Annotated in this window: 49 protein-coding genes (1 of these 49 running past the window's edge); 21 read left to right on the top strand and 28 right to left on the bottom strand. The window is 73.5% G+C overall.

What is annotated here, in order from left to right:
- The first annotated feature begins 42 nt into the window (after window positions 1–42).
- The 6 genes from ABD385_RS01800 to ABD385_RS01775 all read left to right on the top strand — a co-directional run bounded on the left by ABD385_RS01800 (window position 43) and on the right by ABD385_RS01775 (window position 5,823).
- Window positions 43–1,638 carry an ABC transporter substrate-binding protein gene (locus tag ABD385_RS01800; protein ID WP_344573042.1) on the top strand — a complete coding sequence of 532 codons (1,596 nt, stop codon included), beginning with the start codon at window positions 43–45 and terminating at the stop codon, window positions 1,636–1,638.
- 29 nt (window positions 1,639–1,667) lie between these two features.
- A complete protein-coding gene (locus ABD385_RS01795; RefSeq protein WP_344573488.1) occupies window positions 1,668–2,633 on the top strand; it encodes an ABC transporter permease in 966 nt (321 codons plus the stop codon).
- Window positions 2,626–3,504 carry an ABC transporter permease gene (locus ABD385_RS01790; protein ID WP_344573041.1) on the top strand — a complete coding sequence of 293 codons (879 nt, stop codon included), beginning with the start codon at window positions 2,626–2,628 and terminating at the stop codon, window positions 3,502–3,504. The genes ABD385_RS01795 and ABD385_RS01790 overlap by 8 nt, the downstream gene beginning before the upstream one ends.
- A complete protein-coding gene (locus tag ABD385_RS01785) occupies window positions 3,501–4,607 on the top strand; it encodes an ABC transporter ATP-binding protein (RefSeq protein WP_425585328.1) in 1,107 nt (368 codons plus the stop codon). Before ABD385_RS01790 ends, ABD385_RS01785 begins: the two co-directional genes overlap by 4 nt.
- Entirely contained in the window at window positions 4,591–5,271 is a 681-nt protein-coding gene (locus tag ABD385_RS01780) for an ABC transporter ATP-binding protein (protein ID WP_344573040.1), read from the top strand. Before ABD385_RS01785 ends, ABD385_RS01780 begins: the two co-directional genes overlap by 17 nt.
- Window positions 5,272–5,352: 81 nt before the next feature.
- Window positions 5,353–5,823: an acyl-CoA thioesterase gene (locus tag ABD385_RS01775; protein WP_344573039.1), complete on the top strand. Its 471-nt coding sequence runs from the start codon at window positions 5,353–5,355 to the stop codon at window positions 5,821–5,823.
- 35 nt (window positions 5,824–5,858) lie between these two features.
- Here ABD385_RS01775 and ABD385_RS01770 read toward each other — a convergent pair whose 3' ends face one another.
- Complete coding sequence (locus ABD385_RS01770; protein WP_344573038.1) at window positions 5,859–6,641, bottom strand: DeoR/GlpR family DNA-binding transcription regulator; 783 nt, start codon at window positions 6,639–6,641, stop codon at window positions 5,859–5,861.
- Between the two features lie 288 nt (window positions 6,642–6,929).
- Here ABD385_RS01770 and ABD385_RS01765 point away from each other — a divergent pair, with 288 nt between their 5' ends.
- Genes ABD385_RS01765 through ABD385_RS01745 form a run of 5 tightly spaced genes read left to right on the top strand, consistent with a single transcriptional unit; the run spans window position 6,930 to window position 12,948 of the window.
- Window positions 6,930–8,252, top strand: coding sequence for an MFS transporter (locus tag ABD385_RS01765; protein WP_344573037.1), 1,323 nt, complete (start codon window positions 6,930–6,932; stop codon window positions 8,250–8,252).
- A complete protein-coding gene (locus ABD385_RS01760) occupies window positions 8,252–9,799 on the top strand; it encodes an FGGY family carbohydrate kinase (protein ID WP_344573036.1) in 1,548 nt (515 codons plus the stop codon). The genes ABD385_RS01765 and ABD385_RS01760 overlap by 1 nt, the downstream gene beginning before the upstream one ends.
- Window positions 9,792–11,309, top strand: a complete 1,518-nt coding sequence (locus ABD385_RS01755) for an FGGY-family carbohydrate kinase (protein WP_344573035.1) — start codon at window positions 9,792–9,794, stop codon at window positions 11,307–11,309. Before ABD385_RS01760 ends, ABD385_RS01755 begins: the two co-directional genes overlap by 8 nt.
- Window positions 11,306–11,926 carry a histidine phosphatase family protein gene (locus tag ABD385_RS01750; protein ID WP_344573034.1) on the top strand — a complete coding sequence of 207 codons (621 nt, stop codon included), beginning with the start codon at window positions 11,306–11,308 and terminating at the stop codon, window positions 11,924–11,926. The genes ABD385_RS01755 and ABD385_RS01750 overlap by 4 nt, the downstream gene beginning before the upstream one ends.
- Window positions 11,923–12,948, top strand: coding sequence for a 2-hydroxyacid dehydrogenase (locus ABD385_RS01745; RefSeq protein WP_344573033.1), 1,026 nt, complete (start codon window positions 11,923–11,925; stop codon window positions 12,946–12,948). Before ABD385_RS01750 ends, ABD385_RS01745 begins: the two co-directional genes overlap by 4 nt.
- A 70-nt stretch (window positions 12,949–13,018) precedes the next feature.
- On the opposite strand, the gene lysX is transcribed toward ABD385_RS01745, so the two are convergent.
- Window positions 13,019–16,333, bottom strand: a complete 3,315-nt coding sequence (gene lysX, locus ABD385_RS01740) for a bifunctional lysylphosphatidylglycerol synthetase/lysine--tRNA ligase LysX (RefSeq protein ID WP_344573032.1) — start codon at window positions 16,331–16,333, stop codon at window positions 13,019–13,021.
- A 159-nt stretch (window positions 16,334–16,492) separates the two neighbouring features.
- On the bottom strand, window positions 16,493–17,311 hold the full coding sequence (locus tag ABD385_RS01735; RefSeq protein ID WP_344573031.1) for an Ig-like domain-containing protein: 819 nt from the start codon (window positions 17,309–17,311) through the stop codon (window positions 16,493–16,495).
- Between the two features lie 328 nt (window positions 17,312–17,639).
- Here ABD385_RS01735 and ABD385_RS01730 point away from each other — a divergent pair, with 328 nt between their 5' ends.
- Window positions 17,640–17,834: a hypothetical protein gene (locus ABD385_RS01730; RefSeq protein WP_016578626.1), complete on the top strand. Its 195-nt coding sequence runs from the start codon at window positions 17,640–17,642 to the stop codon at window positions 17,832–17,834.
- A gap of 426 nt (window positions 17,835–18,260) precedes the next feature.
- On the opposite strand, the gene ABD385_RS01725 is transcribed toward ABD385_RS01730, so the two are convergent.
- The 6 genes from ABD385_RS01725 to ABD385_RS01700 all read right to left on the bottom strand — a co-directional run bounded on the left by ABD385_RS01725 (window position 18,261) and on the right by ABD385_RS01700 (window position 26,407).
- On the bottom strand, window positions 18,261–19,556 hold the full coding sequence (locus ABD385_RS01725; RefSeq protein ID WP_344573030.1) for a phosphodiester glycosidase family protein: 1,296 nt from the start codon (window positions 19,554–19,556) through the stop codon (window positions 18,261–18,263).
- 202 nt (window positions 19,557–19,758) lie between these two features.
- On the bottom strand, window positions 19,759–20,403 hold the full coding sequence (locus ABD385_RS01720; RefSeq protein ID WP_344573029.1) for an N-acetylmuramoyl-L-alanine amidase: 645 nt from the start codon (window positions 20,401–20,403) through the stop codon (window positions 19,759–19,761).
- A 268-nt stretch (window positions 20,404–20,671) separates the two neighbouring features.
- The gene (locus tag ABD385_RS01715) at window positions 20,672–22,087 is read right to left on the bottom strand and encodes a family 2B encapsulin nanocompartment shell protein (protein ID WP_344573028.1); all 1,416 of its coding nucleotides are present in this window, start codon (window positions 22,085–22,087) and stop codon (window positions 20,672–20,674) included.
- 145 nt (window positions 22,088–22,232) lie between these two features.
- Window positions 22,233–23,645 carry a family 2B encapsulin nanocompartment shell protein gene (locus ABD385_RS01710; protein WP_344573027.1) on the bottom strand — a complete coding sequence of 471 codons (1,413 nt, stop codon included), beginning with the start codon at window positions 23,643–23,645 and terminating at the stop codon, window positions 22,233–22,235.
- Between the two features lie 209 nt (window positions 23,646–23,854).
- Entirely contained in the window at window positions 23,855–25,285 is a 1,431-nt protein-coding gene (gene xylB / locus ABD385_RS01705) for a xylulokinase (RefSeq protein ID WP_344573026.1), read from the bottom strand.
- 153 nt (window positions 25,286–25,438) lie between these two features.
- Window positions 25,439–26,407: an acetylxylan esterase gene (locus tag ABD385_RS01700; protein ID WP_344573025.1), complete on the bottom strand. Its 969-nt coding sequence runs from the start codon at window positions 26,405–26,407 to the stop codon at window positions 25,439–25,441.
- 188 nt (window positions 26,408–26,595) lie between these two features.
- Here ABD385_RS01700 and ABD385_RS01695 point away from each other — a divergent pair, with 188 nt between their 5' ends.
- Entirely contained in the window at window positions 26,596–27,459 is an 864-nt protein-coding gene (locus ABD385_RS01695) for a hypothetical protein (RefSeq protein WP_344573024.1), read from the top strand.
- 46 nt (window positions 27,460–27,505) lie between these two features.
- Here ABD385_RS01695 and ABD385_RS01690 read toward each other — a convergent pair whose 3' ends face one another.
- The 8 genes from ABD385_RS01690 to ABD385_RS01655 form a co-directional block, all read right to left on the bottom strand.
- Window positions 27,506–28,345 carry an amino acid ABC transporter ATP-binding protein gene (locus ABD385_RS01690; RefSeq protein ID WP_344573023.1) on the bottom strand — a complete coding sequence of 280 codons (840 nt, stop codon included), beginning with the start codon at window positions 28,343–28,345 and terminating at the stop codon, window positions 27,506–27,508.
- Window positions 28,346–28,410: 65 nt separating this feature from the next.
- Window positions 28,411–29,202 (bottom strand): amino acid ABC transporter permease, encoded by a 792-nt coding sequence (locus ABD385_RS01685; RefSeq protein ID WP_344573022.1) that lies wholly within the window; start codon window positions 29,200–29,202, stop codon window positions 28,411–28,413.
- Entirely contained in the window at window positions 29,202–29,978 is a 777-nt protein-coding gene (locus ABD385_RS01680) for a transporter substrate-binding domain-containing protein (RefSeq protein WP_344573021.1), read from the bottom strand. The genes ABD385_RS01685 and ABD385_RS01680 overlap by 1 nt, the downstream gene beginning before the upstream one ends.
- Window positions 29,979–30,114: 136 nt before the next feature.
- Window positions 30,115–30,840: a GNAT family N-acetyltransferase gene (locus ABD385_RS01675; protein WP_344573020.1), complete on the bottom strand. Its 726-nt coding sequence runs from the start codon at window positions 30,838–30,840 to the stop codon at window positions 30,115–30,117.
- Window positions 30,841–30,939: 99 nt separating this feature from the next.
- Window positions 30,940–31,875 (bottom strand): homocysteine S-methyltransferase, encoded by a 936-nt coding sequence (mmuM, locus tag ABD385_RS01670; RefSeq protein WP_344573019.1) that lies wholly within the window; start codon window positions 31,873–31,875, stop codon window positions 30,940–30,942.
- A gap of 31 nt (window positions 31,876–31,906) precedes the next feature.
- Window positions 31,907–32,779: a YceI family protein gene (locus ABD385_RS01665; protein ID WP_344573018.1), complete on the bottom strand. Its 873-nt coding sequence runs from the start codon at window positions 32,777–32,779 to the stop codon at window positions 31,907–31,909.
- A 266-nt stretch (window positions 32,780–33,045) separates the two neighbouring features.
- Window positions 33,046–34,356, bottom strand: coding sequence for an SWF or SNF family helicase (locus ABD385_RS01660; protein WP_344573486.1), 1,311 nt, complete (start codon window positions 34,354–34,356; stop codon window positions 33,046–33,048).
- Window positions 34,357–34,463: 107 nt separating this feature from the next.
- Window positions 34,464–37,418 (bottom strand): DEAD/DEAH box helicase, encoded by a 2,955-nt coding sequence (locus ABD385_RS01655; protein ID WP_344573017.1) that lies wholly within the window; start codon window positions 37,416–37,418, stop codon window positions 34,464–34,466.
- 149 nt (window positions 37,419–37,567) lie between these two features.
- Here ABD385_RS01655 and ABD385_RS01650 point away from each other — a divergent pair, with 149 nt between their 5' ends.
- On the top strand, window positions 37,568–37,750 hold the full coding sequence (locus ABD385_RS01650) for a hypothetical protein (RefSeq protein WP_344573016.1): 183 nt from the start codon (window positions 37,568–37,570) through the stop codon (window positions 37,748–37,750).
- A 55-nt stretch (window positions 37,751–37,805) separates the two neighbouring features.
- On the opposite strand, the gene ABD385_RS01645 is transcribed toward ABD385_RS01650, so the two are convergent.
- Together ABD385_RS01645 and ABD385_RS01640 are read right to left on the bottom strand one after the other, a co-directional pair.
- Complete coding sequence (locus tag ABD385_RS01645) at window positions 37,806–38,603, bottom strand: hypothetical protein (protein WP_344573015.1); 798 nt, start codon at window positions 38,601–38,603, stop codon at window positions 37,806–37,808.
- 121 nt (window positions 38,604–38,724) lie between these two features.
- Complete coding sequence (locus ABD385_RS01640) at window positions 38,725–39,063, bottom strand: hypothetical protein (protein WP_344573014.1); 339 nt, start codon at window positions 39,061–39,063, stop codon at window positions 38,725–38,727.
- Window positions 39,064–39,154: 91 nt separating this feature from the next.
- Between ABD385_RS01640 and ABD385_RS01635 the strand changes: the two genes are divergently transcribed.
- Entirely contained in the window at window positions 39,155–40,072 is a 918-nt protein-coding gene (locus tag ABD385_RS01635; protein WP_344573013.1) for an oxygenase MpaB family protein, read from the top strand.
- A 51-nt stretch (window positions 40,073–40,123) separates the two neighbouring features.
- On the opposite strand, the gene ABD385_RS01630 is transcribed toward ABD385_RS01635, so the two are convergent.
- Window positions 40,124–40,735, bottom strand: a complete 612-nt coding sequence (locus ABD385_RS01630) for a class I SAM-dependent methyltransferase (RefSeq protein ID WP_344573012.1) — start codon at window positions 40,733–40,735, stop codon at window positions 40,124–40,126.
- Entirely contained in the window at window positions 40,732–42,225 is a 1,494-nt protein-coding gene (locus ABD385_RS01625) for a purine-cytosine permease family protein (protein ID WP_344573011.1), read from the bottom strand. Before ABD385_RS01625 ends, ABD385_RS01630 begins: the two co-directional genes overlap by 4 nt.
- A 303-nt stretch (window positions 42,226–42,528) precedes the next feature.
- Between ABD385_RS01625 and ABD385_RS01620 the strand changes: the two genes are divergently transcribed.
- On the top strand, window positions 42,529–43,143 hold the full coding sequence (locus tag ABD385_RS01620) for a GTP-binding protein (protein WP_344573010.1): 615 nt from the start codon (window positions 42,529–42,531) through the stop codon (window positions 43,141–43,143).
- A 61-nt stretch (window positions 43,144–43,204) separates the two neighbouring features.
- On the opposite strand, the gene ABD385_RS01615 is transcribed toward ABD385_RS01620, so the two are convergent.
- Window positions 43,205–43,633 carry a PPOX class F420-dependent oxidoreductase gene (locus ABD385_RS01615; protein WP_344573009.1) on the bottom strand — a complete coding sequence of 143 codons (429 nt, stop codon included), beginning with the start codon at window positions 43,631–43,633 and terminating at the stop codon, window positions 43,205–43,207.
- A 166-nt stretch (window positions 43,634–43,799) separates the two neighbouring features.
- Here ABD385_RS01615 and ABD385_RS01610 point away from each other — a divergent pair, with 166 nt between their 5' ends.
- Complete coding sequence (locus tag ABD385_RS01610) at window positions 43,800–44,219, top strand: roadblock/LC7 domain-containing protein (protein ID WP_344573008.1); 420 nt, start codon at window positions 43,800–43,802, stop codon at window positions 44,217–44,219.
- A gap of 74 nt (window positions 44,220–44,293) precedes the next feature.
- On the top strand, window positions 44,294–45,184 hold the full coding sequence (locus ABD385_RS01605; RefSeq protein ID WP_344573007.1) for a DUF6397 family protein: 891 nt from the start codon (window positions 44,294–44,296) through the stop codon (window positions 45,182–45,184).
- 6 nt (window positions 45,185–45,190) lie between these two features.
- Here the strand turns inward: ABD385_RS01605 and ABD385_RS01600 are convergent, their stop codons facing one another.
- The 4 genes from ABD385_RS01600 to ABD385_RS01585 all read right to left on the bottom strand — a co-directional run bounded on the left by ABD385_RS01600 (window position 45,191) and on the right by ABD385_RS01585 (window position 49,716).
- Entirely contained in the window at window positions 45,191–45,436 is a 246-nt protein-coding gene (locus ABD385_RS01600; protein WP_344573006.1) for a hypothetical protein, read from the bottom strand.
- A gap of 261 nt (window positions 45,437–45,697) precedes the next feature.
- Window positions 45,698–45,838 carry a hypothetical protein gene (locus tag ABD385_RS01595; RefSeq protein ID WP_275461748.1) on the bottom strand — a complete coding sequence of 47 codons (141 nt, stop codon included), beginning with the start codon at window positions 45,836–45,838 and terminating at the stop codon, window positions 45,698–45,700.
- Window positions 45,839–46,232: 394 nt separating this feature from the next.
- Window positions 46,233–47,150, bottom strand: coding sequence for an acyl-CoA thioesterase (locus tag ABD385_RS01590; protein ID WP_344573005.1), 918 nt, complete (start codon window positions 47,148–47,150; stop codon window positions 46,233–46,235).
- 52 nt (window positions 47,151–47,202) lie between these two features.
- On the bottom strand, window positions 47,203–49,716 hold the full coding sequence (locus ABD385_RS01585; protein ID WP_344573004.1) for a DEAD/DEAH box helicase: 2,514 nt from the start codon (window positions 49,714–49,716) through the stop codon (window positions 47,203–47,205).
- Between the two features lie 271 nt (window positions 49,717–49,987).
- Between ABD385_RS01585 and ABD385_RS01580 the strand changes: the two genes are divergently transcribed.
- Window positions 49,988–50,779, top strand: coding sequence for a metal-dependent hydrolase (locus tag ABD385_RS01580; protein WP_344573003.1), 792 nt, complete (start codon window positions 49,988–49,990; stop codon window positions 50,777–50,779).
- Window positions 50,780–50,876: 97 nt separating this feature from the next.
- Here ABD385_RS01580 and ABD385_RS01575 read toward each other — a convergent pair whose 3' ends face one another.
- On the bottom strand, window positions 50,877–52,661 hold the full coding sequence (locus ABD385_RS01575) for an ABC transporter ATP-binding protein (RefSeq protein WP_344573002.1): 1,785 nt from the start codon (window positions 52,659–52,661) through the stop codon (window positions 50,877–50,879).
- On the bottom strand, window positions 52,658–54,508 hold the full coding sequence (locus tag ABD385_RS01570; protein ID WP_344573485.1) for an ABC transporter transmembrane domain-containing protein: 1,851 nt from the start codon (window positions 54,506–54,508) through the stop codon (window positions 52,658–52,660). Before ABD385_RS01570 ends, ABD385_RS01575 begins: the two co-directional genes overlap by 4 nt.
- A 301-nt stretch (window positions 54,509–54,809) precedes the next feature.
- On the opposite strand from ABD385_RS01570, the gene ABD385_RS01565 reads away from it, so the two are divergent.
- Complete coding sequence (locus ABD385_RS01565; RefSeq protein WP_344573001.1) at window positions 54,810–55,577, top strand: L,D-transpeptidase family protein; 768 nt, start codon at window positions 54,810–54,812, stop codon at window positions 55,575–55,577.
- Window positions 55,578–55,759: 182 nt separating this feature from the next.
- Window positions 55,760–56,691, top strand: the 5' portion of a protein-coding gene (locus ABD385_RS01560) for a cation:dicarboxylate symporter family transporter (protein WP_344573000.1). It continues 460 nt past the right edge of the window; 932 of the gene's 1,392 nt are visible here — the first part of the coding sequence; its start codon is at window positions 55,760–55,762; the stop codon falls past the right edge of the window.

Raw genomic sequence — 56,691 nt, 5'->3', positions numbered from 1 at the left:
AGCGGTTCGCAACAACAGTCGATCTTCAAAAGGGGTGTGGGCATGACGTCCCGGTCCATACGGCGCGTGGCCGCCACCGCGCTGGCGGCCACGATGGCGCTCACCGCGGCGGCCTGCGCCGCGCCGAACGAGGGCCGGGGCAGCGGCAAGCCCACGGACACCGCGGTCGTCGGCATCGCCTACGAGCCCGAAACGCTCAGCCCGCTCCTGGGCTACGGCAAGGACGGCAACTCCAAGATCTTCGACGGGCTGCTCACCCACGACGCCGAGATGCGCCTGAAGCCCGCACTGGCCGCCGCCCTGCCCAAGGTCACCGACGGCGGCACGACCTACACCTTCACCCTCCGCCCGGGCGTGAAGTTCAGCGACGGCAAGCCGTTCACCGCCGACGACGTGGTCTTCACCTACGCGACCATCCTCGACGAGAAGACCAACAACGCCTCCAAGGCCGAGCTCGACGCCCTCGACACGGTGAAGAAGAAGGACGACCGGACCGTCGTCTTCCACCTGAAGTACCCCTATGCCCCGTTCGCCGAGCGCACCGTCCTGCCCATCGCCCCCCAGCACCTCGCGGGCAAGCAGGACGTCAACACCGGGACCTTCACCACCCACCCGGTCGGCACCGGCCCCTACGTCCTGACCAAGTGGTCCAAGGGCGAGAAGCTCACCTTCACCGCCAACCCGCACTACTGGGGCGGCGCGCCGAAGGTCAAGCACTTCACCATGGCGATCATCAAGGACGACGACATCCGCGCCACCCGGCTGCGCTCCGGCGACCTCGACGGCGCCATCCTCCCGCCGGAACTCGCCGCCACCTTCAAGGCCGACCAGGGCCGCAAGACCGTCGCCGCCAAGACCTTCGACTACCGCAACGTCACCCTGCCCAGCGCCAACCCGGTCACCGGCGACCGCGCCGTACGCCGGGCGCTCGACCTCGCCGTCGACCGCCAGGCCATGGTCAAGGGCATCCTCAGCGGCGCCGGCAAGCCCGCCTACGGACCGGTGCCGACCGACAGCCCCTGGTTCGCCAAGGGCACCGAGCGCCCGCACGACCTCGGCAAGGCCCAGCAGATCCTCGACGAGGCCGGCTGGAAGAAGGGCCCCGACGGCGTCCGCGCCAAGGACGGCCAGCGCGCCTCCTTCACCCTCTGGTACCTCTCCGGCGACAAGCTCCGCCAGGAGCACGCCCTGGCCTTCGCCTCCGACGCCAAGAAGGCCGGCATCGAGGCCAAGGTCGAGTCCGGCACCTGGGAGGCGATCGAGCCCAACATGAAGCAGGACGCCGTCCTCGCCGGCGGCGGCAGCCCCGCCGACCCCGACTTCGACCAGTACCTGCTGCTGCACTCCTCGCTCGCCGGCGACGGCTTCAACAACATGTCCCGGTACGCCAACAAGACCGTCGACGACCAACTCGTCGCCGCCCGCCGCACCGACGACCACCAGGCCCGCAAGAACGCCTACGACACCGTCCAGCGCGAACTGGTCAAGGACCCCGCCTACGTCTTCCTCACCCACGTCGACCACCTCTACGTGCTCGACGACCGCTGGCAGGGCCTGACCACCCAGGTCGAACCGCACGACCACGGCCTGGCCTCCGGCCCCTGGTGGAACGTCGAGGACTGGCAGCCCACGAAGTGACCGCGCCGACCCCGCTGCCCTGGGGGCCGATGGCGCGGATGACGGCACGGCGGGCACTGACCGCCGTGCCGGTCCTGCTCGCCGTCACCCTCGGGGTGTTCGCGATCGCCGCCGCCTCCCCCTTCGACCCGGTGCGCGCCTACGCCGGCACCGCCGGACTCACCGCCTCGCAGGACAACCTCGACCAGCTCCGCCACAACCTCGGCGTCGACCAGCCGCTGCTCACCCGCTGGTGGGACTGGCTGACCGGCGCCCTCACCGGCGACCTCGGCGACTCCGCGAGCCTGCGCGCCCCGGTCTCCCAGGTCATCGGCGAACGCCTCGGCTGGTCGGTGCTGCTGTGCGCCCTGGCCTTCGCCCTCGCCGTGGCCGCCGGCACCGTCCTCGGCGTCCTGGCCGCCCGGCGCCGCGGCGGCCTCCTCGACCGCGCCGTCACCGCCACCGCCTACGTGCTGGAGGCCGCCCCGCCCTACTGGCTCGGTCTGCTCGCCGTCTGGCTCGGCGCCCTCAAACTCGGCGTGCTGCCCGCCGGCGGCCTCACCGACACCGGCAGCGACCTCGTGACCGCCGGCCAGGCCGCCCGCCACCTCGTGCTGCCGGTGCTGGTGCTCGCCGTCTCCCAACTGCCGTGGTTCGTGCTCTACGTCCGCCAGGGCGTCGCCGACGCCCTCGCGGAGGACCCCGTGCGCGGCGCCCGCGCCCGCGGCCTGCGCGAACGCACCGTGCTGCGCCAGCACGCGCTGCGCTCCGGCCTGCTGCCCGTGCTCACCCTGATCGGCTCCCGCGTGCCCGAACTCATCACCGGCGCCCTCCTGGTGGAGACCGTCTTCAGCTGGCCCGGCATCGCCGCCGCCACCGTCCAGGCCGCCACCAGCGTGGACTTCCCACTGCTGGCCGCGCTGACGGCACTGGCCACCGCCGCCGTCCTCGCCGGCAACCTGCTGTCCGACCTGCTCTACGGGCTGGCCGACCCGCGGGTGGGCTTCGATGGCTAGCGCCAGCACGTCCGCCGCGCCACCGCGGAGCCGGCGCGGCACCGGCTCCCGGCGCGCCCTGCGCCTACGGGTCTGCGCCGGCATCCTCGCCGTCGTCGTCCTCGCCGTCGTCCTCGTCCCGCTGCTGGTCCCCCTGGACCGGCAGGCCGTGGACCTGGCCGCCAAACTCCAACCGCCCTCGTTCACGCACCCGTTCGGCACCGACGAGGTCGGCCGCGACCTGCTGCTGCGCTGCGTCTACGGACTGCGCGTCTCGCTGCTGGTCGGGGTGGTCGCCGCCGTGGTCGCCACGGTCATCGGCACCGCCGTCGGAGCGCTGGCCGGCGCGCTCGGCGGCTGGGCCGACCGCACCGTGATGCGCCTGGTCGACCTCTTCTCCTCCGTGCCGCACCTGCTGCTGGGCATCTTCATCGTCGCGATGTTCCGGCCCGGCGTCTGGCCGGTGATCGTCTCGGTGGCGCTGACGCACTGGCTGTCCACCGCCCGGATCGTCCGCGCCGAGGTGCTCTCGCTGCGCTCCCGACCGCACCTCGACGCCGCCCTCACCGGCGGCGCCTCCCGCTGGCGGGTGACGACCCGTCACCTGCTGCCGGCCGTACTGCCGCAGGCCGCACTCGCCGCCGTGCTGATGGTGCCGCACGCCATCTGGCACGAGTCCGCGCTCTCCTTCCTCGGCCTGGGGCTGCCCGCCCACGAGGCGAGCCTGGGCATCATGGCCAACGCCGCCCGCAGCTCCCTGCTGGCCGGCGACTGGTGGCCCACCCTCTTCCCCGGCCTGTTCCTCGTCGTGCCCACCCTCGCCGTCGCCGGCCTGGCCGGCGCCTGGCGGGAGCGGCTCAACCCGCGCCGCCGATCGGAGCTGATGCTGTGAGCGCCCACCGGACCGCGGCGGACGCCGCCCACCCGACACCCGAGGGGAACGCCGACCGGAACCCCGACCGGCCCCTCCTCACCGTCCGCGACCTGACCGTCCGCTTCCGGATGCCCGGCGGCCGGTCCGTCGCCGCGGTCACCGACGCCGCCTTCGACCTGGCGCCCGGATCATGCCTGGTCCTCGTCGGCGAGAGCGGCTGCGGCAAGTCCGTGCTCGCCTCGGCACTGCTCGGCCTGCTGCCCGGCAACGCCGAGGCCACCGGCACCGCGCTGCTCACCGACGCCCACGGCACCATCGACCTGCTCGCCGCCAGCGAGACCGAACTGGCCCGCTCCGTGCGCGGCCGCCGGATCGGACTGATCCCGCAGAGCCCGGCCGCCCACCTCACCCCCGTCCGCACCGTCCGCGCCCAACTGGAAGAAACCGTCCGGGAGTTGACCGACACCCCGCGCGGACCCGCACTGCGGTCGGCCGCCGAGCGGATCGCCGCCCGCGCCGCCTTCCCGACCGGCCACCTCGACCGCCACCCGCACCAACTCTCCGGCGGCCTGGCCCAGCGCGCCGCCACCGCCCTCGCCCTGGCCGGCGACGCCCCGCTCCTGCTCGCCGACGAACCGACCACCGGCCTCGACCGCGACCTGGTCGACCGCACCGTCGACGAACTCCGCCGGCACCTCGCCACCACGCCGTCCCCACCCGCCACACCCTCCCTACCGTCCCCGCCCGCCACGAACGGCACCGGCCGCGCCCTGCTGATGATCACTCACGACCTGACGGCGGCCGAGCGGATCGCCGACCGGGTCGCCGTGATGTACGCCGGACGGATCGTCGAACTCGCCGACGCCCCACGGTTCTTCGGCGCCCCCGGCCCCCGCCACCCCTACGCCCGCGGCCTGCTGGACGCCCTGCCCGAGCGGGCCTTCACCCCCATCCCCGGAATGCCGCCCGAACTCGGCGACCTGCCGGACGGCTGCGCCTTCGCCGCCCGCTGCGACCACGCCACCGCCCGCTGCACGACGCTCCCCGCACCGCGCGACGGCGTCGCCTGCCACCATCCGGGCCCGCCGGAGACGGAGACCGACCGTGCTCGAACTGCGTGACATCACCGCCGGATACGACCGCCGCGCCCCCGTCGTGCGCGGCGTGTCGCTGGCCGTCGCCCCGGGCGAAGCGGTCGGCCTGCTCGGCCCCAGCGGCTGCGGCAAGTCGACCCTGGCCCGGGTCGCCGCCCTGCTGCACCGCCCGGACGCCGGCACCGTGGTCCTGGACGGCACGCCCGCCCACGGCTGGCGCCACCGCGCCCCGCGCGCGCAGCGCACCGCCTTCGGCGTCCTCTTCCAACAGCCCCGGCTGTCCGCCGACCCCCGCCTGCGGCTCGCCGACGTGATCGCCGAGCCGCTGCGCGCCACCGGCCGGAAAACCGAAGTGGCAAACAGACTGGGGGAGTTGGGGCCACTCGTCGGCCTCGGCGCGGAGCTGCTCACCCGACGCCCGCACGAGGTCAGCGACGGCCAGCTGCAACGCGCCTGCCTGGCCCGCGCCCTGGTGCTCCGCCCGCGCTGGCTGATCTGCGACGAGATGACCGCGATGCTGGACGCCTCCACCACCGCCGCGCTCGTCGCCGTCGTCGAGTCCTACCGGCGGGAGACCGGCGCAGGACTGCTCGCCGTCGGCCACGACCGCACGCTGCTGGAACGTTGGTGCGACCGCACCGTCAGCTGGGCGGCACTGGGCACCACCACCGGAATGCCCGGCGCGGGCTGAGCGTTCCCCCTACGATGGTCCGGCGCGTGACGCACGAGCACTACCGTGCCGGAAGTGACCAACGGTGAGACAGGAGCGATCGTGACCGAAGCGACGCAGGCGACAGCCGAGACGGACACGGCCGCGCCCTTCACCGTGCCGATCACCGTCCGGGGCTACGAGACCGACACCCAGGGCCACCTCAACCAGAGCGTCTACCTCCAGTACGCCGAGCACGCCCGCTGGTCCCTCCTCCAGGCCGCCGGCATCCCGCAGCGCGCCCTGGTGGCCCGCGGCATCGGCCCGGTCACCGTCGAAACCACCATCCGCTACCTACGGGAACTCCACGCCGGCGACGAGGTCGAGGTCAGCTGCCGCTTCGTGTGGGGCGAGCGGAAGACCTTCGTGATCGAGCAGTCCGTCCACCGGACCGACGACGGCACCCTCGCCGCCGAGATCCGCGCGGTCTGCGGAATCCTGGACCTCACCGCACGCCGACTCGTGAGCGACCCGCGCACCGCCCTCGGCGAACTCGCCACCGACCCCGCACTCCTGGGCCTCGACCAGCCGTAGGCGCGCCCGCCCACACCACCGCACGGCCCGCCCCCTCACGACCGCTGCGGCACCACCGTCACCTCCGTGCCGGCCGCCCGCACCGCCCGCACCTGCTCCGCCGGCAGCCCGTCATCGGTGATCACCAGGTCGAAGTCGGTCAGCGGCGCCAGCGCGTACAGCCCGTCCTTGGCGAACTTGGTGTGGTCGACGAGCAGCACCCGGCGCGCCGCGCTCTCCATCATCGCCCGCTTGACCTGCACCGTCTCCGGCGACGTGTGGTAGCAACGGCCCTTGGCGACGGCCGTCGTCGACAGGAACAACACGTCCGCCCGGTAGGCCCGCACCGCGTCCGCGGTGTGCAGCCCCATGAACGCGTCGTACGCCGGGAAGTACGCCCCGCCCAGCGTGATCAGCGAGATCCCCGGCGCCTTGGCCAGCGTCGTGATCGCCGGCAGCGAATTGGTGAGCACCGTCAGCGGCGCGTGCTCGGGCGCCTGGTGCGCCAACATCAGACAGGTGGTGCTGTCGTCCAACAGCACCGTCTGCCCCGGCGCCAGCAACGCCGCCGCGGCCCGCGCCAACGCCTGCTTCGTCGCCGCCATCGTCGCCATCCGCTCCGCGACCGTGCCGTGGAAGTGCGCCGACGGCAGCCCCGTCGCCCCGCCCCGCACCTTCCGCAACCAGCCCTGCGCCTGGAGCGCGTCCAGGTCCCGATGAGCGGTCATCAGGCTGATCCCGAACTCCGCGGTCAGCTCCGCGGTCCGCACGAACCCCCGCGCGAGCACCGCCTCCCGGACCCGGCGCCGCCGTTCCTCCTGGGCCTCGACCCGGTCCATCGCCCCGTTCCCTCCGGTTCGCACCCGCGGTCACCCACGTGAAGGCGCCGCGTGATGTTCACACGAAGGTAACGCGGGGTGCGGGGTGCAGGTGCCCACCGGATGCGGTGCCGCCCCGATGCATCACGGCAGCTCCCCGCCGCGACGGGAAGATTCCGGCGCCCCTTGACGGCCCTTTCGCGCGAGCGGTTGCATCACCGCGTCGTCCACCGGCCCCCACGGCTCCCGCCACCCCTCCGCCGGCCCGGACCACCCGCATCCGTCCCGCCGCACACAAGGGGAGCTTCGATGACGAACCCTCCGCCGCCCGCGCCCCGCGCGCTCCTGGCCCGCCTCGGCATCCCACCGACCCTCGCCTGGGGATACCTCGGACTGCTCCTCTTCATGATCGGCGACGGCGTCGAATCCGGGTACCTCTCGCCGTACCTCGTCGACCGCGGCATCCCTGAATCCCGGGTCGCCCTGCTCTTCACCGTCTACGGCATCGCCGCGAGCCTCGCCGCCTGGCTCTCCGGAGTCCTGTGCGACCTGTGGGGCCCGCGCCGCGTGATGGCGACCGGCCTGACCGTCTGGGCCGCCTTCCAACTCCTCTTCCTCACCGCCGCGCTCCCGCTCACCAGCTACCCCCTGATGCTCCTCGGCTACGGCCTGCGCGGCCTGGGCTACCCGCTCTTCGCCTACGGCTTCCTCGTCTGGATCGCCGGCGTGGCACCCCGGGCCCGCCTCGGCACCGCCATGGGCTGGTTCTGGTTCGCCTTCACCGGCGGACTCCCCACCCTCGGCTCCCTCGTGGCCGGCGGCCTGATCCCGCACCTCGGCGCCTACGCCACGCTCTGGGCCGCCCTCGTACTGGTCGTCGCCGGCGGACTGACCGCACTGCTGCTGGTCCGCGACGCACACGGCGCCCGCCGCCCCCGGACCGCGGGGGAGCGGCCCCTGGCCACCCTCGTCGGCAGCATCACCGTCCTGTGGCGCAACCCCCGGGTCGGCGCCGGCTCCCTCGTCCGGGTCATCAACACCGCCTCGCAGTTCGGCTTCTTCGTCGTCCTGCCGGTGCACTTCACCAAGACCGTGGGCTTCACCCTCACCCAATGGCTGCACCTGCTCAGCGCCATGTTCGCCACCAACATCTTCGCCAACCTGCTGTTCGGCGCGGTCGGCGACCGCATCGGCTGGCGCCGCACCATCGCCTGGTGCGGCGGCGCCGGCTGCACCCTGAGCACCCTGCTGCTGTTCTACGTCCCCACCGCCGCCGGCCCCAACTTCCCGCTCGCCCTCCTGGTTGCCGCGTGCTACGGCGCTACTCTGGCGGGATACGTACCGATATCAGCGTTGATGCCCTCATTGGAACCGCGACACAAGGGCCAGGCACTGGCAGCGCTCAACCTCGGCGCCGGCGCCAGCACCTTCGTCGGACCCGCCGTCGTCGCCGCCTTCGTCGGGCCGCTCGGCATCGAAGGAGTGGTCTGGATCTTCGCGGGGATGCACGCGGTGAGCTGCGCCCTCACCCCCTTCCTGAAACTGCCGGACCCGCCCGAACCGGCAGCCACCCACCGCACCGCCGTCGCCGCGCACACCACCGAAGGCCCCGGCGCGAAGGGACTGCGCTGATGTCCGTACTCACCATCGACGCCGGCACCACCGTCATCAAGTCCGTCGTCTTCGACGACCAGGGCAACGAGACCGCCGTCTCCCGCAGCGCCACCCCCGTCCTGCGCCCCCACCCCGGCTGGGCCGAACAGGACATGGACGCCGTCTGGCGGGCCGTCGTCCACACCGTCCGCGACGTGCTCACCGACCTCACCGACCCGGTCCGGCTGATCGCCTTCACCGCCCAGGGCGACGGCGCCTGGCTCGTCGACGACCACGACCGCCCCACCGGCCCCGCCATCCTCTGGTCCGACGGCCGGGCCGGCGCCCTCCTCACCACCTGGCAGCACGACGGCCTCCTCGACGCCGCCTTCCGCCGCAACGGCTCCCTGACCTGCGCCGGCATGCCCAACGCCCTCTTCGCCTGGCTCGCCGCCCACGACCCCGACCGCCTCGCCCGCTCCACCACCTCGCTCACCGCCGCCGGCTGGCTCTTCCTCCGCCTCACCGGCATCCGCGCCACCGACGAATCCGACGCCTCCGCCCCCTTCCTCGACCACACCACCGGCGCCTACGACCCCGCCATCCTCGACCTCTTCGGCCTCACCGACCACGCCCGCCTCCTGCCCACCGTCCTCACCGAGGACCAACGGACCGCCGAACTCACCCCCACCGCCGCCGACCAACTCGGCCTCCCCGCCGGCCTCCCCGTCGTCATGGCCCCCTACGACATCGCCGCCACCGCCCGCGGCGTCGGCGTCGTCAACCCCGGCCAGGCGTGCAGCATCCTCGGCACCACCCTGTGCACCGAAATCGTCCGCACCGACATCGACACCACCGGCGAACCCTCCGGCGTCACCATCGCCTACCGCGGCCGCGACCGCGTCCTACGCGCCTTCCCCACCCTCAACGGCGCCGAAGTCCTCGGCTGGGCCGCCCGCCTCCTCCACCTGCCCGGACCCCCCGAACTCGCCCGCCTCGCCTTCCAAGCCGAACCCGGCGCCCACGGCCTGACGTTCCTGCCCTACCTGTCACCCGCCGGCGAACGCGCCCCCTTCCTCGACCCCGGCGCCCGCGGCTCCTTCTGGGGCCTGTCCCTCGACCACACCCCCGCCGACCTCGCCCGCGCCGTCTTCGACGGACTCTCCCTCGTCGTGCGCGACTGCCTGACCGCCGCCCGCACCGACGTCACCGAACTGCGCCTGTGCGGCGGCGGCGCCAACAGCGACGCCTGGTGCGCCCTGATCGCCGACGCCACCGGCGTGCCCACCGCCCGCTCCGGCGACACCGAGATCGGCGCCAAGGGCGCCTTCCTCACCGGTCTGGTCCGCACCGGCGCCGTCAGCAGCCTGCACCGCGCCGCCGACACCTACGTCCACGTGCAACGCCGCTGGCAACCCGACCCGGAGCGCACCGCGTTCTACGCCGCCCTCCACGAGGACTTCCTCACCTGGCGCGGCCTCGCCCGCACCGCCGGCTGGCGCACCACCGCCACCTGGCGCCCGGACTCCACCACCCGCCGCACCCACCCCGCCGAGCAACCCGCCCCAGGAGGCATCCGTGTCTGACCCGCACGCCCCCGGACCCACCGGCCACCACCCCGGCCCCGACGGCATCTGGCTCGGCCTCGACCTCGGCACCCAAAGCGCCCGCTGCCTCGCCGTCGACGGCACCGGCACCCTCCTCGCCACCGCCACCCGCCCCCTCACCAGCAAACGCACCGGCAACCGCCACGAGCAAGACCCCCACCAGTGGTGGACCGCGCTCGCCGAAGCCTGCCGCGAAGCCCTCACCGGACTCGACACCCGCCGCATCCGAGGACTGGCGATCGACGGCACCTCCGGCACCCTCCTCCTCACCGACCCCAACGGCACCCCCCGCACCCCCGGCCTCATGTACGACGACGGCCGCGCCACCGACCAGGCCGAAGCCGTCAACGCCGCCGGCGCACCCGTCTGGCAGGAACTCGGCTACCGCACCATGCCGCCCTCCTGGGCCCTGCCCAAACTCCGCTGGCTCCTCGACGACGACCCCACCCTGCGCACCGGCTCCCGCCTCCTGCACCAAGTCGACCTGATCACCTGGAAACTCGCCGGCCACCAACTCCCCACCGACACCAGCCACGCCCTCAAAACCGGCTACCACCTCATCGACGAACGCTGGCCGCACGACGTCACCGACCACCTCGGCATCCCCACCGACCTGCTACCCGACGTCGTCCGCCCCGGCACCGTCCTCGGCACCGTCTGCCCGGCCGCCGCCGACGCCACCCACATCCCCGCCGGCACCACCATCGTCGCCGGCATGACCGACGGCTGCGCCGCCCAGATCGGCGCCGGCGCCCTCACCCCCGGCGCCTGGAACGCCGTCCTCGGCACCACCCTCGTCCTCAAAGGCAGCAGCGACCACCTCGTCCGCGACCCCGCCGGCGTCGTCTACTGCCACCGCGGCCCCGGCGACACCTGGCTGCCCGGCGGCGCCTCCAGCAGCGGCGCCGGCGTCATCTCCCAGTACTTCCACGGCGAGAACCTCGACGTCCTCACCGACCAGGCCGCCGCCCTCGACCCCGACGCCGTCGCCTACCCCCTCGTCTCCACCGGCGGCGAACGCTTCCCCTTCCGCGCCCCCGAAGCCGAACCCTTCATCCTCGGCGACACCCCCACCCGCGCCACCGCCTTCCACTCCTACCTCCTCGGCGTCGCCTGCCTCGAACGCCTCTGCTTCGACTACCTCGACCTCCTCGACGCCCCCACCGACGGCCCCCTCACCTACACCGGCGGCGGCGCCCGCAACACCTACTGGTGCCGCCTGCGCGCCGAAGTCCTCGGCCGCACCGTCCACGTCCCCGAACACGCCGAAGGCGGCCTCGGCATGGCCGTCCTCGCCGCCACCTCCACCGGCGCCACCCTCACCGAAGCCGCCACCGCCATGGTCCACCCCGGCACCGCGATCCGCCCCGCCCCCGACCGCACCACCCGCTACCTCCCCGTCTACCACCGCTTCGTCGACGAACTCACCCGCCGCGGCTGGCTCGCCCCCACCGTCGCCGACCACGCCCTCAGGAGGGCCACCCAGTGACCGACTTCCTCCTCGTCCGCCACGGCGAGACCGTCTGGCACGCGGAGAACCGCTACGCCGGCCGCTCCGACGTCCCCCTCACCGACCGCGGCCGCGCACAGGCCCGCACCCTCGCCCACTGGGCCACCACCGCCGACCTCACCGCCATCTGGACCTCCCCCCTCTCCCGCGCCCGCCTCACCGCCGCCCCCGCCGCCGACGCCTGCGGACTCACCCCGCACGTCGACGAACGCCTCTACGAACTCGACTTCGGCCAGGGCGAGGGCCTCACCCGCGACGAAATGCGCCAACGCTTCCCGCGCGGCGTCGCCGACTTCCTCGCCGACCCCGCCGACCACCACCTCCCCGGCGGCGAACACCCCCGCAACGCCGCCGAACGCGCCGCCGCCTGCCTCACCGACATCGCCCGCGACCAACCCCACGGCCGCATCCTCGTCGTCGCCCACTCCACCCTCATCCGCGTCCTGCTCTGCCACCTCCTCGGCATCCCCCTCGCCGCATACCGCCGCACCTTCCCCCACCTCGACAACGGCGCACTCACCGAAATCCGCCTCAACGGCAACCACACCGCCCTCCTCCGCCTCAACGCCCCCACCCAGGAGAAGACCCCCGCATGACCACCACCGTCCTCGCCGCCGGCAACCACTTCATCCACCCCGACCTCCTCAGCGCCGCCGTACGCACCGCGGCCGGGGACACCCCACTCGACATACGCGAAATCCAATTCGGCTGGCCCCACACCCCCCTCGGCCCCGTCGCCGAAGTCACCGAGGCATCCGGCACCGAAGACGAGATGATCCAAGCCCTCCAAGGCGTCGAGATCTGCGTCACCGAACACGGCCCCCTCACCGCCCGCATCCTCGCCAACTGCCCTGACCTCAAGCTCTTCTGCACCAGCCGCGGCGGCCCCGTCAACGCCAACCTCGACGCCGCCACCCGCCACGGCGTCGCCGTCTGCAACGCCCCCGGCCGCAACGCCACCGCCACCGCCGAACACACCCTCACCCTGCTCCTGGCCGCCGCCCGCGGCGTCGGCGACACCCACACCGACCTCCGCCGCGGCATCTGGCGCGGCGACTACTACGACTACGACAACTGCGGCATCGAGATCGACGGCACCACCATCGGCCTCATCGGCTTCGGCGCCATCGGCAGCCGCGTCGCCAAGGTCCTGCACGCCATGGGCGCCCACATCCTCGTCCACGACCCCTACGTCCACCCCGACGCCCTCACCGGCCTCGCCGAACAGGTCCCCCTCGACGCACTCCTCACCCGCTCCCGCATCGTCTCCCTGCACGCCCGCGTCACCCCCGAGACCACCGGCATGATCGGACCCGCCCAACTCGCCGCCATGCCCCACGGCTCGATCCTGATCAACTGCGCCCGCGGCGCCCTCCTCGACTACGACGCGGTCTGCGACGCCCTGGAATCCGGCCAACTCGCCGGCGCCGGCTTCGACGTCTTCCCCGAAGAACCCGTCCCCGCCCACTCCCGCCTGCTCACCGCCCCCGGCGTCGTCCTCACCCCGCACATCGCCGGCGGCAGCAGGCAGGTCGCCCACAAGGCCGCCGAGATCGTCGCCGGCGACGTCGGCCGCTACCTGCGCGGCGAACCCCTCCACCACCAAGCCAACGCCTGACCCACCCCACAACAGGACGGCCCGCCTCGAAAGGCGGGCCGTCCCGTCACTGCACTTCCCCGTACGCCGGTCAGCGCCTCCGCACCAACGGGAACGGCAACGTCTCCCGGATCGACAGACCCGTCAGGAACATCACCAACCGGTCCACACCGATACCCAGACCACCGGTCGGCGGCATCGCGTACTCCAGCGCCTGGAGGAAGTCCTCGTCCAACTCCATCGCCTCCGGATCACCACCGGCCGCCAGCAACGACTGCGCGGTCAGCCGCCGCCGCTGCTCCACCGGATCCGTCAACTCCGAGTACGCAGTACCCAATTCGGTACCGAACGCCACCAGGTCCCAACGCTCCGCCAGCCGCGGATCCACCCGGTGCTGACGCGTCAACGGCGACACATCAGTCGGGAAGTCCTTGTAGAACGTCGGCAGCGTCGTCTTCTCCTCCACCAACCGCTCGTACATCTCCAACACCACGTCGCCGCGGCCCATCTCCGGCTTCACCGGCACCGCCGCGGCCTGGCACAGCCGCCGCAGCACCACCGGATCGGTGTCCGCGTCGACCTCCTCGCCCAACGCCTCGGAGATCGCCCCGTACACCGTCTTCACCGGCCAGATCCCCGAGATGTCATGCTCGACCAGGCGCCCGTTCTTGTCCGCCTTCCGCGCCGTCGCACTGCCGAACGCGGCGACGGCCGCACCCTGGATCAACTCCCGGGTCAGGTTCAGCATCACGTCGTAGTCGGCGAACGCCTGGTACGCCTCCAACATCGTGAACTCGGGATTGTGCTTGTACGAGATGCCCTCGTTGCGGAACGTCCGCCCCATCTCGAAGACCTTCTCCATACCACCCACACAGAGCCGCTTCAGATACAGCTCCGGCGCGATCCGCAGGTACAGGTCCAGGTCGTAGGCGTTGATGTGGGTGTGGAACGGACGGGCGTTCGCACCACCGTGGATCTGCTGCAACATCGGCGTCTCGACCTCCAGGTAACCCCGGTCGATCAGCCCCTGCCGCAGCGCCTGCACCGCCGTGCTCCGCGCCCGCACCGTCTCCCGCGCATCCGGCGACACCACCAGATCCACGTACCGCTGCCGCACCCGCGCCTCCGGGTCCGACAGCCCCCGCCGCTTGTCCGGCAACGGACGCAGACACTTGGCGGTCAACCGCCACCGCGTCACGAACACCGTCAACTCACCGCGGTCACTGGCGCCGACCTCACCCTCGGCCTCCACATGGTCACCGAGGTCCACGTCCGCACCGAAGCGGTCCAACAGCTCACCCGCCGCGTCCCGGGTCAACGCGATCTGCAGATCGCCCGACCAGTCCCGCAACTCCGCGAACAGCACACCACCATGATCCCGGACCAACAGCACCCGCCCGGCGACCGTCACCGTCTTACCGGTGCGCTCACCGGCCGCCAGCGCCCCGTACTCCGCACGCACCTGACCGAGCGTGTGCGTCCGCTGCACCCCGACCGGATACGGATCGGTACCCTCCTGACGCAGCCGCTCCAGCTTCTGGTGCCGCACCCGCACCTGCTCCGGCAGCGCGGCCAACTCCCGCTCCCGCTGCTCCGCCTCCGTCGCCGGCGCGGCCTGCACCAGACCCAACTCGTCCAACGACGGCAGCCCCGCGGTGCTCGCCGGCGCCAACACCCGCTTCTTGTGGCCCTTGCCCCACAACTTGCCCAGACTCGGCACCGCCACGAAACCCTCGGCGATGCCCGACGCCATGCCGATCCGCGCCAGCGCACCGGCATCCGCGTAACACAGGAACCGCGGGTACCACTCCGGGTGGTACTTCGAGTTCGACCGGTACAGCGCCTCCAACTGCCACCAACGCGAGAAGAACAGCAGCAACCGCCGCCACACCTTCAACACCGGACCCGCACCGATCCGCGCGCCCTCCTCGAAGGCCGACCGGAACACCGCGAAGTTCAACGAGACCCGACGCACACCCAGCGCCCCGGCCTGCACGCACAACTGCGCGACCATGAACTCCATCACGCCGTTCGGCGCACTGCGATCGCGCCGCATCACGTCCAGCGAGATGCCGTCCCGACCCCACGGCACGAACGACAGCAGCGCGATCATCTTCCCGTCGCCGTCGAACGCCTCGGCCAACAGGCAATCGCCGTCCTGCCCGTCCCCGAGCCGGTCCAGCGCCATCGAGAAGCCACGCTCGGTCTCGGTGTCCCGCCACGCGTCCGCCCGGTGGATGACCTCCTGCATCTCCGCATCGGTCAACTCCGCGTGCCGCCGCACCCGGAACGTCGCCCCGGTCCGCTCGACCCGGTTGACCGCCTGACGGGTGCCCCGCATGTCCCGGCCGTCCAGATCGAACTCCGAGACGTGCAAGATCGCCTCGTCACCGAGCTGCAACGCACCCAGCCCGGCCCGCGCGAACGCCTTGGCGCCGTCCTCGCTCGCCCCCATGACGGCCGGCTGCCAGCCGTACCGACCCGCGACCTCCAACCACGCGTCGATCGCCGGAGCCCACGCCTCCCGGTCACCGACCGGGTCACCACTGGCCAGACAGACGCCGGCCTCCACCCGGTACGTCACCGCGGCCTTGCCACTGGGGGAGAAGACCACCGCCTTGTCCCGACGGGTCGCGAAGTAACCCAGCGAGTCCTGGCTGCCGTACTTCGACAGCAGCGCCCGGATGCGGTCCTCCTCGTCACCGTGCAGCGCGGCCTCCATCCGCTGCGAACGGAACAGCGCGGCAGCGGCGTTGAGCAACGCGAGCGCGCCCAGCAGCCCGAGCAACGTACCGATCCAGTGCGGCGGGTGACCCTCCACGATCCGGCCGCCGACCAACCCACCGCAGACGCGGTTGGCCGCCCACAGCAACCGGTTGCCGCCACCGGCCTCCAACGAACCCGGCGCCAACGACACCACGCCCCAGCCGACCAGCACCGCGGCCACGAGACCACCGGCCAGCACCAGCGCCGCCCGCAGGAACGCACCGCGCCGGGTGATCGCGTAGAACTCCCGGTGCGAGACGAGGAGCAGCACCAGCGCCCCGGTGCACAGCGCCAGCGAGAAGCCGAACTCCCAGAACCCGGCCGCCAGGAACAGCGCGTCGGCGAGGACGTTCAGCACCATGTACGCGGCCACGAACCACAGCGCCACCCGTTTGCGCGCGGTCATCGCCGCGGCCAGGAGGAAGAGGAACGCGGCGTAGGCGAAGTTCGGCGCCACCGGGATCGTGAGCGTGTCCAGCCAGTAGATCACCGAGTGGAGCGTGCGCCGAAGGGGCCCGATCAGCGCCGTCAGGGCACAGAAGAGCCCCAGCAAGCTGAAGATGATGGCGAAGCCATTGGGGACGCGGCGCCGGAAGCGCAGCCACCCCGTGAGTTGATCCTGGTCCTGCACGGTGCTCATTCCGTCACATTAGGCTCTGAAAAGGGGTCGACAGTCCGACACGAGGCGCGTGCTCCGCCTCCGGCCCACTGCCGCTGCGACCGGCCGACCATCGAGGCTCCGGCCCGCCCCCTCTGTTGTCTGTCCCTCGCAGCGAGGGTTCGGTGACCCGTCACGGAGTCACCCACCTGGACCTTGCCATAACGCCGGCGTAAGTCCGAGTCCGGGCGTGCGGTACGCGTCAGAATCGAGGTCCGCCCGGACGGCCGTGCCCCGACCCACGGTGAACCGCAGCCCGTAGTCCTTGGTGAAGAAGCGCCCACCACCGGAGTCCACGCCGTTCAACTCGGCGCGCAGCGTCACCTTGGTGCCCGGCTTCCACTCCTGCTCCGGCCGCCAGACGATCCGGTCCTTGCCGTGGACCGACTTCCAGGTCCACGCCCCCGTCGTCCGGTTGTCGGTGGTCACGGTCAGCCGCCGCTCCACCGCCGTCCGGTCCCGCACCGGAAAAGCGAAGGTCAGGGTGATCGGATCGTGGACGCCCACCACCTCGCCGTGCGGCCGCGGGTCGAACGTCAGCCGGTTCCGCTTGGCCACCTTCCCGGTGGTCAGCGACTCCTTGGCCTCATCGGTGGCGCCCTGCGGATCCTTGGTCCGGGCCAGCACCGAGTACTTGGTGTCCGGCGCGGCCTTGGCCCGCGACGTCCACACCGTCGCGCCCGCACTGAACCCGCCGACGAGCTGCCGACCCCGAGGATCGGTCACCGTCACCTCGGTCAGCACCCCGCCGTCCGCACTCACCCGCAGCCGGTCACCGGCCTGCACCGTCGGTTGCCCACCGGCCGAACCGAGCCCCACCTTCACCGGCTGCCCCGGACTCGCCGAGGCCCGGGCCGCGTCGCAGGCCGCGAGCGTGCCGACACCGAGCACCGGCATCAGCGCGAGGGCGACGCACAACGACCGAGAGGGCCGGAACGGCCGGGCGGGGCTCAGGCTCATGAGCGGACTTTCCGTCGGTGTCTGGGAGGCGGCGGCAATGTCGGCCGCTAAGACGCTCAATCGCAACACCCCGTTGCGAGGAGTGAGGTGATCCATGCCACTTCTTTACCGACCCGTGGAACCGCCGCCGCACGCGCCGCTCCCCCCTCGACGAGGAGCGGGAACGACGCCCCGGCATCCCTCAACCGCCCACTCGGGTGACCGATCGGTGACCCGTAGTGATCACCCGTTCGGGCCACCACGTCGCGAACCGGACATACCCCGAAATGCGCCAAACTGGCCACCGCTCGCCGTCCGTTCGGGCGGTCGTCGAGGAGGTGTGGTGTCCATGGCTGTCTCCATCTCGGTCATCCTCTTGCTGGTGATCCTGATCGTGATCTTCCTGCGCAGCGGCAAGCTGAAGCTCTCGCACGCCATCGTCTGCGGACTGCTCGGCTTCTACCTGGCCGGCAGCAGCCTCGCGCCGGACATCCACCACGGCCTCGCCAACGCCGCCGAAGTCGTCAGCAGCGTCCGCCCGTGACCCTGCGCCACCGCAACTCCACGCCCCGCCCGCACCGCGTCAACCCACCGCTACACTGAGTGACGACCCCGGAACAATTAACTCTCCGTAATCGTTGCCGAACAAGGAAGCAGCAAGCGGGCACCCCGGCCCCGACCCACCCCACCCCTCACCCTCACGCCCGCCCCGACACAGCCCGCCCCGACGCCGTCCGCCCCGACGAGCGCTCACCGCCCACCGCTCGCACTCACCCGCCGCTCACCCTCGCCTCGCCCCCGCCTCGCCCCCCGCGTCACACCCCCCCGCGTCACACTGGCCCCTCACCAGCGCCCCGGCGGAAAGCTGCGGGAGGAGCGCGCCCCCGAGGCCCGCCGTCCCGGGCTGCGGCTCACCCGGGGGCGGAGTGCGCAACCCCGCGGGACCACCGGGGCGGGTCGGACCGTGGGCTCACCGGAGCGAGAAGACCCCCAGCGCATTGGCCACCGGGCGCTCCTTGCCGTCCGTGGGGTGGTTGCGCACCCGGACCTCGCCGTAGCGGTCCTCGGTGACGAACGTCGAGGAGCCGCCGCCGTCCAGGTCCGTCGCGTCGCGGGCGCCCAGCCGTGCCATCAGCCCCGCCAGTTCGCGGACCGTCAGCCCGGTCTGGTGCCGGCCCTTCTCGCCGTCCAGGGCCATCAGCAGCAGGGTGCGCCCGTGGTGCGCGATGCCGGCGGAGGTGCGCATCGTGACGGCGGTGGTGTCCAGGCCGGCCACGGGGCGTCCGCCGCGCAGCACCGGGAAGCCGCCGACCGCGCAGCGCAGCCGCCCCGGGCGGCGGCCGACGAGCCGGTGGCCGATCCGGACCCGCTGGCCGAGGTGCAGCGCCCGCAACCGTCGTGCGCCCTCCTCCCGGCCGACCAGCACCACGGACCCCGGCGCGATCGTGCCGGCACCCGGGCGCGGGGCGGTCTTCACCACCCGGCCGTGGCGGACGGTGACCTCGGCGGTGGTGGTGTCGCAGCCCGCCCCGCGGTCGGCGTCGGTGCCGCAGACCGCCCGCTCCCGGGAGACCCCGCCCCACCGGGCGGTGAACGCGCCGATGCCGCCCTGTGGCAGGGCGTACTGGTTCAGCCCGCGCAGCGGCCAGGTGCCCGCGGCGCTGTGGACGGTGCCGCGCAGGGCCAGGCGGTCCAGCCGGGCCCGGTGGTCGTAGCCGATGCCGAGCACGTCCTCGGTGCTGGCAGCGGAGGGGAGCGGCGGGCCGAAGCGCTGGCCGTCGGGCACCGCGCCCTTCAGCGCCCGTCCCGAGGAGACCTCGGGGCCGACCGACGAGCCGGTGACCTCCACCCCGGGGTGTTGTGCCTCGCTGATGTTGAAGAAGTCGCCGTTGACCGCCGCGACCGCCTCCCGGTCCCCGGCCAGTTCGGACACCGGGGCCCGGGCGGCCACCGCGGTCGGATGGAGCAGGTCCACGGAGACCTCGGGGTGGGACAGGTCCACGGTCAGCAGGTGGCCGCGGACGGTGCCGCGGGGCAGTGCCAGTCGGAACCCGGAGTACGTCACCCCGGGGGCGAGCCGCACCGGTGCGGTGCGGCTGAGGTGCGTGTTGCGCGTGAGGGGGGAGGGGGCCGGTGCGGTGCGGTCGACGGCCGCCGCCTGTGCCGTGCCCGCCACCGTGCCACCCACCAGGACGCCCCAGGCGACCACGCTCGCCGTCAGCGCGCGCATCGTGACCGTCCGGATGGTGCCCAACCGCTGCTTCATGACAGCCCCCTGACGTCGCGTCAACTGTTTCAGGTGGTGGCAGCGCTCACTATGGACCGCGGATGGCGGGATTTCGAACATCCGCGGAACGGTGCCGTGTCGCCTGGCGGGCGCCCGCCCGCCGGGCCGGGGCGACCGGTTCCGGCCCGACGGGGCGGCGCTCCCGATCGCCACAAGCCGGCGTCGTCACAAGCCGGCGTCGTCAGAAGTCGGCCAGGTCCTGCCAGAAGTTCGCGCCCCTGACCAGTTCCATGTAGTGGGCCCAGTCCCAGTACTGCCCGGGGTCGGTGTGGTCGGTGCCCGGGACCTCGACGTGCCCGATGATGTGCTCGCGGTCCTTGGGGATGTCGTAGCGCTCGCAGACGGCGGCGGTCAGCAGGGCCGAGCGGGCGTAGAGCGTCTCGGTGAACCACTTCGGTTCGTCGATCCAGCCCTCGTGCTCGATGCCGATGCTGCGGGTGTTGTAGCTCCAGTTGCCGGCGTGCCAGGCGACATCCCGTTCGCGGACGCACTGGGCGGTGTAGCCGTCCGAGGACCGGACGACGTAGTGCGCGGCGGCCTTGTGCGCGGGGTCCTGGAAGAGCCGCAAGGTGTCCGCGAAGGTCTCCTGCGTCACGTGGATGACGACGGTGTCGATCCGGTACTGCGCGGGGCGGTTGGCGGCGGTGTAGTTGGCGGCGTCGGCCGGGGTCCAGTGCACGGGCGGGTAGCCGGCGGACCGGGCCCGCCGCCTGCGCGGGGTGGCGGCGCCGGCCGCGGTCAGGGGAGTGAGTGCGGCGGCCGCGGCGAGTGCGGCGGCGCCGGTGAGCAGCCGCCGGCGGGCCGGGAAGTGCTGGTCGGGTTCCATGCGAACTCCTGACAAGGACCGAGGGGGGTCGCGTACATGTCACGCACGTGCCGGTGTGTTCATCATGCGCAACGGTGCGCGCGCTGCCAAGGGAATGGCCGGCGTGTCAATGGCTTGACCAAAGAAGGCCCACGCCGGGTGACCTGCGTCCAACGCCCCCCCCGGGCGGCCGGAACGGACGTCACCCGGGTGCCGTGCCGCGTCCCGACCCTGACGGCGGGTCAGTGCGGCGGGCGGCACCCGGGTGACGGGGCGTCCGGCCGGTCGCTCAGTGTCCGATCTCGACGTCCTCCAGGACGCCCAGCGCGTCCGGCACCAGCACCGCCGCCGAGTAGTAGGCGCTGACCAGGTATTGGATGACGGCCTGGTCGTTGATGCCCATGAACCGCACGGACAGGCCCGGTCGGTACTCGTCCGGGATGCCGGTCTGGTGGAGGCCGACCACGCCCTGGTTCTCCTCGCCGACCCGCAGGGCGAGGATCGAGCTGGTCTGGTCGGGGTTAATCGGGATCTTGTTGCAGGGCAGCAGCGGGATGCCGCGCCAGGCGCGCACCGGCGCCCCCTCGAACTCCGCGGTAGCCGGGTAGATGCCGCGGGCGTTCCACTCCCGTCCGATGGCCGCGATGGTCCGCGGATGCGCCAGCAGGAACTGCGTCTTGCGGCGCCGGGAGATCAGCTCGTCGAGGTCGTCGGGCGTGGGCGGGCCGCTGCGGGTGTGGATGCGCTGCTTGAGGTCGGCGTTGTGCAGCAGGCCGAACTCGCGGTTGTTGACCATCTCGTGTTCCTGGCGCTCGCGCAGCGCCTCCACGGTGAGTCGCAGCTGCTGGTCCAGCTGGTTCATCGGGTCGTTGTAGAGGTCGGCCACCCGCGAGTGGATCTTCAACACGGTCTGCGCGACGCTCAGTTCGTACTCCCGCGGCGCCCGCTCGTAGTCCACGAAGGTGCCCGGCAGTGCCGGCTCGCCGACGTGTCCCGCGGCGAGTTCGATGGCCGCCTCGCCGTGCTTGTTCTGTGCCGGGACGAGCGCGGTGCGGACGTTCTCGACGTGCTCGCGCAGCGCCGCCGAACGGCCCAGGACCTCTTCGTAGTCGCCGCGGGAGAGGGTGAGGACGGTGCCGCGGGTGGCCGCGCGCAGCGTGAACTCCCACTCGGCGTCCGGCGCCAGCAGCGCGGCGTCGCCGGCCGCGTCACCGCCGGCGAGGACCGCGGTCACCGTGTCGTCGCCGTACTTGCCGGTGCCGATCCGCTCGACCTTGCCGTGCGCGATCAGGATGACCTGGTCGGTGGTGGTGCCCTTGGTGGCGAGGACGTCGCCGGGGACGACGTCCCGCTGGGTGAAGCGGCCGGCGAGTTCCTGGAGCGTGGGGTCGTCGGTGAAGCCGCGCAGCGGCGCCAGCTCGCGCAGCTCCTGCGGGATGACCCGGACCTCGGAGCCCTCGGTGACGAATTCGACCTCGCCGTCGCCCAGGGTGTGGGTCAGGCGGCGGTTGACCCGGTAGGTGCCGCCGGAGACCTGCGTCCACGGCAGGATCCGCAGCAGCCACCGCGAAGAGATCCCCTGCATCTGCGGCGGGGTCTTGGTGGTGGTCGCCAGGTTGCGGGCGGCCGCGGTGTCCAGGCTGGACCGGTGCTGTGCGGAGCCGTCGGTCTGCGGGCCGGACGTGGGATCCACGGATGTGGTCATGCGGGGAGTCACCTGTTCCGATCGGTGCGTAAAGCGTGGTAGGCAAAACGTGGTGAAAAGCGCGGGAAATTACTCAAGAGCGGGGTGGAGGGTGCGGTACTGCCGGTCCGCGCGGTGCGGCAGTCGCTATCCGGAGATTTCCCGCTCAACGCCCGATTTCTACGTCTTCCAGGACGCCCAGGGCGTCGGGGACGAGAACGGCCGCGGAATAGTAGGCGCTGACGAGATAGTTCATGACGGCCTTGTCGTCGATGCCCATGAACCGCACCGAAAGGCTCGGCTCGTACTCATCGGGAATTCCGCTGCGGTGCAGTCCGACGACGCCCTGCTTGTCCTCGCCGGTGCGCATCAGCAGCACCGAGCTGGTGCCGTGCTCCGTCACCGGGATCTTGTTGCAGGGGAAGATCGGCACTCCGCGCCAGGACGGCAGCGAGTGGCCGTTGAAGTCCACCGCGTCCGGGTAGAGCCCGCGGGCGCTGCACTCCCGGCCGATCGCGGCGATCGCCTTGGGGTGGGCCAGCAGGAAGCCCGGGTCCTTCCAGACCGTCGCGAGGAGGTCGTCGAGGTCGTCGGGGGTGGGCGGGCCGCTGCGGGTGTGGATGCGCTGGGTCAGGGCGGCGTTGTGCAGCAGCCCGAACTCGCGGTTGTTGATCATCTCGTGCTCCTGGCGCTCGCGCAGCGCCTGCACGGTGAGCTTGAGCTGTTCCTCGACCTGGTTCATCGGGTCGCTGTAGAGGTCGCCGACCCGGGTGTGGGAGCGCAGGACGGTCTGCGCGACGCTGAGTTCGTACTCCCGGGGCTTGCGCTCGTAGTCGACGAACGTGCTGGACAGGGCTGGTTCGCCGTGGTGGCCGGAGGTGAGGGCGAGCGGGGGTTCGCCGCCGGTGCCGGTCGGCTGCGCGGCCCGGTGGCCGTCGGACGCGAGGTGGTCGCGCAGGGCCGGTGAGCGGCCGATGACCTCGTGGGCGTCCCGGTGCGCCAGGGCCATCACCGTCACCCGGGTCACCGCCCGGTAGGTGAACTCCCACTCCCCGTCCGCGCCGTCGAGCGCGGCGTCGCCGAGGTGGTCGCCGCCGGCCAGGGCTTCGAGGACGGTCTCGTCGCCGTACTTGCCGGTGCCGATCCGGTCGACCCGACCGTGCGCGATCAGCACGACCCGGTCGTGCGGCGCACCCGCCTGAGCGATCAACTCACCCGGGGCGTACTCGTGTTGGGCGAATCGCTCGCCGAGCGCCGAGAGCACCTCGGTGTCGGTGAAGTCCCGCAGGGCGGGCAGTTCGCGCAGCTCGTCGGGGATGATCGTGACCGCGCTGCCGTCGATGTCGAAGTCGATCCGCCCGTCGCCGACGGTGTACGCCAGACGCCGGTTGACACGGTACGTACCGCCCGAGACCTGGACCCAGGGCAGCAGCCGCAGCAGCCAGCGGGAGGTGATCCCCTGCATCTGCGGCGCGGTCTTGGTGGTCGTCGCCAAATTCCGTGCAGCGGCCGTACTCAGGCTGGAAATTTGGCTCTCTTCGGCGCTTCCGGTCAGCGTTTCGCCGGGAATCGTCACCATGTCACCTATCTCGTCGAGGCTGCGGCGTGGAACACCGGGCAGAACTCAACGAAGACCCCCGGCAGCTCGCCGCCGCCTCGAAGATAGCGGCGTTGATTTTATCGACACAATCGCTCGATTGGGTGGCATGGAATTGAGTTTCCATGGAAAGGGTTTAGATCTTTCGGTGCAGGGCAAGGTGTGCCGGGGCGGTGATCGCGGACGGTGCGTCAGCCGCCCAGCAGTGCCGCTCCGTCGGTCAGCGTCGCCGCCAGCCGGTCCCAGGCGTCGCCGTCCCGCTCCCGTGCCGGATGCGCCGCGCCGCGGGCCGTCCCCCAGCGCCGCGCCACCGCCGCCGGATCCTCGCCCAGCAGCAACCCGGCCGCCTGCGCCGCCGCCCCCAGCGCGACGAGTTCGTCCGCCTCCGGCACCACCACGGGGCGGCCCGACAGCCGCCGCACGGTCTCCCGCCAGGCATGCCCCCGGGCCCCGCCGCCGATCAGCAGGAGGGGCGCGTCGGGCGCGGCGTCCACTCCCGGAAGCCGGTCCAGGGCCCGCAGCAGCGTGAACACCGCGCCGTCGTAGGCGGCCTGGAGCAGGTGGCCGGCGGTGGTGTCGTGGCGCAGCCCGTGCAACAGGCCCGTGGCGTGCGGGAGGTTGGGGGTGCGCTCGCCGTCGAGGAAGGGCAGCAGCACGGCGCTGCCGCCCGGCTCGACCGCCTCCCGGTCGCGGCCGAGCAGCGCCGCCACCCGGTCCACCGCGAGCGTGCAGTTGAGCGTGCAGGCCAGTGGCAGCCAGTCGCCGCGGGCGTCGGCGAAGCCGGCGACGGTGCCGGTGGGGTCGGCGGGGCGGCGGGTCGTCACCGCGTACGCCGTCCCGGAGGTGCCCAGGCTCAGCACCGGCTGCCCGGGACGCAGGCCGAGGCCGAGCGCCGCGGCCATGTTGTCGCCCGTCCCGGCGGCCACCAACGCGCCGTGCGGGAGCGGCAGCTCGTCGGTGCGCACGGTGCCCGCCGCCTCGCCGGGGAGCGCCACCCGCGGCAGCATCGCGGCGGCCAGTCCGACCCGGTCCAGGACCTCCGCGTCGTAGGTGCCGGTGGCCGTCGCCCACCAGCCCGTTCCCGAGGCGTCGCCACGGTCGGTGACCGCCTGGCCCGTGAGCCGCTCGACGAGGTAGTCGTGCGGGAGGCGGACGGCGGCGGTGGCGGCCGCGGCGGCCGGCTCGTGGGCGCGCAGCCAGGCCCACTTGGCGACCGTGAACGCCGGGCCCGGTACGCTCCCGATCCGCTCCGCCCAGGCCGCCGGGCCGCCGCCCTGGGCGATCAGCCGGGCGCTCTCGCGGGCCGGGCGGACGTCGTTCCACAGCAGGGCGGGGCGGACCGGTTCGCCGGCCGCGTCCAGGGTCACCAGGCCGTGCTGCTGGCCGGCGACCGAGACCGCGGACGCCTGCCGGGCGGCCGCCCCGCACTGCTCCAGTGCCTCGCCCAGCGCCCGCCACCACTGCCGGGGGTCGCTCTCCTTGGCCGCCCCGCCGCTGACCGCGTGCGGTGCCTGACCGCGGGCCAGCACCTCCCCGGTCTCCGCGTCCACCACCAGCGTCTTGGTCGACTGCGTCGAGCTGTCCACCCCGACGACCAGGGGTCCGGCCGACTGTGCGCCCATCGAGCACTCTCCCTCGGCGGCCGGTGGTACGGGCCCTGACCCCGGGGCTCCCGGCCGCTTGGGGCCCCGGTGCGCTGCCGCATAGTAATGCGCGCGGCGCCGGTCCCGGGCGGCCTGTGGACGACACGCGCGGTGCGCGCCGGCCGGTCGCGGTCAGCCGCCGAACAGCTTGCGCAGGAAGCGGAGCTCCGCGGTCCGTTGCGCGCCGCCGCCGCTCTCGTGGGCGTTGAACCGCCACACCTCCAACTGCTTGTCGCCCGCGTAGTGGTGGTAGGCGGCGAACCCGGTGGAGGGCGGGACGACCGCGTCGCGCAGGGCGGTGCCGAAGAGCGCCGGGGCGGTGGCGCGGACCGCGAAGTTCAGGCCGTCGAAGTGGTCGAGGGTGTGCAGTGCGGTGTCGACGTGGTCGCGCTGGCCCGCGAAGTAGCGGGCGAGTTCGCCGTACGGGCCCTGGTCGGTGACGTCCAGGGCCCGCCGGACGTCGGTGAGGAACGGCACGTCGATCAGGGCCGCCGCCAGGCCGGGGACCAGGCCCGCCACGGCCAGGGCGAGGCCGCCGCCCTGGCTGCCGCCGGCGACCACGATCCGGGCGGCGTCCACCGCGGGGTGCCCGTGGGCCACCTCGACGGCCCGCACGGCGTCGGTGATCAGCCGCCGGTAGTAGTAGGTGTCGGGGTCGAGCAGGCCCTGGGTGAGCTTGCCCGGTACGCCCGGGTGGGCGATGCCCACCGGGTCGGGGGTTTCGCCGGGGCGGTTGGGGCCGCTCTGGCCGCGGGTGTCCATGACCAGCGTGGCGTATCCGGCCGACGGCCACAGCAGCCAGTCGTGCGGGAACATCCGGCCGCCGCCGTAGCCGAGGTACTGCACCACGCACGGCAGGGGGCCGGCCGCCGCGCGCGGGCGCAGGAACCAGCCGCGGATGCGGTGCCCGCCGAAGCCGGCGAAGTCCAGGTCGTCGACGTGGAGTTCGGTCAGTCCGCCGTCGAGCGGGGTGAGCCGGGGGGCGAGGTCGTGGGCCCGGGCCTCGTCGAGGGTCCGGTGCCAGAACGCGTCGAAGCCCGGGGGCTCGGGCAGGGGAGGACGGTAGCGGCGGAGTTCGTCCAGGGGAAGGTCGGTGAACATGGCGCACCTCCGGGCCGTGAGGCCTGCACGTCGGGCACGTTAGGGTCTGTCCGGGCGATCAGGATCGCCGAGCCGTCCGTCCGGGCCGCGGGTCGCCAACGGTGCCCACGGGGCGGAGGGTTCGCCCCGCAGCGGTCCGGATCGGTCGCCGCGTCCCTGACTCCCACCAAAGAAGCGACATTTCCGCCATGAGCTTTCCCCCGCCTCCGCCGTCCAACCAACCGCCGCACCAGCCGCCCCCGGGCGGTCCGGGCGGCTACGGCCCGCCACCGGGCGGCTATGGGCCCGGCGGGCAGCAGCCGGCCCCGGGCGGGTACGGACCGGGCGGCTACGGGCCGGCGGCGCCCCAGCCCGGGCCGCCGCCGGCCGGCCCCTACGGCGCCCCCGCCGGCGGCTTCGGCCCGCCCGGGGCCGGCGGCGGGGGCGGTTGGCAGCAGCCGCCCGCCCCGCCCTCCTCCGGCGGCAACGGCACCACCATCGCGCTGATCATCGGGGCCGGCGTGCTCGTCGTGGCGCTCGTCGTCGGCGGCGTCATATGGGCCACCAACAGCGGCGGCGGGCGCAACCAGGCCGGACCCGGCACCGGCACCACGGCCAGTCCCACCCCGGGCCCGTCGGACTCCGGGCTGCCGACGCCGTCCGCTTCGGCCTCCGCGACGCCCACCGCCCCCGAGTCCACCCCGTCCGCGCCCCCGCGACGCACCGTCGCCTTCTACGCGCTGAAGACCGGCGACTGCTTCGACATCCCGCCGGGCGGCAACGACGGCAACAACGAGTCGGCCCCCTGCACCGGCCCGCACGACGCCGAGGTCGTCTTCCTCTACACCCTGCCGCACGGCCTGACCAGCGAGAACGAGATCAAGGACAAGGCGTCCACGCTGTGTTCCTCGGAACTCCAGGACAAGGCGTCCAAGCAGCCGGCCGGGGCCGCCGGGGGCACCTACGTCCAGTTCCCCAGCGTCCAGGGCTACAAGCTGGGCATCAAGACCGTGGTGTGCAGCCTGACGGGCAACCGCAGCGGCACCAAGAAGCTCACCCGGCCGCTGGCCTGACCCGGGCCGGGACCGGGCGCCGGACAGCGGGCCGCGGGACGGGGCGTCACGGCGCCGGGCGGAGCGGTGGTGTAGTGACCGGCCCCGGCCCGTCGGGCCCGTCCGGACCGCCCGTCCCGTCCACCCGGGCCGCCGCCGGGTCCAGCACGCGGGACAGGAACGTCCGGGTCCGCTCGTGCCGGGGAGCGCCCACCACCCGTTTTGGGGTGCCCTCCTCGACGATCAGCCCGCCGTCCATGAAGACCACCCGGTCGGCGACCTCCCGGGCGAAGCCCATCTCGTGGGTGACGACCAGCATCGTCATCCCGTCCCGGGCCAGCGACCGCATCACCGCCAGGACGTCGCCGACCAGTTCGGGGTCGAGCGCGGAGGTCGGCTCGTCGAAGAGCATCAGCTCCGGGGCCATCGCCAGCGCACGGGCGATGGCCACCCGTTGTTGCTGACCGCCGGACAACTGCGCCGGATAGGCGGCGGCCTTGTCGCCCAGGCCGACCCGGGCCAGTTGGTCGCGGGCGAGGCGTTCGGCCGCCGCCCGGTCGCGGCGCAGCACCCGGCGCTGGGCGATGGTGAGGTTCTCCAGTGCGGTCAGGTGCGGGAAGAGGTTGAAGGACTGGAAGACCATGCCGATCCTGCGCCGCACCCGGTCGATGTCGACGTCCGGGTCGGTGACCTCGGTGCCGGCGACCGTGATCCGGCCGGCGCTCGGCTCCTCCAGCAGGTTCACGCACCGCAGCAGCGTCGACTTCCCGGAGCCCGACGGCCCGATGACGCAGACCACCTCGCCGCGCGCCACCGAGAAGTCGATCCCGCGCAGCACCTCCACCGTGCCGAACGCCTTGTGCAGTCCGCGCACCTCGATGGCGTTGTCGCCCCCGACGTCGGTCATGCCGTGCCCCTCCCCGCCAGCCCCGCCACCGCTCGTCGCGCCATCTGTTCCGTGCCCCCGTCCCGTCACCGGGCCCGCGCCGTGCGGGCCTCCAACCGGCGGACCACCTGGCCCAGCGGAAGGGTGATCACCAGGTAGAGCAGCCCGGCGACCAGCACCGGGGTGAGGCTCTTGTGCTCGTTCAGCGCGTCCCGCCCGAAGTTGGCCAGCTCGAACTGGGAGAGCGACAGGCCCAGCAGGTACACCAGCGAGGAGTCCTTCGTCAGCAGGATCAGCTCGTTGGTCAGCGGTGGCAGCACGATCCGGAACGCCTGCGGAATGACGATCGAGACCATCGCCCGGCCCTGCGACATGCCCAGCGAACGCGCGGCCTCCGTCTGCCCCTTGGGCACCGCCTGGATGCCGGCCCGCAGGGTCTCCGCCATGTAGGCCGCGCCCACCAGACCCAGCGACAGCATCACGGTGACGCCCTGGTCGAGCGCGACCTGGAAGGCCAGCGGCACCCCGAAGCCGAGCGCGATGAACACCAGCAGCGCGGGGATCCCGCGGAAGAACTCGATGTAGGTCACCGCGAGCCAGCGGTACGGCGGCACCGACGACAGTCGCATCAGGGCGAGCAACAGCCCGAGCATGAGCCCGAACCCGAAGCCCAGCAGGGTGTAGCGCACGGTGTTGACCAGTGCGGTGGTCACGATGTCCGGGAACAGTGCCTTGGCGACGGAGAGGTCGAAGAACGCCGAGCCCAGCCGGCGCCAGTCCGCGGCCAGCGCGAGCGCGGCCGCCGCGGCGAGAAGCACGCCGTACTGCGCGCCGCGGACGAGCCGGGCCCGGCGCCGCTTGGACGCCGGGCGGGGCATCAGCCGAACCACTTGCGGTGGATGCGGTCGTAGCTGCCGTCCTTCTTCGCCCGGGCGAGGACCGCGTCGATGCGTTGTCGCAGTGCGTCGTTGCCCTTGCGGACGCCGAAGCCGTAGTGCTCGCCGGTGTCGAACTCGGCGGCGACCCGGGTGTCCTGGTTGTGCTTCACGTAGTCGAGGAGCACGCCGTTGTCGTTGATCCCGGCGGCCACCTGGCCGGACTTCACGGCGGTCAGCAGGAGCCCGACGTCCTCGAACTCGACCAGTTCGACGCCCTGTGCGTGGGCCTTGGCGTAGACGGCGCCGGTCGTGGCCTTCTGGTAGCCGAGCTTCTTGCCCCGGAGGTCGGTGAGCTTCTTCAGCGGGCTGCCGCGCTTCACCAGCAGTGCCTGGGTGGCGTCGAAGTACGGGGCGGAGAAGTCCATGACCTTCTTCCGGGCCGGGGTGATGGTCATGCCCGCGGCGGCCAGGTCGCACTTGCGGATGGCGAAGTCCTGCCCGGTCTCGATGCCTTCGAAGGGGGTGTTGATGATCTGCTGGGTGGCGCCGAGGTCCTTGGCCACCAGGTCCACCAGGTCGACGTCGAAGCCGACGACCTTGCCGTCGCGCGTCACCTGGAACGGGGCGTAGGGGAGGTGGGTGCAGGTCAGGAGCGTTCCGGGGCGGACCAGTTCCGGGCCCTGGCCCTCGCCGGCGGGTGCGGTGCTGGTGCAGCCCGCCAGGAGGGCGGTGGCCGCGGCGGCGGCCAGAAGGGGCAACGCGGAGCGAGCGGTCACAGGGCCTCCAGGAGTGCCGTGACGATCAACCGGGCCGGGGGATCAACGAGTTGGGCTGCATCCTGCCATCGGCCGGGGGTGTTGTCGCCGGTGCGTCCGTTGCGGCTGGGTAACGCCCGTGTGGGCGGCGGCCGGCTCAGCGCAGGGTCCAGAGCCAGCCGAGCGGGGTGAGGCCCATTTTCCGGGCCACCGAACGGGAGGCGTGGTTGGCGCCGGTGGTGCTGTAGAAGAGCACCTCCTTGTGGTGGGCGGCGCGCCGGGCCCAGGCGGCGACGACGGCCGGCGCCAGCCCGCTCCCGCGGAAGTCCGCGCGGGTCCAGGCGCCCGCCTCCGCCGCGGTGGGGTTCGCCTCCGGGGTGTGGCAGATGGACACCGGGGCGGTGCCGTCCACGGCCATCGCCCACGTCCCGGCGGCGCCAGAGATCAGCTCCGCCCACTCGTCGGGTTCCCAGTTGCCGGGCCGGTCCAGTTGCCGCGCCGCCCGGCGCCCGGCGGCGTCCGACACGAGGACGGGCAGCGGCGCGGGCGGCGGCGCGGGGAGCGGGCGGGGGAAGACGAAGGTCGGACCGCCGTCGAGGGTGGTGCGCCGCCCGGCCGGGCCCAGCGCCTCGGCGAGCCGCGTCAGGGCCCGTGGCGCCTCTTCCGGGACGTACGGCTGCTCGGGGTCGTCGAGTGCGGAGCCGGGGCCCACGAGGCCGCTCACGGCCGGCCCCAGCGCGAGCAGGCGGGCCCGCGGGGACCAGGCCCAGACGGCCTTGACCGGCTTGTCCGTCACGGTCGGCGGGCGGTCGGTGGTTCCGGGCACCAGCCCGTAGACGGTGTCCACTTCCATGGCGAGCAGCGTCGCGTCGTCCCACGTCACGGCGGGAGGGTAACGGGCGGTGCCGGTCGGCCGCCGCCCGTTTTTCCGCGGCCCGCCGTCCGGGGCCCTCCGTCCGGGGCCCGTCGTGCCGCGGTCGGGTCAGCGGTCCAGTGCGGCGGCGAGTTCGGCGATGGCGTGCGGCCCCACCCGGCAGCAGCCGCCGATCAGTCGGGCGCCGGCCGCGACCCAGCCGGCCACCCGGTCCGCGCGGAAGGTCGGGCTGCCGCGCCAGGTCCGCGCCGCGGCGTCCCAGTGCTCGCCGCTGTTGGGGTAGACGACCACCGGCTTGCCGGTCACCCGGGCCGCGATCTCCACCGCCCGGTCGGCGTCGTCCGGCGCACAGCAGTTGACCCCGACCGCGATCACCTCGTCCGCGTCCGCCGCCGCGGCGAACGCCTCGGCCAGCGGCTGCCCGGCACGGGTCCGGTCGCCGGCGACGCTGAACGACAGGTAGGCCGGGACGCCGAGGCCGCGGACGGCCCGCAGCAGGGCCCGGGCCTCGTCCGCGTCCGGCACCGTCTCCAGGGCCAGCACGTCAGGACCGGCGGCGGCCAGCACCTCCAGGCGCGGCCGGTGGAAGCGCTCCAACGCGTCCACGGACAGGCCGTACCGGCCGCGGTACTCGGAGCCGTCCGCCAGCATCGCGCCGTACGGTCCCGCCGACGCGGCGACGTAGAGTGGCCCGCTGACCCCGTCGGCGTGCGCGCGGGCGGCCGCCTCGCGGGCGAGTTCGACGCTGCGGCGCAGCAGCCCGGCGGTCTCCTGCGGGCCGGTGCCGCGCCGTGCGAAACCCTCGAAGGTGGCTTGGTAGCTGGCGGTGAGGGCGACCTGGGCGCCCGCCCGGTAGTAGGCGAGGTGGGCCCGCAGCACGGCCTCGGGTTCCTCGGCGAGCAGCCGGGCCGACCACAGGGCGTCGCTCAGGTCGTGGCCGTCGGCCTCCAGTTGGTTGGAGAGCCCGCCGTCGAGGACGACCGGTCCCGCGGCGAGCGCGGCGGCGAGCGTCGGTGCCGGCGGTTGGGGCGACGGGCCGGTCATGGGGACCACTTCTCCTTGTTGGCGGGTGCGGCTACTCGGGCCGGACCGCCTGGATGTCCAGCTCGACCCGGATGGTAGCGCCGATCGCGGCGATGCCCCTGGCCAGCATCTTGCGCCAGTCCAGGGTGAAGTCCTCGCGGTGCAGTTCGGTGACGGCCTGGCACGCGGTGCGGGTCTCGCCCGCGATGCCGGTGCCGATGCCCAGGTAGCGGGTGTCCAGTTGGATGGTGCGGCTGACGCCGTGCAGGTGGAGCACGCCCTGCACCGCCCACCGGCCGCCGCCCTTGTGGACGAACCGTTCGCCGGAGAACTGGAGGTGGGGGAAGCGGGCCACGTCCAGGAACTCCGCCGAGCGCAGGTGGTCGTCGCGCATCCGCACGCCGGTGTCGATGCTCGCCGCGTCGATGGTGACCTCGACCCGGGAGTCCTGCATCCGTTCACCGATCCACAGTCCGCCCTCGAAGGCGTTGAACCGGCCGTGGATCTCGGCCAGTCCGATGTGCCGGGCGGTGAAGCGGATGGCGCTGTGGTCGGGGTCGAGCCGCCACTGGCCGGGGTCGGGCAGCGGCAGCGCCGGTGCCAGCTCCAACGTGACGGGGCGGGGCGCGGTCCGCCCGCCGGCCACCACTTCGGCCTCGAAGCGGGCCGGGCGGAAGCCGTCGGAGGTCGCCACCAGCCGGTACCCGCCGGGCGGGAGGGTCACCGTCAGGCGGCCGTTGGGGTCGGTCCGGCCGGCCGTCGCCTCCTTGCCACCGGCGTCGCGGACCGAGATCGCCACCCCGGCCATGGGGAGTCCGACGGGATCGTTGACGCACAGGTCCAGCGCGCCCGCCCCGCGGGGCAGGGGCGGCTGGACGGTGTGCGGCGAGCGGTCGCGCAGGCGGTGCAGGAAGGCGAGCGGCATGGCAGGACGGGGCCCCATCGGTCGGGTCGGTCGGGACGGTCGCATCGCTCGGGCTGCGGACAGCGTGCGAGCGGGGACGCGCGCTGCCGCGGGCGGGCGCACGTGGACGCACGGGGACGCACGGGGATACGGCCGCGGAATGAATCGCACGAAAAGGGTGCGGATTCGGTTCCATCCTGTCATTGGTGGCGACCCGAAATGACCACAAGGTGTCAAGGTCAGATCAAAGGTGACCTTTCTCGCACTGTAGGGGGAATCCCCTGGCGTCACCCCTCCGGTACGTCCGCCGCGAGGCAGACCAACGCCGCCGCCGGGTCGTCGGCCGCGGGACCGGCCGGCGCCCACCGCCCGCCCTCCTTGCGGAACGGCCACCACCGTCCGTCGCGCCCGAAGCGCAGTTGGACGTCCCCGCCGGCGACCGTCCAGCGGTTGCCGGCGGCCCGTAGGCGCGGCCGGGACGCCGCGTCCTCCCAGGCGGCCGCCAACTGCTCGGACAACCGGGAGCCCACCTCGGGCGCCGGCGTCCACTCCTCCTCCAGGGCGGCCAACCCGGCCGCACCGCCCGCCCGCCAGGCCCGTACGGCCAGTGCCAGGCCCCGGGCGCCGCGTTGCGAAGCCTCCGCCAACCGCGCCTGCGCCGCGCTCCCGGGCCCGGCGGCCGCCAGCCGCACCGCGTCCTGGTCGGGCGTCAGCGCGGGCGCCCACGGGCCGTCGGCGGGCCCGGGGGAGAGCGCCGCCGTCAGCAGCCGGTGGGCGCGCGCCGCCGCGTCCCCGATCAGGAACTCCAGTGCGTCCGCCGTCACTCCGGGCGCCGGCGGGGTGCCGCTGCCGAGCGCCGGCGCCGGGCCGGGGGCCGTGACCGGCGGCGGTGGCGGGGGCAGCGGCGGCAGGACGTCCCGTGCCGCGTACGCCTCGGCCGCGGGGACGCCGGCCGCCTCCCCGCCGGCGGAATCCGCCGGGCCCGCCACCGCCTCGGCCCGGGAGGCGCTGCGCCGCTGGAGCTCGTCCAGCAGCTCCGTCTCGCCCCGGCCGCGCAACAGCAGCAGCACGAACGGGTCCTGGTCCAGCAGCCGGGCCACCTGGTAGCACAGCGCCGCCGAGTGCGCACAGTGGTCCCACGCCTCGCAGGCGCACGCCGGCTCCAGGTCCCCGATGCCCGGCAGGAGTTCGACCCCGGCCGCCGCCGCGTCCTCCACCAGGACGGGCGGCATGTCGCGGTCCAGCAGGGCCGCGAGGTGCCCGGCCCGGTCCGCGATGACGTCCAGCAGCCGGTCCCACTCCGCTCCGGACAACTCCTGGAGCAGCACGTCGGAGCGGTGCCGCGTGTGGTCGCGGTCCTGGACGACGGCGGTGATCCGGCCGGGGCGCACGGAGACCGCGCCGACCGCCCCGGCGCGGGCGTGCCGGCGGCCCAGCTTCAGCTGCGCCCCGTCCAGCGCGGTGTCCTCCAGCGCCTTCAGCCACGCCTGCCCCCACCAGGTCTGCGCGAAGCCACGGCCGCCCGCCACCGGGAGCGCGGCGAACGTCCGTTCCGGCCCGGCCCCGCCGCTCCCGTATTCCGCGTCGCCGTCCGCCATGTCCCCGTCCCTCTCCGCCACGTCCCTGCCCGTTCCGTCCCGATCGGGCCGGCCACCGGCCGGCCCGTGTCCGTGCACCGGTGCGTCCGGCCACCCGTCCGCCCCGTTCACCGCTGGTTCCCGCGCAGCGCCACCAGGTCCGCCAGCTCGGCGTCGGTGAGTTCGGTCAGTGCCGCCTCCCCGGAGCCGAGCACCGCGTCCGCCAACCGCTGTTTGCGGGCGAGCAGTGCGGCGATCCGGTCCTCGACCGTGCCCTCGGTGACCATCCGGTGGACCTGCACCGGCTGGGTCTGGCCGATGCGGTAGGCCCGGTCGGTGGCCTGGGCCTCGACCGCCGGGTTCCACCAGCGGTCGAAGTGCACGACGTGCGCCGCCCGGGTGAGGTTCAGGCCGGTGCCCGCCGCCTTCAGGGACAGCAGGAACACCGGCACCGCACCGTCCTGGAACCGCCGCACCATCTCCTCCCGCTGGGTGACCGGCGTCCCGCCGTGCAGGAGCTGCGCCGACACCCCGCGCGCCGCCAGGTGCGCCGCCAACAGCCGCGCCATCGCCACGTACTGGGTGAACACCAGGACGCTGCCGCCCTCGGCGAGGATCGTGTCCAGCAGTTCGTCGAGGAGTTCCGTCTTCCCCGACCGGCCGGCGAACCGCGCGGCCCCGGCGTCCGGCGCGGCGGGCGGTTCCTTGAGGTAGTGCGCGGGGTGGTTGCAGACCTGTTTGAGCGCGGTGAGCAGCTTGACCACCAGGCCGCGTCGGGCGAGCCCGTCCGTCCCGGCGATCTCGCCGAGTCCCTCGCGCACCACCGCTTCGTACAGCGCTGCCTGTTCGGCGGTGAGCGCCACCGCCCGGTCGGTCTCCGTCTTGGGCGGCAGCTCCGGGGCGATCCCCGGGTCGGACTTGTGCCGGCGCAACAGGAACGGCCGCACCAGCCGGGCCAGTCGCTCCGCTGCCGCGGCCGCCTCCGGGGTGCCCGCCGCGTCGCCCTCGATGGCCCGCGCGTGCCGCTGCCGGAACCGGCCCAGCGACCCCAACAGCCCCGGCGTCGTCCAGTCCAGGATCGCCCACAGCTCGGACAGGTCGTTCTCCACCGGCGTCCCGGTCAGCGCCACCCGGGCCTTGGCGGGCACGGTGCGCAGCGCCCTGGCGGTCGCCGAGAAGGGGTTCTTGACGTGCTGCGCCTCGTCGGCGACGACCAACCCCCAGCCGGCACCCGCCAAGGTGGCGGCGTCCAACCGCATCGTCCCGTAGGTGGTGAGGACGAATTCCCCGTCGGCGAGGTCCGCCAGGCTGCGCCGCCCGGCGTGGAAGCGGCGCACCGGCGTCCCCGGCGCGAACTTCTCGATCTCCCGCTGCCAGTTGCCCATCAGGGAGGTGGGACAGACGACGAGCGTGGGCCCGGCCGACTCCCCGGTGGCCTGACGGTGCAGGTGCAGGGCGATCAGGGTGAGGGTCTTGCCCAGGCCCATGTCGTCGGCCAGGCAACCGCCGAGGCCGAGCGACGTCATCCGGTGCAGCCATCCCAGACCGCGCACCTGGTAGTCGCGCAGGGTGGCGGTGAGCCCGGGGGGCTGCTCGACGACCGGGTCCACCGTGCCCTCCGGGTCGGCCAGCCGGTCGCGGAGCCGGGCGAGCCAGCCGGACGCCTGGACCGCCACGTAGCTGCCGTCCTCGTCCTCGGTGCTGCCGGTGAGCGCGGCCCCCAGCGCGTCGAGCGGGGTGAGCGCGCGGTCCTTGCGGTCCCGGGCGGCGCGCACCGCCTGCGGGTCCACCAGGACCCACCGGCCGTGCAGCCGCACCAGGGGGCGCCGGGCCTCGGCGAGCCGGTCCAGTTCCGCCCGGTCGATCTCCTGGTCGCCGATGGCGAACCGCCAGCTGAAGGCGAGCAGCGCATCGGCCGAGACCAGCGACGGCGCCCCGCCAAAGGCGCGGCCGGCCGCGTGCCCGGCCGCTTCCGGCCCGTCCGGCGGCCCCACCACGGCGCGGGTGGTGAGCGTGCGCGTCAACTCCTGCGGCCAGTGGACCCGCACCCCGGCGGCGGCCAGTGCGGCGGCCGCCGGGCCGAGCAGCTCGGCGACCTCCTCGTCCGCCAACTCCAGGGCGTCGGGCACCGCCGCCGACAGCAGCGGCGTCAGCGGCGCCCAGGCGGCGGCCGCCCGGCGCAGCGTCAGCAGGGTCTCGGTCCGGGCCCGCGGCCCGAAAGCCTGCCCCGCCGGGGCCGTGCCCGCCCACACCTCGGCGGCGTCCGCGACGACCGTCGGGTCGGCCGCGCCGTGTACCTGGACGACGGCGCTGAACGTGGCGCCGGGCGCTGCGGCCGGTCCGGGCGCCAACCCCTGCACCTCCACCCGCAGCGAGATCCGCACCCCCGCGTCGTGTCCGGCGGCGATCTCCGCGGCCCAGGCGCGCTGCTCCGGGACGTGCTGCGGGGCGGCCGCGGCGAAGGCCGGCCCGCCGGCGGCCAGTTCCGCCGCGGGGGTGCGGGGCAGCCCGTCGGCGACCGCGTCCAGGAAGGCCCGCACCAGGTGCTCGGGGGACGGCAGCCGCACCGGATCGGTGCCGGGCACCGGGGCGGCGTGGGCGTGCGGCGGCATCGCGGCGGCCAGCCCGCGCAGCCGCGCCACGTCGTCCGGGTCGAGCGGACCGGCGCGCCAGGCGTCGTGGTCGGTGGGGCTGAGGCCCGGCAGCAGGCGCCCGCGGGCGGCGACGTGGAGGGCCAGTAGGGCGGCGGCGCCCCAGAAGGCCGCGGCCGGATGGGCGGGCCGGCCGTCGCGCATCCGGGTGAGCAGAGGGAGCGCGGCGGCGACCGGCAGGACCAGGGCCGGCACCGTGCGCACGACGATGCCGTCGTCGGCCCGGCCGTCGTCCGCCGGCCCGGTGGGGAGGGCAACGGACAGCTGCTCCCATACGGCCGGGCCGTGGACGGCGGCCTCCGGGACGGGGTCGCCGTCCGGGCGCCAGAAGGCGATCCGCCCGTGCCGCGGCGGATCCGACGGCAGGAAGAGCGCCGCGCAACGGGACAGCTCGGTGAGCGGAACGGGCGTGACCGGGGGGTGGGAAGCCACGGGGGCGCGTACTCCTCAAATTTGACTACTGGAGTGTGGAGCGCCCGAGGGTACAGCACGCTCCGGCCGCTCAGGGAACCTCCGACGCCGAACCGGCGTTCAATGGGATACGACAGAGCGCGGCGCGCGCCGCGGAAAGGGCGTGAAGGATGTCCACACAGGCGAAGGTCGCGATCGGCGGCGTCGCGGTGGGAGTGCTCCTGCTGTGGCTGCTGCCCTTCTGGGCGGCCGTCTTGGTGATGGTCGGGATCCCGGCCGTCGCGTACCTGACGCTCGAGCCCTCCCAGCGGCGCCGACTGCGCCGGGCCAGCCGCAAGCAGCTCGACCGCTGAAGCCGGCGGCCCCGGCCGGCGGCCGCCCCGTGGAGCGGCCCGGCCGGCCCGGCCGTCAGGTGGGGCGGGGCGCCAGGCCGTCCAACGACGCCAGCAGCCCCGGAAGTTCGGGCCCCCGCCCCACCGGATGCACCTGCCCGGGCTCGTCGTCCAGCAGGACGAACGCGAGGTCGTCGGTGCGCGCCACCATGCTCCACCCGGGCCCGTCCACCCGCAGCGTGCGGGCCTCGCCGGCGGCGAACGACGACCGGACCCGGCCGGGCGGCGGCGGGTCGGCGAGGTAGCCGCGGGCCTGCGCCAACACCCGTCGCACGCCCTGGTGCCGCTCCTCGCCGGGCTCCGCGAAGGTGATCTCCTCGTCCTCGACCTGGCTCCGCCACGTCGCCCACTGGAGCGCTATCTCGTCCGCGCCCAGCCGGCGCTGGGCGGGGCCCCAGTCCGTCGCGTCCGGCGGCGCCAGCGGCGCCCGGTCGCTCTCCTGCGGCTCGGGGTCGTGGGGCTGCGGCACCCCGGGCGCCGACACCGCCAGGGCCAGCGGCCACCCGGGCAGCGCGACGACGATGCCGTCCTCACCGGGCGACAGGTCGTACTCCATGCCGCAGTCCCAGGCCGCTATCGCACACGCCACCAGGGACACGTCCTCGGTGACCACGGTCCAGCGTGCCCCCGTGCCGTCCTGGCCGAGGACCAGCCCGTAGCCCTCGGCGTAGGGTTCGAGACCGAGTCCCGCACACACCTCGGGATAGTCGTCGCCGAGCACGCTCGGGAACTGCGCGGGCGTCAGCAGCACCGCCGTCAAGATGAACAGCTGGTCGCTCAACTGCTCCCCGTCGGTGTTCTCGGTCGTCGGCACGCCCGGCCTCCTCGCATTGCGGTCCGCACTTTCGCCGCGCACCTTAATTGGCCGGGTACACCCTTGTCACCAGCCGTACGCTGCGAGGATGCGCCGCCGCGGGGCGCCGGACCACGACCCGTCAGGGCAACGGCAACCCGAGGAGGTCATGGGCGACCTCCCGCGGTGACTGCCGCCGCTCCCGCGCCAGGGCGAGCACCGCCCGACAGGCGAGCTCGTGGACACCGAAGGCCAGCGCCTCCGGCGACACCCACTCCGCCGCCTGCGCGCTGCGCTCCTCGTCGTACTCGACGTCCGCCGCCACATGGCACGCCGCCGCCTCGAAGAGGTTGTGCGGACGCGGCGGCGCCGGCCGCGCACCGCGGTGGAACACCGTCCGACGCCGGCCGCCGGCAGGTCTGCCGTCGGTGCGTCTACCGGGGTGCAGCACCCCGGCCAGGTCGCGCATGAATCCGGTCATCTGGCCCCCCGGCCCTCGTCCTTCACCGTCGTAGGAGTGTGCCCGCAGCCCGTACTGTGGGAACTTCGCGGAGCGAAGGGACGGACAACAGGTGCGGCGCTACGACTGGTTGACGGAGATCCGACGGCTCGATCCCGAGCGCGACTTCCTGCGGATCTACCAGATCACCACCGCCCACGAATTCCCCTGGGACGTCACCCGGGCACTGGAACTCGCGCTCTACCGCACCTACGCGGTACCGAGCATCGGCCGGCTGCTCGCCGAGACCGCCGAGCTGACGGACCGCGCGCAAAAGCGCTACGACGACACCGTCCTGTTGCTGGACACCGTCGTGGAGCACGGCTTCGACGGCACCGACGGGCGGACCGCGATCCGCCGCATCAACCAGATGCACCGCAGCTACGACATCAGCAACGACGACATGCGCTACGTCCTGTGCACCTTCGTGGTGATGCCGATCCGCTGGATCGAACGGTACGGCTGGCGGCGGCTGAGCGAGCACGAGAAGCGCGCCATCGCCGCGTACTACCGCGCCCTGGGCCGCCACCTGGGCATCAGTGACATCCCGCAGACCCACCAGGAGTTCACCGACTGCCTCGACGCCTACGAGGCGGAGCACTTCGCCTGGGACCCCGGCGCCCGCCGGGTGGCCGACGCCTCCCTGGACCTGATGGCGGGTTGGTACGGCCCGCTCGCCCCGGTGGTGCGCGGCGCGAGCCGGGCCCTCCTGGACGACGCGCTGCTGACCGCCTTCCGCTACGACCGGCCCCGGCCCGCCGTGCGGACGGCGGTGCACACGGCCCTGAAGCTGCGCGCCAAGGCCGTGCGGCTGCTCCCGCCGCGCCGCGCCCCCCACTTCGCCCGGCAGAACCCGGAACTCAGGTGCTACCCGAACGGCTACCGGGTCGCCGAACTCGGCACCTTCCCCGCGTCCCGGCGGGCCGGCGGCTGCCCCGTCCACCCGTTGGACGGCGACGCGCCCACCCAGGGGGACCCGGCGGCGTCCTGAGGCGGGGCGGCCCACCGACGGCGCCACCGGGATACCGGGGGATCCGGCTCCTCACCCCTGGCGGACCGCCAGCGCCAGATAGCGGGCGTCCTCGTCGACGTACCGGACGAGGTCCCAGCCGCTGCCGGCCAGGAGGGGACGCAGGTTGGGCTCGGCCCGCAGGTCGTCGGGGGTGAGCGGATGCCCCTTGCGCGCCGCGAGGGCCGCCCGCCCCACGGGGTGGAAGAGCGCGAGCCGACCACCGGGGCGGACCACCCTGGCCAGTTCGGTCAGTCCGGCCCCGGAGTCGGCGAGATGGGAGACCAACCCGGCGGCGAACACCGCGTCCAGCGCGGCGGACGGCAGCGGGAGCCGGGTCACGTCGGCGAGCAGCAGGCCCGCGCAGGCGTCGCGCCCGGCCCGCACGGCGGCCGCCAGCATCTCCGGGGTGAGGTCGGCGCCCAGCACCGTCCCGCCGGGCCCCACGGCCGTCCTGAGCGCCGTCAGGGCGCGACCGGTGCCGCAGCCGGCGTCCAGCACCCGCTGGCCCTCCTGCAACGCCAGTGCGGCCACGCCGCCGGCGTAGGCGGGCCCGTCGTCGGGGAACTTCGCGTCCCAGCCGGCGGCACGGGCGCCGAAGAACGCGCGGACGTCGTGCGGACGGCTGGTCTGGGGGCCGGTCATCGGTCTCCTTCGGGTGCGGTGGTACGGGCCAGCGGGGCGGTGACGGCGTACAGGACGCCCGCGACGAGCAGGGCGACCACCACCCCGAGGTTCATGGCGCCGAGCGTGCCGTGCGCGGCGGCGTCGGTGAGCAGGAAGCCCACGACCCGGGCGAGGTGCGGATCGGCGGAGGTCACCAGGCCGAGTCCGACGACGGTGGCGACGGCGAGCGAGAGCACCGCGGGCCAGCTGACGCCGGGCGCGGCGGCCGCCGCGGAACCAGGGCGGCCGGTCCGCCACCGCGCCACCAGGAAGACCGCCGTCCAGGCGGCCATCGCCACCCCCACGACGGACAGGAACGCCTGGAACGTGGCGAAGAAACTCGGCGAGACGAACAGCACGTACCAGCCGCCGACGGCCATCAACACCCCGTCCACCAGCACCGCGAGGTGCCGCCGGACCGGCACGCCGAGGGCCAGCAGCGACATCCCCGAGCTGTAGATGTCCATGATCGCCCCGGAGGCGAACCCCCCGATGGCGGTGAGCAGGTACGGCACCAGGAACCAGGTCGGCAGGGCCGCCGCGAGCGCGCCCACCGGGTCGGCGGCGGCCGCGGCGGCCAGCTCCGGGTCGCCGGCGTTCAGCATGACCCCGAAGACCAGCAGCACCACCGGGGCCAGCACCCCGCCCAGCGTCGTCCAGCCGGTGATCGCCCGACCGCTGCTGTTGCGGGGCAGGTAACGGCTGTAGTCCGCACCGCAGTTGACCCACCCGAGCCCCAGGAGGGTCATCGCGAGGAGCACGCCCCCGACGGCCGTGCCGAGACCGCCCGGCCGACCCGCCCACAGCGCGGCGGGGTGGATCCGGCCGGCCATCAACACGAGGTAGGCCGCGGTCATCGCGGTGATGGCGGCGGTCAGGTACTTCTGCACCTTCATGATCAACGCGTGGCCGTAGACGCCCACGACCACCACCGCGACGGCGGTCACCACGAAGCACAGCGCCTGCGCCCCGGTGGTCGGCGTCCGCCCGTCGGCCCGGGCGAAGACCGCCGGCGCGACGCGCGCCAGGATCACCGCACCGCCCAGGGACGAGAGGGCCACCAACACGGTCTCCCAACCGACGTTGGAGACGTAACTGAACAGCGTGGGCAGCTTGTTGCCCTGCCGCCCGAACACGGTCCGCCCCAGGGCCATCGTGGGCGCCCCGGTCCGTGCCCCGGCCACCGAGACCAGGCCGACCAGGACGAACGACAGCAGGTAGCCGACGGTCCCGGTGACCACCGCCTGCCAGGCATTGAGGCCGAGCCCCATGACGTAGGTCCCGTAGGCGACGGACAGCAGCGACAGCCCGGAGGCGGCCCACGGCCAGAACAGGGAGCGGGGCGTGCCGTGCCGCTCGGCGTCCGGCACCGGATCGAGGCCGTTGCGCTCCACGGCGGCGGCCGACGGCCGCGCCACCGGGCGCCCGGCGGACCGCTCCGGCGTCCGCGGTGCCTGCTCCTGCGTCATGGGCACATGATCCCCCATGGCCGGCGGGCACGGGGAAGGCCGTACGGGAAGCGCCACTTGGCGCACCGGCCGGGAAGGCGCCGGACGCGGCAGCCGGGCGCGGGCGCGCCACCGGCCGGAAAGCACCTCGGTCGCCGATCCCGTGGCGGCTTTGTCGAATTCGAGGAAATCCCGATCAGCGGAGGGTACGGTCCTCGCCATGGATTTCCGGACGGCACCCGGTGCCGCCGCCGACCCCATCGTTGTGCCCTGGATCCGCACACCCGCGCCGCGCGCGACCTCGCACCCTGGAGGAGACGGCCGATGAACGCCGTACGAGGGACCCCAAAGGACATAGTTCCCCGCCCCGCCCCCGATGTGGCCCTGAAGATCTTAGTCGCGGGCGGTTTCGGGGTGGGCAAGACCACCCTGGTGGGCGCGGTCAGCGAGATCCGTCCGCTGCGCACCGAGGAACGCCTGAGCGAGGTGGGCCACTTGGTCGACGACACCGGGGCGGTGGCGGACAAGGCCACCACCACGGTGGCGATGGACTTCGGCCGCATCACCATCAGGGAGGGACTCTCCCTCTACCTCTTCGGCACCCCGGGACAGGACCGTTTCTGGTTCCTGTGGGACGACCTCTCGGAGGGCGCCCTGGGGGCCGTGGTGCTGGCCGATACCCGACGGCTGCCGGACTGCTTTCCGGCCGTCGACTACTTCGAGCGCCGCGCCCTGCCGTTCGTGGTGGCGGTCAACTGCTTCCCGGGGACCGGGTCCTACGGGGCCGACGAGGTCTCCCGCGCCCTGGACCTGGACCGCGGCACGCCCGTCGTGCTCTGCGACGCCCGGGACCGCGACTCGGGCAAGGAGGTGCTGGTCCGGTTGGTCGAACACGCTGGGGGGCGGCACGCCACCCGGCAGCTGGGCCCGGTGGGCTGACCGGCCGGGGCGGGCGTCGGACGGCGCGGCGCGCGACCGCCGCACCGCCGCGCCCGCCCTTTCAGTCCGCGAGTGCGGCGACCGCGACGGCCTTGTCGATCCGGACCCGCACCAGCAGCTCCCCGGGCACGCCGTTGCGGGCGCCGTACTCCTCGGCGCGGTCCTCGCCCATGTAGCGGGCCGCGATCCGGGCCGCCCAGTGCCGGACGTCCGACAGCTCCTCGCTCAGCGTCGCCGTGCCCTGCACGACGACGAACGAGAACGGCGGCCGTTCGTCGTCCACGCACAGCGCCACCCTGCCGTCACGGGCGAGATTGCGGCCCTTGACGGTGTCCTTGCCGGTGTTGAACACCAGGTCGTCGCCGTCCATGAGGAACCACACCGGGGCGACGTGCGGGCCGCCGTCGGCCCGCACGGTCGACAATTTTCCGGTTCGGGTACCCGCGGAGAGGAACGCGAGCCACTCGTCCTTCGTCATTGTGTGTGCCATGCCGTCATCCTCGCCGCCGGCACGAGCCGGAGGCAGGTGGCACGCCGGGGTGCGGAGCCGCTTGCCGAGACGCCGGAGGTGGGACAGGCTGGCACGGCGGCTCGCCAACAGGCTGCGAACTACCGTCCGGCCACACCTGCGGACGGGGATACGGGGAGGAACGGGCATGGCACTGAGCAGCGGACTCGACTGGCTGCTGGACGACCTGACCAAGCGGGTGGAGCAGGTGCGGCACGCCTTGGTGCTGTCCAACGACGGACTGGTGACCGGCGCGAGCCAGGGGCTGGAGCGGGAGGACGCCGAACACCTCGCGGCCGTCGCCTCCGGGCTGCACAGCCTCGCGAAGGGCTCGGGCCTCCACTTCGGCGTCGGGCGGGTGCGCCAGACCATGGTGGAGTTCGACGACGGGATGCTCTTCGTGACGGCGGCGGGGGACGGCAGCTGCCTGTGCCTGCTGGCCGACGCCGACTCCGACATGGGCCAGATCGCGTACGAGATGACGCTGTTGGTCAACCGCGTCGGGGAGCACCTGGGCGTCGCGGCCCGCCGGCCGGAGAGTTATCCACAGGCTCGACAGCAGCTTTGACGCGCGGTCACCGCCCGCGGCTATGGTCGTAACCGTCAGTGATCGACGACGACCGAGTCGCAGGGGGAAGCACCATGACGATGACAGTGATGCGCGACGGACGACAGACGCTCTCGACGGCGCGCGCCGCGCAGGAGCTGGAGCTGCGGACCGGCGAGTGCGAACTCGCCACCCAACTCGGGGTGGTCCGGACGGTCCCGGCCGGGACCGCGGGGCGGCCGGGAAGCGGCGGGCCGCCCGGCCGGCTCCGGGTACCGGCGGAGGAGATCGTCCGGCTCCGGGCCGAACCGGACTTCCCCGAGGCGCTCCGCGCCCGACTCCGCACGGTCACCACCAATGAGGCGGCCGCCCTGATGGGCATCGGCCCCGGCCGGGCCCTGCGGCTCACCCGCGCCGGCTGCGTGAGCCCCGTCCGCTTCTACGTGAACCGCTTCGGCGCGGTGGTCTGGCTCTACCTCGCCTCGGAGATCTCCGATTTCGCCGACCGCGAGCCGGAGCTGCTGCAGGGCAACACCCCCGCCGCGATGCGGGTGATGCTGACCAACGGGCAGGACTGGCGGGGCCGCCAGTGGCGCAGCCGCCGGGTCGCCCAGCTGATGGGGCGGACCGACGATCCCTGGGAATCCGCCGCGGTGATCGCCGCCGTCCTCCCGCCGGAGGAACGGGCCTCGGTGGTCGAGGAGCCGCTGGAGCGTGCCCTGCTGCGCGGCCTCCGGCCGACCCTCGCATCCGTGATCACGGCGACGCCCGCGGCCCGCGAGTCCTACGAACGAGCCCTGGCGGCCGAGGAGTTCGACGAGGTCCTGTGGTACCGCGTCAATCTCTCCCGCGCCCTGGAAACCGCCCGCCGCGAGGATCCAGGGCGGGTCCGCCCGGCGCCGGCCGGGCGGACCGACCGCTCCCTCGACCTGCGGAACAGTCCCTCCTGGATGCCACGGCCGCGCAGCCTCTCCCGGCAGTCCTAGCCGTCCTCACCGTCCGGCTTCGCCTGCGTCCCCGTGATCCGACAGCACGGCGCGCGCGATCGTCGACAGGACCAGGGCCCGGTCCGTGCCGACGACGAGCCAGCCCTTGTCCAGCAGGGATTGCAGCAACGGCCGGGCCTCGTCGCCCAACGCGTCCGCCACCTCGTCATCCGTGGCCGGCATACCGGCTCCGAGGCGGCGGGCGACGTGGCGGACGACGGTCTCCTCCGCCGCGGTGAGGGTGAAGTCCATGAGGCGAGCCTACGGTGGGGCCGCGGCCGCCGGCGCCACGCCCCGGTCCGTCGCCGAGTGCGCGGTAGAGGCCCTTCCGCCAAGGGCTTTCGGCTCCGCGCTCGTCCCGGGGGTGGTGTTCGGTCGGAGCGGGCGGGCCGGAGCGGGGTGATCGGCCGGCCGGTGGCCTCCGGCGGGGGAGCGGAGGCGGGCACTCAGCGGCGCGCGGCGTAGGACCGAGCCCCACGTCGCGCGCCGTCAGGCGACGTCGTCTGCTGCCGGTTAGTTGCTGTAGACGTTCCCGACGCTGAAGTCGGCGTTGCTGAAGGGCGAGTCGGTGTCGTCCGCGCTGGCCGTGGCGGCGCCGGCCAGTACCGCGGCGGCAGCCAGTGCGACGGCAGCGATGACGAGGCGTATCCGCATGATGTGCTCCTCTTGCTCTTGGGGGAGACCTTGCCTCTTCACGATTGCAGCGGTGGTGAGGGCGCACTCGCTGTGTTGGTCCATTGGTGCCTGCGACGGTCTCCAGGGCAGGTACGTGGCGCGCGGCACGGCTCGCCGGCCGGGGCCCGTCGTCGGCGGTGCCCGGTGCTGCCCGCCGAGCGCCTCAGGGATCGCCGGCCGGCGTGGCGGCGTTGAGCGGCCGTCGGGGCGATGCGAAGGCTCTGCGTCCGCCGCGGTACCGCCGGCTCCGCAGCGGCCACGGCCGGCTTCCGCGGAGGGTCGGCCGCGAGCGTGGCGGCGGAGCCGGTTCCTGGACCGTCGCCGGGACGACCGGGCGGGCGCCCGGGGGCTGCGGACGTGCCGGGCCTGGCTGCTACGGGGTGGGTTCCGTAGCGGTGTCTGCTCCGGAACCGTCCATGTGGCGCGGGCCGTAGGGACGCAGCAGGCCCTCCTGCACGACCGAGACCAACAGGCGCCCGGCGCGGTCGTAGATGCGGCCGCGGGCCAGGCCCCGGCCGCCGGTGGCGACGGGGGACTCCTGGTCGTAGAGGAACCACTCGTCCGCCCGGAAGGGGCGGTGGAACCACATCGCGTGATCGAGGGAGGCCATGTCGAAGCCACGCGGGCCCCACAGGGGTTCGATCGGGATGCGGACGGCGTCCAACAGCGTCATGTCGCTGGCGTAGGTCAATGCGCAGGTGTGCACCAGCGGGTCGTCACCGAGCGGTCCGACGGCGCGCATCCAGACGGCGCTGCGCGCTTCCGCGCCCTCGATCTCCTGGGGCGTCCAGCGCAGCCGGTCGACGTAGCGGATGTCGAACGGCTGCCGGCGGGCCATCCGCTCCAGCGCCTCGGGCAGACCGCCCAGGTGCGTGCGGACCTCTTCGGCGACGTTCGGCAGTTCTTCCGGGTCGGGCACGGCCCGGCGCATCGGCAGTTGATGGTCGAAGCCGGGTTCCGGCTGGTGGAAGGAGGCGGTCAAATTGAAGATCGTGCGGCCCTGCTGGACGGCGACGACGCGACGGGTGGTGAAGGACCGCCCGTCGCGGACCCGCTCGACCTGGTACACGATCGGCACGCCCGGCCGGCCCGGCCGGAGGAAGTACGCGTGCAGCGAGTGGACCGGACGGTCCCCTTCCGTGGTCCGGCCGGCGGCCACCAGCGCCTGGCCGGCGACCTGCCCGCCGAAGACCCGCTGCAGGCTCTCCTGCGGGCTCCGGCCGCGGAAGATGTTCACCTCGATCTGCTCCAGGTCCAGCAGATCGACCAGCTTCTCGGCCGGATTCGTCATGACCGGTGGCCCTCCGTCGTCTCCTCGGGCGGCCTCGGTCGACGCCGCCGCGTCACAGCTGTCCCACCTCGGTGACCCGGACCACCGCGCGCCCCTCCTCGTCGGAGGCGGCCAGGTCCACCTCGGCCGAGATGCCCCAGTCGTGGTCGCCGTTCGGGTCGGCGAAAGTCTGCCGCACCTTCCACAGGCCGTGCGCGGTGTCCTCCTCGATCTGCAGGAGCTTCGGACCGCGCGCGTCCGGGCCGGTGCCCAGATCGTCGTACTCGTCCCAGTACGCGTCCATCGCGTCGCCCCAGGCATCGGCGTCCCAGCCGGAGTCGGCGTCCAGTGCGCCGAGTTCGTCGACGTTGTCCAGGGCCGCCAGCTCCACGCGACGGAACATCGCGTTCCGGACCAGCACCCTGAAGGCCCGCGCGTTGGTGGTGACCGGCCGCACCTGGTCGGCGCGTTCGGCCGCCTCCTCCGCGGTCTCCTCCGCGGGGTTGGCCAGCTGCTCCCATTCGTCCAGCAGGCTGGAGTCGACCTGGCGGACCATCTCGCCGAGCCAGGCGACGATGTCCTGGAAGTCCTCCGACTTCAAATCGTCCGGCACGGTGTGGTCCAGCGCCTTGTACGCGCTGGCCAGGTAGCGCAGCACGATGCCCTCGGTGCGCGCCAGCTCGTAGAAGGAGGTGAACTCCGTGAAGGTCATGGCGCGTTCGTACATGTCGCGGATGACCGACTTCGGCGACAGCGGGTGGTCGCCGACCCACGGGTGGCTCTTGCGGTAGAGGCCGTAGGCGTGCGACAGCAGCTCGTCCAGCGGCTTGGGGTACTCGACGTCCATGAGGCGCTCCATGCGCTCCTCGTACTCGACGCCGTCCGCCTTCATCTGCGCGACCGCTTCGCCGCGTGCCTTGTTCTGCTGGGCGGCCAGGATCTGCCGGGGGTCGTCCAGCGTCGACTCCACCACCGAGACCATGTCCAGCGCGTACGACGGGGACTCCGGGTCGAGCAGGTCGAACGCGGCCAGGGCGAACGTCGACAGCGGCTGGTTGAGCGCGAAGTCCTGTTGGAGGTCGACGGTGAGTCGGACGATCCGGCCCTCCGCGTCCGGCTCCGGGAGCCGCTCGACGATCCCGCCGTCCACGAGGGAGCGGTAGATCGCGATCGCGCGTCGGATGTGCCGCAGCTGGTTCCGGCGCGGCTCGTGGTTGTCCTCCAGCAGCCGGCGCATCGCCTCGAAGGCGTTTCCCGGCCGGGCGATCACCGACAGCAACATGGTGTGCGTCACCCGGAAACGGGAGGTCAGCGGCTCGGGGTCGGAGGCGATCAGCTTCTCGAAGGTGTTCTCGCCCCAGTTGACGAAGCCCTCCGGCGCCTTCTTGCGGACCACCTTGCGGCGCTTCTTCGGGTCGTCGCCGGCCTTCGCCAGCGCCTTCTCGTTCTCCACGACGTGTTCCGGGGCCTGCGCGACCACGAAGCCGGCGGTGTCGAAGCCGGCCCGCCCGGCGCGGCCCGCGATCTGGTGGAACTCCCGCGCCCGCAGCGTCCGCACCCGCTGCCCGTCGTACTTCGTCAGGGCCGTGAACAGCACCGTGCGGATGGGGACGTTGACGCCCACGCCGAGCGTGTCGGTGCCGCAGATCACCTTCAACAGACCCGCCTGGGCCAGCTTCTCCACCAGCCGGCGGTACTTCGGCAGCATGCCGGCGTGGTGGACGCCGATGCCGTGCCGGACGTACCGGGAGAGGTTGCGCCCGAACTTCGTGGTGAACCGGAAGTTCCCGATCAGCTTGGCGATCTCGTCCTTCTCGGCGCGGGTGCACATGTTGATGCTCATCAGCGCCTGCGCCCGCTCCACGGCGGCGGCCTGAGTGAAGTGCACGATGTAGACCGGCGACTGGTGGGTCTCCAGCAGCTCCGTCAGCGTCTCGGTCAGTGCCGTCGTGCGGTACTCGTACGACAGCGGCACCGGCCGGGTCACGGAGCGCACCACCGAGGTGGGCCGCCCGGTGCGTCGGGTCAGGTCCTCCTCGAAGCGCGACATGTCGCCGAGCGTCGCCGACATCAGGACGAACTGCGCCTGCGGCAGCTCCAACAGTGGGATCTGCCAGGCCCAGCCGCGGTCCGGCTCGGCGTAGAAGTGGAACTCGTCCATCACGACCTGGCCGATGTCGGCGTGCCTGCCGTCACGCAGTGCGATGGAGGCGAGCACCTCGGCGGTGCAGCAGATGATCGGGGCGTCGGAGTTGACCGACGCGTCGCCGGTGAGCATGCCGACGTTCTCGGTGCCGAACAGCTTGCACAGGTCGAAGAACTTCTCCGAGACCAGTGCCTTGATGGGCGCGGTGTAGAAGGTGACCTGGTCGTTGGCGAGTGCGGTGAAGTGCGCGCCGGCCGCCACCAGGCTCTTGCCGGAGCCGGTGGGGGTGGACAGGACGACGTTCGCCCCCGAGACCACTTCGATCAGCGCCTCCTCCTGGGCAGGGTAGAGCGTGATGCCCTGCTGTTCGGCCCAGCTCGAAAAGGCTTCGAAGAGGGCGTCGGGGTCGGCGTTGTTCGGCAGCTGATCGATGAGGGTCACGCCCCCCATACTGCCTGCCTTCGGCCCGGATCCGAGAACCGGTGCTCCGGATGGAGATCAACCGGAGACCAACGGGGACCGCGGGCGGCCGGCCCGCGCCCTCGCGCGCCGGCCCGGACGCACTGTGCGAGTGGCTGTGCGCGGAGCGTTCCCGGCGTGTCCCGCGCCGGGTCGCGGCGCCGCCACCCGCTCCCCGTGCGGAGATCATCTGACGCTACGCTGAGTTGCCGACCGGGCGTCAGACGCGCAGAACAAGGGGTGGGGAACAACCATGATGGGACCGGCGCACTCGCTGTCGGGAGCCGCGGCCTGGCTGGGGGTGGGGGCGGCGGCCTACGGCTCCGGCTCCCCGATGCCCTGGCCGGTACTGGTCAGTGGTGCGCTGATCTGCGCCGGGGCCGCGCTGGCACCCGACCTCGACCACAAGGCCGCCACTATCTCGCGCGCCTTCGGGCCGCTGTCGCGGTGGCTGTGCGAGGTGGTCGACGCGCTCTCGCACGCCGCCTACAAGGCGACCAAGATGCGCGGCGACTCGCACCGTTCGGGCGGGCACCGGACACTGACCCACACCTGGCTGTGGGCGGTGCTGATCGGCGGCGGCATGTCGCTGCTGGCGATGGAGGGCGGGCGCTGGGCGGTGCTCGGCATCCTCTTCGTGCACATGGTGCTCGCCATCGAGGGGTTGCTGTGGCGGGCGGCCCGGGTCTCCAGCGACGTGCTGGTGTGGCTGCTCGGTGCCGCGTCGGCCTGGATCCTGGCCCAGACCCTGGACCAGCCGGGCAACGGCGCGAACTGGCTCTTCGGCGAGCCGGGGCAGGAGTACCTCTGGCTGGGTCTGCCGATCATGCTGGGGGCGCTGGTGCACGACATCGGCGACGCCCTGACCGTCTCCGGCTGCCCGATACTGTGGCCCATCCCGATCGGCCGGAAGCGCTGGCACGCGCTGGGCACGCCCAAGCCGATGCGGTTCAGGGCCGGCAGCTGGGTGGAGCTGAAGGTACTGATGCCGGCGTTCATGCTGCTGGGCGGCATCGGGGCGCTGGGGGCGCTGGGCTACATCTGATCCGTGCGGGCGGACCGGGCCGCCGCCCGGTCCGCCCCGGCCACCGGTGGCGCCCCGCTGACGAGAGCCGGGCGCCACCGGTGCGTGCCGCGGTGGTTCAGCCGTGCCAGGACCGCCACAGCGCGGCGTAGGCACCGTCGGCCGCGACCAGTTCCCGGTGGCTGCCCAGTTCGCTGATCCGGCCGTCCTCGACGACCGCGATGACGTCGGCGTCGTGGGCGGTGTGCAGCCGGTGGGCGATCGCGACGACCGTCCGCCCGTCCAGGACCTTGCCGAGCGACCGCTCCAAGTGGCGGGCGGCGCGCGGGTCCAGGAGCGACGTCGCCTCGTCCAGCACCAGGGTGTGCGGATCGGCCAGGACCAGCCGGGCCAGCGCGATCTGTTGGGCCTGGGCCGGGGTCAGGGCCGTGCCGCCGGAGCCGACCTCGGTGTCCAGAGCGCCGGGCAGGGCCCGGGCCCAGGCGTCCGCGTCCACCGCGCCCAGCGCCGCCCAGAGTTCGGCGTCGGCCGCGTCCGTACGGGCCAGGAGCAGGTTGTCCCGCAGCGTTCCGACGAAGACGTGGTGCTCCTGGTTGACCAGGGCGACGTGTTCCCGGACGCGTTCGGTGGGCATCGCGGAGAGTTCGGCGCCGCCGAGCGAGACCGAGCCGGACCGCGGTCCGTAGATGCCGGCCAGCAGCCGGCCCAGGGTGGACTTGCCGGCGCCGGACGGGCCGACCAGCGCCACCCGGCTGCCGGGGCGGACGTTCAGCGAGACCTGGCGCAGGACGTCGACGCCGGCGCGGTAGCCGAAGCTGACGTCCTGCGCGCGCACGTCCCGGCCGCCCGGCACCACCGAGGCGTCGGCGGGCTCGGGTGCGATCTCGCGCACGCCGACGAGCCGGGCCAGCGACACCTGGGCCACCTGGAGCTCGTCGTACCAGCGCAGGACGAGGTTGACCGGTTCGGTGAGCATCTGGGCCAGCAGCGCGCCGGTCGTCAGCTGTCCGGGGGTGAGCCAGCCGTGCAGCACGAACACCCCGCCGAGCACCACGACCGCGGCGAGCACCAGGATGTGCGTGACGTTGATGACCGGGAAGAGCACCGAGCGCAGGAAGAGGGTGTACCGCTCCCACTGGGTCCAGGTCCGGATGCGGTGCTCGGACAGGGTGACCCGGCGGGCGCCCAGGCGGTGCGCCTCGATGGTGCGGCCGGCGTCGACGGACTCGGTGAGGACCGCGGAGACCGCGGCGTAGCCGGCGGCCTCGGAGCGGTAGGCGGCGGGCGCGCGCTTGAAGTACCAGCGGCAGCCGACCAGCAGCACCGGGAGGGCGACGAGCACGGACAGGGCGAGCGGCGGTGCGGTGACGGTGAGCCCGCCGATCAGCAGGCCGGCCCAGACCACGCCGATCGAGAGCTGCGGCACGGCCTCCCGCATCGCCTCGGCGAGCCGGTCGATGTCGGTGGTGATCCGGGACAGCAGGTCGCCGGTGCCGGCCCGCTCCAGGACGCCGGGCGGCAGGGCCACCGACCTGATGAGGAAGTCCTCCCGCAGGTCCGCCAGCATCCGTTCGCCGAGCATCGCCCCGCGCAGCCGGACCATGCGGACGAAGACGGTCTGCACGACCAGGGCGAGGGCGAACACGGCGAGGGTGCGGCCGAGGGGGACGTGTCCGCCGCGGCCCGCCGAGAGGTCCTCGACCAGCCCGCCCAGGAGGTAGGGCCCGACCATCGAGGCGATCACCGCGACGGCGTTGACGGTGATCAGGACGGTGAAGTCCCGGCGGTGCCGGCGGAACAGCTCGGCCACGTAGGCGCGCACCGTGGCCGGCGAGCCGACCGGCAGGGTGGCGGTGGTGTGGGCCGGGTGGGGATCGTGCTCCGGCGGGGCCAGGCCGATCATGCGGTCTCCTCGGTGGTGCGGTGGGGGGCGGTGCGGCCTTGCGGCGTGCCGCGGGCGGGATCCGGTTCGCGGGTGACGACGGCGCGGTACTCGGGGTGGGTGTCGAGCAGTTCGCGGTGCGGGGCCTCGCCGGCGACCTTGCCCTCCTGGAGGAACACCACCTGGTCGGCGCGGTCCAGGAGCAGCGGGCTGGCGGTGAGGACCACGGTCGTGCGGCCCGCCCGGACGCCTCGCAGGCCGTCGGCGACCCGGGCCTCGGTGTGGGCGTCGACGGCACTGGTCGGTTCGTCCAGGACCAGCACCTCGGGGTCGGCGACCAGCGACCTGGCCAGCGCCAGCCGCTGGCGCTGGCCGCCGGAGAGCGACCGGCCGCGTTCGGTGATGTGGGTGTGCAGGGGGTCGTCGGAGTCGTCGGCGGACGCCCGGGCCAACGCGGCGAGCACGTCGGTGCATTGGGCCGCGTCGAGCGCCTCGGCCCCGGTCACCCGGCCGGAGGAGGGGACGTCGAGGAGTTCCCCGAGCGTGCCGGAGAGCAGGACCGGGTCCTTGTCCTGGACGAGGACGGCGCTGCGGGCGGTGTCGCGCGGGAGGTCGTCCAGCGGGGTGCTGCCGAGGACGACGGAGAGCGGACGGTCCGGGGCCGCGGGCGGGCCGCCGGGCGGGGCGGCGTCCCGCGGCGCGGGCCGGGCGGTGTGCGGTGGGTGGCCGCCGAGCCGTTCGGCGAGTCGGCCCGCCGCGTCCGGGTCGCCGCACACCACCGCGGTCAGCCGGCCGGCCCGCGCGGTCAGGCCGCTCAACGGGTCGTGCAGGTCGCCGGCCGGTGGGCGCGGGTCGGTCAGGCGCCCGCCCGTCGGGCGGCTCAGCGCCAGGACGCGTGCCGTGCGTCCCGCCGACGGCAGGGCGAACGACCAGGCCATCGTGATCTCTTCGAAGTGTCGCAGCGGGTAGAGCAGGAAGGCCACCGCGCCGTAGAGGGTGACCAGTTCGCCGACGGTGATCCGGCCGGCGAGCGCGAGCCGGACGCCGTCCCAGACCACCGCGATCAGCAGCAGGCCCGGCAGGGCGACCTGCACCGCCGAGATCAGCGACCACATGCGGGCGCTGCGCACGGCGGCCCGGCGGACCTCCTGGGAGGCGGTGCGGTAGCGGCCGAGGAAGAGGTCCTCGCCGCCGATGCCGCGCAGCACCCGCAGGCCGGCGACGGTGTCGGAGGCGAGTTCGGTGGCGCGGCCGGCCTTCTCGCGCTGGGCGTCCGCCCGGCGGGTGGCGGGCGGCAGCAGCGGCAGGACGGCCAGCGCCAACAGGGGCGTGCCGAGGGCCACCACGAGGCCGAGCTGCGGCTGGTAGACGACGAGCGCCAGGCAGACGCCGATCGACGCCACCAGGGCCGCGCCGAACCGCGACAGCGTCTCGACGAACCAGCCGATGCGCTCCAGGTCGCCGGTGCTGACGGCGACGATCTCACCGGCCGCGACCCGTCGGGTCATCGCGCCGCCGAGCTCCGCGGTCTTGCGGGAGAGCAGTTGCTGCATCCGGGCCACCGTGACGATCCAGTTGGCCACGGCGGAGCGGTGCAGCATGATGTCGCTGACCGCGACCAGCGCGCCGAGCAGCGCCAACAGGCCGCCCGCCAGCATCAACCGGCTGCCGTGGCCGTCCACCGCGGCCTGCACGGCGAGGCCGACGGGCAGCGGGAACGACGCCATCGCGCCCATGTGCAGCAGCCCCCAAAAGAGGGACGTGGTCTGTCCGCCCCACTGTTGCCGGCACAGCCACACGAGGAATCGGCCGCCCGAACGGACGTCCGGGACGCCGGGGTCGGGATGGGGGAGGTCGCGAATGCGCATGATGTCCCAGGAGTTGTCGCAGGAGGTGGGGTGGGCCGCGCGCGCCGGGCGGGCCGGAGGAGGGGCGGGCGGGTCGTTGGCGGGGAGCGGTGGCACGCCGTCCGGGCAGGCCGGAGTGTCCTCGCGCCCCTCGGTGACGGCCTCGGCGCGAGCGGAGGCACACGGAAGGTTCGCGCGTCGGCCGGCCCGGCTTCAAACGGTTTTTCCGCAGAAAGCCGGCCAAGCCGACGTACCTTCCGTGCGTAGCACATCGCAGGGCCGGGGCGAGGGACCGTCAGGGCGCGGTGGCAGCATGGACGTCATGCGAACAGCGGGTGGTGCGGTGCGGGCGGCGGCGGTGGCGGCGGCGGTGACGGTCCTTCTGGCGGGCTGCGGTGCGGGTGGCGCGGCGGGCGGGGACGGTGGTGACGGCGGCGCCAAGGGGGACGGGGCCGGCGCGCGCGAGCATCCCGGTGGCCCGGCCGGTGGGGCATCGGCGGACACCCACCTCGACGGCATCCCGGGGGTGGGCGGCGCGCTGCGGTCCCGGATCCCGGCCGGCTCCCGGCAGGTCGTCGCGGTGTACGGCGCCGGCGTGAACTCCCCGGACGCGACGGTGGTGCTGTACGAGAAGGGGGCCGCCGGCTGGGACCGCAAGGGGAGTTGGCCGGCGCACAACGGCCGGCGCGGCTGGACGCCGGACCACCACGAGGACGACCAGCGCAGCCCGATCGGCGTCTTCCGGCTGACCGACGCCGGTGGGGTGCTCCCCGATCCGGGGGCCCGGCTGCCCTACACGCACTCGGCGGCCTTCACCCCGCCCGCGTACTGGTCGAAGAACACCCGGCACGACTTCGACTACGTGGTGGCGATCGACTACAACCGGGTGGTGGGGACGTCCCCGCTGGATCCCACCCGTCCCCAGGGGCAGTCCAAGGGCGGCGGCGTGTGGCTCCACCTGGACCACGGGACCGGGACGTCGGCCTGCGTCAGCGTGGCCGAGTCCGCGATGGTGACGCTGTTGCGCGCACTGGATCCGGCGCGGCACCCGGTGGTGGTGATGGGGGACCGGGCGCACCTCGCCGGCTGACGCCGGGAGCGGGGCGGGCGGCGGGACGACGCACCTCCTTGGATCAAGCTCCAACTTGGATCAAGCTCCAAGATTTTCCCGGAAGTTGCACCGGCTCTTTCGGGAGGAACGCCTACCGGCCATAGTGACGGACCGCGGAAATCCTCTTCCGCATCCCAGAATCCGTCCATGGAGGAGTGCCCGTGCCGCACGCCACCGGAAGCCTCGCCCGCCGTGCCGGGCGCCTGTTGCGCACCAGCCTGTTCGTCCAGGTACTGCTCGCCCTGCTGCTCGGTGTCCTGGTCGGACGCCTCTGGCCGCAGGCGGGCAGTTCGCTCCAACCGCTGGGCGACGGCTTCGTCCGCCTCATCAAGGCGATCATCGCCCCGCTCGTCTTCTGCGTCGTCGTCGCCGGCATCACCAAGGCGGGCGACCTCAAGTCCTTCGGCCGGATCGGCGTCAAGGCCCTGATCTGGTTCGAGGCCGCCACCAGCATCGCCCTGGTCGTGGGCCTGTTGGCGGGCAACGTCTTCAGCCCCGGCGCCGGGATGCACGTCGATCCGGCCTCGCTCGACAAGGGCGCGGTGGACGCCACGACCGGTGGCGGAAAACTGCCCTCCGCGGGCCAGTTCATCCTGGAGGCGCTGCCGAACAGCGCGGTCGGCGCGTTCGCCGAGAACTCCCTGCTCCAGGTCCTGGTGCTGGCCTGCCTGGTGGGCGCGGCGCTGCTGCACCTCGGGCAGCAGCGGGTGCCCCAACTGCTGCCGCTGATCGAGCAGGTGCAGGACGTGGTCTTCACCATCGTCGGCTACCTCATGAAGCTCGCCCCGCTCGCGGTCTTCGGCGCCACCGCCCACCTCGTCGGCCAGTACGGACTGGGCGCCATGGCGACCTACGGCAAGCTGATCGCGGTCTGCTACGGCGTCGCCCTGGTCTTCCTGGTGCTGCTGGGGCTCGCCCTCAAGGCCGTCACCGGGCTCAGCCTCTGGAAGTTCGTCCGCTACACCCGCGAGGAACTGCTGTTGGCGCTGGGCACCGGCTCCAGTGAGACCGTGATGCCGCGGATGATGCAGAAGCTGCGGGCCGCCGGCTGCCGGGACGACGCGGTCGGCCTGGTGCTGCCCACCGGCTACTC

The organism is Streptomyces lunalinharesii (genome assembly GCF_039532155.1).
Lineage (GTDB): Bacteria > Actinomycetota > Actinomycetes > Streptomycetales > Streptomycetaceae > Streptomyces > Streptomyces lunalinharesii.
Note: the sequence above shows the minus strand (reverse complement) of the source record. Positions and strands in the feature narration are given on the sequence as shown.

What these genes read in the sequence shown, in the direction of transcription:
- ABD385_RS01800 (WP_344573042.1), top strand. Translation starts at nt 43, where the DNA reads ATGACGTCCCGGTCCATACGGCGCGTGGCCGCCACCGCGCTGGCGGCC.
- ABD385_RS01795 (WP_344573488.1), top strand. Translation starts at nt 1,668, where the DNA reads ATGGCGCGGATGACGGCACGGCGGGCACTGACCGCCGTGCCGGTCCTG.
- ABD385_RS01790 (WP_344573041.1), top strand. Translation starts at nt 2,626, where the DNA reads ATGGCTAGCGCCAGCACGTCCGCCGCGCCACCGCGGAGCCGGCGCGGC.
- ABD385_RS01770 (WP_344573038.1), bottom strand. Translation starts at nt 6,641, where the DNA reads ATGGACCGGGTCGAGGCCCAGGAGGAACGGCGGCGCCGGGTCCGGGAG.
- ABD385_RS01765 (WP_344573037.1), top strand. Translation starts at nt 6,930, where the DNA reads ATGACGAACCCTCCGCCGCCCGCGCCCCGCGCGCTCCTGGCCCGCCTC.
- ABD385_RS01760 (WP_344573036.1), top strand. Translation starts at nt 8,252, where the DNA reads ATGTCCGTACTCACCATCGACGCCGGCACCACCGTCATCAAGTCCGTC.
- ABD385_RS01745 (WP_344573033.1), top strand. Translation starts at nt 11,923, where the DNA reads ATGACCACCACCGTCCTCGCCGCCGGCAACCACTTCATCCACCCCGAC.
- lysX (WP_344573032.1), bottom strand. Translation starts at nt 16,333, where the DNA reads ATGAGCACCGTGCAGGACCAGGATCAACTCACGGGGTGGCTGCGCTTC.
- ABD385_RS01735 (WP_344573031.1), bottom strand. Translation starts at nt 17,311, where the DNA reads ATGAGCCTGAGCCCCGCCCGGCCGTTCCGGCCCTCTCGGTCGTTGTGC.
- ABD385_RS01730 (WP_016578626.1), top strand. Translation starts at nt 17,640, where the DNA reads ATGGCTGTCTCCATCTCGGTCATCCTCTTGCTGGTGATCCTGATCGTG.
- ABD385_RS01725 (WP_344573030.1), bottom strand. Translation starts at nt 19,556, where the DNA reads ATGAAGCAGCGGTTGGGCACCATCCGGACGGTCACGATGCGCGCGCTG.
- ABD385_RS01720 (WP_344573029.1), bottom strand. Translation starts at nt 20,403, where the DNA reads ATGGAACCCGACCAGCACTTCCCGGCCCGCCGGCGGCTGCTCACCGGC.
- ABD385_RS01715 (WP_344573028.1), bottom strand. Translation starts at nt 22,087, where the DNA reads ATGACCACATCCGTGGATCCCACGTCCGGCCCGCAGACCGACGGCTCC.
- ABD385_RS01710 (WP_344573027.1), bottom strand. Translation starts at nt 23,645, where the DNA reads ATGGTGACGATTCCCGGCGAAACGCTGACCGGAAGCGCCGAAGAGAGC.
- xylB (WP_344573026.1), bottom strand. Translation starts at nt 25,285, where the DNA reads ATGGGCGCACAGTCGGCCGGACCCCTGGTCGTCGGGGTGGACAGCTCG.
- ABD385_RS01700 (WP_344573025.1), bottom strand. Translation starts at nt 26,407, where the DNA reads ATGTTCACCGACCTTCCCCTGGACGAACTCCGCCGCTACCGTCCTCCC.
- ABD385_RS01695 (WP_344573024.1), top strand. Translation starts at nt 26,596, where the DNA reads ATGAGCTTTCCCCCGCCTCCGCCGTCCAACCAACCGCCGCACCAGCCG.
- ABD385_RS01690 (WP_344573023.1), bottom strand. Translation starts at nt 28,345, where the DNA reads ATGACCGACGTCGGGGGCGACAACGCCATCGAGGTGCGCGGACTGCAC.
- ABD385_RS01685 (WP_344573022.1), bottom strand. Translation starts at nt 29,202, where the DNA reads ATGCCCCGCCCGGCGTCCAAGCGGCGCCGGGCCCGGCTCGTCCGCGGC.
- mmuM (WP_344573019.1), bottom strand. Translation starts at nt 31,875, where the DNA reads ATGACCGGCCCGTCGCCCCAACCGCCGGCACCGACGCTCGCCGCCGCG.
- ABD385_RS01665 (WP_344573018.1), bottom strand. Translation starts at nt 32,779, where the DNA reads ATGCCGCTCGCCTTCCTGCACCGCCTGCGCGACCGCTCGCCGCACACC.
- ABD385_RS01660 (WP_344573486.1), bottom strand. Translation starts at nt 34,356, where the DNA reads ATGGCGGACGGCGACGCGGAATACGGGAGCGGCGGGGCCGGGCCGGAA.
- ABD385_RS01650 (WP_344573016.1), top strand. Translation starts at nt 37,568, where the DNA reads ATGTCCACACAGGCGAAGGTCGCGATCGGCGGCGTCGCGGTGGGAGTG.
- ABD385_RS01640 (WP_344573014.1), bottom strand. Translation starts at nt 39,063, where the DNA reads ATGACCGGATTCATGCGCGACCTGGCCGGGGTGCTGCACCCCGGTAGA.
- ABD385_RS01630 (WP_344573012.1), bottom strand. Translation starts at nt 40,735, where the DNA reads ATGACCGGCCCCCAGACCAGCCGTCCGCACGACGTCCGCGCGTTCTTC.
- ABD385_RS01625 (WP_344573011.1), bottom strand. Translation starts at nt 42,225, where the DNA reads ATGACGCAGGAGCAGGCACCGCGGACGCCGGAGCGGTCCGCCGGGCGC.
- ABD385_RS01620 (WP_344573010.1), top strand. Translation starts at nt 42,529, where the DNA reads ATGAACGCCGTACGAGGGACCCCAAAGGACATAGTTCCCCGCCCCGCC.
- ABD385_RS01615 (WP_344573009.1), bottom strand. Translation starts at nt 43,633, where the DNA reads ATGGCACACACAATGACGAAGGACGAGTGGCTCGCGTTCCTCTCCGCG.
- ABD385_RS01610 (WP_344573008.1), top strand. Translation starts at nt 43,800, where the DNA reads ATGGCACTGAGCAGCGGACTCGACTGGCTGCTGGACGACCTGACCAAG.
- ABD385_RS01605 (WP_344573007.1), top strand. Translation starts at nt 44,294, where the DNA reads ATGACGATGACAGTGATGCGCGACGGACGACAGACGCTCTCGACGGCG.
- ABD385_RS01600 (WP_344573006.1), bottom strand. Translation starts at nt 45,436, where the DNA reads ATGGACTTCACCCTCACCGCGGCGGAGGAGACCGTCGTCCGCCACGTC.
- ABD385_RS01595 (WP_275461748.1), bottom strand. Translation starts at nt 45,838, where the DNA reads ATGCGGATACGCCTCGTCATCGCTGCCGTCGCACTGGCTGCCGCCGCG.
- ABD385_RS01590 (WP_344573005.1), bottom strand. Translation starts at nt 47,150, where the DNA reads ATGACGAATCCGGCCGAGAAGCTGGTCGATCTGCTGGACCTGGAGCAG.
- ABD385_RS01580 (WP_344573003.1), top strand. Translation starts at nt 49,988, where the DNA reads ATGATGGGACCGGCGCACTCGCTGTCGGGAGCCGCGGCCTGGCTGGGG.
- ABD385_RS01575 (WP_344573002.1), bottom strand. Translation starts at nt 52,661, where the DNA reads ATGATCGGCCTGGCCCCGCCGGAGCACGATCCCCACCCGGCCCACACC.
- ABD385_RS01570 (WP_344573485.1), bottom strand. Translation starts at nt 54,508, where the DNA reads ATGCGCATTCGCGACCTCCCCCATCCCGACCCCGGCGTCCCGGACGTC.
- ABD385_RS01565 (WP_344573001.1), top strand. Translation starts at nt 54,810, where the DNA reads ATGCGAACAGCGGGTGGTGCGGTGCGGGCGGCGGCGGTGGCGGCGGCG.